Origin of the sequence: Glycomyces buryatensis, assembly GCF_004912275.1 — a bacterium.
In the GTDB taxonomy this organism is placed as follows: Bacteria; Actinomycetota; Actinomycetes; order Mycobacteriales; family Micromonosporaceae; genus Glycomyces; species Glycomyces buryatensis.
Genome location: NZ_STGY01000062.1, coordinates 1 through 51,404 on the forward strand (window position 1 = coordinate 1; position 51,404 = coordinate 51,404).

At 67.9% G+C, this 51,404-nt stretch carries 54 protein-coding genes, 1 tRNA gene and 1 pseudogene; 40 read left to right on the forward strand and 16 right to left on the reverse strand.

From position 1 onward, the window contains the following. Positions 1-587: 587 nt before the first annotated feature. The gene (locus tag FAB82_RS16685; RefSeq protein ID WP_136535675.1) at positions 588-860 is read left to right on the forward strand and encodes a hypothetical protein; all 273 of its coding nucleotides are present in this window, start codon (positions 588-590) and stop codon (positions 858-860) included. Between the two features lie 279 nt (positions 861-1,139). On the opposite strand, the gene argG is transcribed toward FAB82_RS16685, so the two are convergent. Continuing rightward, positions 1,140-2,585: an argininosuccinate synthase gene (argG, locus tag FAB82_RS16690; RefSeq protein WP_136535676.1), complete on the reverse strand. Its 1,446-nt coding sequence runs from the start codon at positions 2,583-2,585 to the stop codon at positions 1,140-1,142. A gap of 253 nt (positions 2,586-2,838) precedes the next feature. On the opposite strand from argG, the gene FAB82_RS28055 reads away from it, so the two are divergent. From FAB82_RS28055 to thpD, 6 genes are all read left to right on the forward strand, one after another. Then, on the forward strand, positions 2,839-3,411 hold the full coding sequence (locus FAB82_RS28055) for a hypothetical protein (protein ID WP_246039680.1): 573 nt from the start codon (positions 2,839-2,841) through the stop codon (positions 3,409-3,411). After that, positions 3,408-4,319 (forward strand): nucleoside triphosphate pyrophosphohydrolase, encoded by a 912-nt coding sequence (locus FAB82_RS28060; protein ID WP_246039681.1) that lies wholly within the window; start codon positions 3,408-3,410, stop codon positions 4,317-4,319. The genes FAB82_RS28055 and FAB82_RS28060 overlap by 4 nt, the downstream gene beginning before the upstream one ends. A gap of 266 nt (positions 4,320-4,585) precedes the next feature. Beyond that, a complete protein-coding gene (gene ectA, locus FAB82_RS16700) occupies positions 4,586-5,179 on the forward strand; it encodes a diaminobutyrate acetyltransferase (protein ID WP_136535677.1) in 594 nt (197 codons plus the stop codon). Between the two features lie 136 nt (positions 5,180-5,315). Beyond that, positions 5,316-6,575, forward strand: coding sequence for a diaminobutyrate--2-oxoglutarate transaminase (ectB, locus tag FAB82_RS16705; RefSeq protein ID WP_136535678.1), 1,260 nt, complete (start codon positions 5,316-5,318; stop codon positions 6,573-6,575). Beyond that, complete coding sequence (locus tag FAB82_RS16710) at positions 6,572-6,991, forward strand: ectoine synthase (RefSeq protein ID WP_136535679.1); 420 nt, start codon at positions 6,572-6,574, stop codon at positions 6,989-6,991. The genes ectB and FAB82_RS16710 overlap by 4 nt, the downstream gene beginning before the upstream one ends. 23 nt (positions 6,992-7,014) lie before the next feature. Beyond that, a complete protein-coding gene (gene thpD, locus FAB82_RS16715; RefSeq protein WP_136535724.1) occupies positions 7,015-7,902 on the forward strand; it encodes an ectoine hydroxylase in 888 nt (295 codons plus the stop codon). A gap of 149 nt (positions 7,903-8,051) precedes the next feature. Here thpD and FAB82_RS16720 read toward each other — a convergent pair whose 3' ends face one another. After that, a complete protein-coding gene (locus tag FAB82_RS16720; protein ID WP_136535680.1) occupies positions 8,052-9,617 on the reverse strand; it encodes a hypothetical protein in 1,566 nt (521 codons plus the stop codon). 20 nt (positions 9,618-9,637) lie between these two features. Next, positions 9,638-10,150, reverse strand: coding sequence for a SigE family RNA polymerase sigma factor (locus FAB82_RS16725; protein WP_136535681.1), 513 nt, complete (start codon positions 10,148-10,150; stop codon positions 9,638-9,640). 374 nt (positions 10,151-10,524) lie between these two features. Here FAB82_RS16725 and FAB82_RS16730 point away from each other — a divergent pair. The 5 genes from FAB82_RS16730 (at position 10,525) to FAB82_RS16750 (ending at position 13,946) form a co-directional block, all read left to right on the forward strand. Then, a tRNA-Gln gene (locus FAB82_RS16730) sits at positions 10,525-10,599 on the forward strand. A 328-nt stretch (positions 10,600-10,927) separates the two neighbouring features. Continuing rightward, on the forward strand, positions 10,928-11,272 hold the full coding sequence (locus FAB82_RS16735; protein WP_211116645.1) for a hypothetical protein: 345 nt from the start codon (positions 10,928-10,930) through the stop codon (positions 11,270-11,272). A gap of 129 nt (positions 11,273-11,401) precedes the next feature. Beyond that, complete coding sequence (locus FAB82_RS16740) at positions 11,402-12,046, forward strand: hypothetical protein (RefSeq protein ID WP_136535683.1); 645 nt, start codon at positions 11,402-11,404, stop codon at positions 12,044-12,046. Between the two features lie 215 nt (positions 12,047-12,261). Then, positions 12,262-13,227: a hypothetical protein gene (locus FAB82_RS16745; RefSeq protein WP_136535684.1), complete on the forward strand. Its 966-nt coding sequence runs from the start codon at positions 12,262-12,264 to the stop codon at positions 13,225-13,227. After that, positions 13,224-13,946: a hypothetical protein gene (locus FAB82_RS16750; RefSeq protein WP_136535685.1), complete on the forward strand. Its 723-nt coding sequence runs from the start codon at positions 13,224-13,226 to the stop codon at positions 13,944-13,946. The genes FAB82_RS16745 and FAB82_RS16750 overlap by 4 nt, the downstream gene beginning before the upstream one ends. Here FAB82_RS16750 and FAB82_RS16755 read toward each other — a convergent pair. Together FAB82_RS16755 and FAB82_RS16760 are read right to left on the reverse strand one after the other, a co-directional pair. After that, positions 13,904-14,839: a hypothetical protein gene (locus tag FAB82_RS16755; protein WP_136535686.1), complete on the reverse strand. Its 936-nt coding sequence runs from the start codon at positions 14,837-14,839 to the stop codon at positions 13,904-13,906. The two genes, FAB82_RS16750 and FAB82_RS16755, sit on opposite strands and share 43 nt — an antisense overlap. 100 nt (positions 14,840-14,939) lie before the next feature. After that, a complete protein-coding gene (locus tag FAB82_RS16760; protein WP_136535687.1) occupies positions 14,940-16,013 on the reverse strand; it encodes a PQQ-dependent sugar dehydrogenase in 1,074 nt (357 codons plus the stop codon). A 177-nt stretch (positions 16,014-16,190) separates the two neighbouring features. Here FAB82_RS16760 and FAB82_RS16765 point away from each other — a divergent pair, with 177 nt between their 5' ends. Beyond that, positions 16,191-16,676, forward strand: a complete 486-nt coding sequence (locus tag FAB82_RS16765) for an NUDIX domain-containing protein (protein ID WP_168801647.1) — start codon at positions 16,191-16,193, stop codon at positions 16,674-16,676. Between the two features lie 13 nt (positions 16,677-16,689). On the opposite strand, the gene FAB82_RS28420 is transcribed toward FAB82_RS16765, so the two are convergent. Next, a complete protein-coding gene (locus FAB82_RS28420) occupies positions 16,690-16,812 on the reverse strand; it encodes a hypothetical protein (RefSeq protein ID WP_281276922.1) in 123 nt (40 codons plus the stop codon). Between the two features lie 103 nt (positions 16,813-16,915). Here FAB82_RS28420 and FAB82_RS16770 point away from each other — a divergent pair, with 103 nt between their 5' ends. Genes FAB82_RS16770 through FAB82_RS16780 form a run of 3 tightly spaced genes read left to right on the forward strand, consistent with a single transcriptional unit; the run spans position 16,916 to position 19,617 of the window. Next, a complete protein-coding gene (locus FAB82_RS16770) occupies positions 16,916-18,178 on the forward strand; it encodes a sensor histidine kinase (RefSeq protein WP_136535689.1) in 1,263 nt (420 codons plus the stop codon). Then, positions 18,166-18,819, forward strand: coding sequence for a response regulator transcription factor (locus FAB82_RS16775; protein ID WP_136535690.1), 654 nt, complete (start codon positions 18,166-18,168; stop codon positions 18,817-18,819). Before FAB82_RS16770 ends, FAB82_RS16775 begins: the two co-directional genes overlap by 13 nt. Positions 18,820-18,822: 3 nt before the next feature. Then, the gene (locus FAB82_RS16780; protein ID WP_136535691.1) at positions 18,823-19,617 is read left to right on the forward strand and encodes a DUF4097 family beta strand repeat-containing protein; all 795 of its coding nucleotides are present in this window, start codon (positions 18,823-18,825) and stop codon (positions 19,615-19,617) included. A 78-nt stretch (positions 19,618-19,695) separates the two neighbouring features. On the opposite strand, the gene FAB82_RS16785 is transcribed toward FAB82_RS16780, so the two are convergent. Next, positions 19,696-20,880, reverse strand: coding sequence for a homogentisate 1,2-dioxygenase (locus FAB82_RS16785; RefSeq protein ID WP_136535692.1), 1,185 nt, complete (start codon positions 20,878-20,880; stop codon positions 19,696-19,698). A gap of 98 nt (positions 20,881-20,978) precedes the next feature. Here FAB82_RS16785 and FAB82_RS16790 point away from each other — a divergent pair, with 98 nt between their 5' ends. Together FAB82_RS16790 and fahA are read left to right on the forward strand one after the other, a co-directional pair. Further along, positions 20,979-21,776 carry a hypothetical protein gene (locus tag FAB82_RS16790; protein ID WP_136535693.1) on the forward strand — a complete coding sequence of 266 codons (798 nt, stop codon included), beginning with the start codon at positions 20,979-20,981 and terminating at the stop codon, positions 21,774-21,776. After that, a complete protein-coding gene (fahA, locus tag FAB82_RS16795) occupies positions 21,773-22,984 on the forward strand; it encodes a fumarylacetoacetase (protein ID WP_136535694.1) in 1,212 nt (403 codons plus the stop codon). The genes FAB82_RS16790 and fahA overlap by 4 nt, the downstream gene beginning before the upstream one ends. A 205-nt stretch (positions 22,985-23,189) precedes the next feature. Here fahA and FAB82_RS16800 read toward each other — a convergent pair whose 3' ends face one another. Next, on the reverse strand, positions 23,190-23,678 hold the full coding sequence (locus FAB82_RS16800) for an Lrp/AsnC family transcriptional regulator (RefSeq protein WP_136535695.1): 489 nt from the start codon (positions 23,676-23,678) through the stop codon (positions 23,190-23,192). A gap of 131 nt (positions 23,679-23,809) precedes the next feature. Here FAB82_RS16800 and hppD point away from each other — a divergent pair, with 131 nt between their 5' ends. The 6 genes from hppD to hutH are packed head-to-tail and all read left to right on the forward strand — an operon-like array spanning position 23,810 to position 31,836. Further along, positions 23,810-24,964, forward strand: a complete 1,155-nt coding sequence (gene hppD / locus FAB82_RS16805) for a 4-hydroxyphenylpyruvate dioxygenase (RefSeq protein ID WP_136535696.1) — start codon at positions 23,810-23,812, stop codon at positions 24,962-24,964. A gap of 14 nt (positions 24,965-24,978) precedes the next feature. Further along, positions 24,979-26,631, forward strand: a complete 1,653-nt coding sequence (gene hutU / locus FAB82_RS16810; protein ID WP_246039682.1) for a urocanate hydratase — start codon at positions 24,979-24,981, stop codon at positions 26,629-26,631. Positions 26,632-26,646: 15 nt separating this feature from the next. Further along, complete coding sequence (locus FAB82_RS16815) at positions 26,647-27,849, forward strand: allantoate amidohydrolase (RefSeq protein ID WP_136535698.1); 1,203 nt, start codon at positions 26,647-26,649, stop codon at positions 27,847-27,849. Further along, positions 27,843-29,153, forward strand: a complete 1,311-nt coding sequence (locus FAB82_RS16820; RefSeq protein ID WP_136535699.1) for a formimidoylglutamate deiminase — start codon at positions 27,843-27,845, stop codon at positions 29,151-29,153. Before FAB82_RS16815 ends, FAB82_RS16820 begins: the two co-directional genes overlap by 7 nt. Next, complete coding sequence (gene hutI, locus FAB82_RS16825; RefSeq protein WP_136535700.1) at positions 29,150-30,301, forward strand: imidazolonepropionase; 1,152 nt, start codon at positions 29,150-29,152, stop codon at positions 30,299-30,301. Before FAB82_RS16820 ends, hutI begins: the two co-directional genes overlap by 4 nt. Next, entirely contained in the window at positions 30,298-31,836 is a 1,539-nt protein-coding gene (gene hutH, locus FAB82_RS16830) for a histidine ammonia-lyase (protein WP_136535701.1), read from the forward strand. The genes hutI and hutH overlap by 4 nt, the downstream gene beginning before the upstream one ends. Positions 31,837-31,856: 20 nt before the next feature. Here the strand turns inward: hutH and FAB82_RS16835 are convergent, their stop codons facing one another. Together FAB82_RS16835 and FAB82_RS16840 are read right to left on the reverse strand one after the other, a co-directional pair. Beyond that, positions 31,857-32,276, reverse strand: coding sequence for a type II toxin-antitoxin system VapC family toxin (locus FAB82_RS16835; RefSeq protein WP_136535702.1), 420 nt, complete (start codon positions 32,274-32,276; stop codon positions 31,857-31,859). Beyond that, positions 32,273-32,605, reverse strand: a complete 333-nt coding sequence (locus tag FAB82_RS16840; RefSeq protein WP_168801648.1) for a type II toxin-antitoxin system Phd/YefM family antitoxin — start codon at positions 32,603-32,605, stop codon at positions 32,273-32,275. Before FAB82_RS16840 ends, FAB82_RS16835 begins: the two co-directional genes overlap by 4 nt. 157 nt (positions 32,606-32,762) lie before the next feature. Here FAB82_RS16840 and FAB82_RS16845 point away from each other — a divergent pair, with 157 nt between their 5' ends. Continuing rightward, entirely contained in the window at positions 32,763-33,575 is an 813-nt protein-coding gene (locus tag FAB82_RS16845) for a CHAD domain-containing protein (RefSeq protein WP_168801649.1), read from the forward strand. Positions 33,576-33,589: 14 nt separating this feature from the next. Here FAB82_RS16845 and FAB82_RS16850 read toward each other — a convergent pair whose 3' ends face one another. Beyond that, on the reverse strand, positions 33,590-34,444 hold the full coding sequence (locus tag FAB82_RS16850; protein ID WP_136535705.1) for a hypothetical protein: 855 nt from the start codon (positions 34,442-34,444) through the stop codon (positions 33,590-33,592). 108 nt (positions 34,445-34,552) lie between these two features. After that, entirely contained in the window at positions 34,553-35,239 is a 687-nt protein-coding gene (locus FAB82_RS16855) for an IclR family transcriptional regulator (protein WP_136535725.1), read from the reverse strand. A 97-nt stretch (positions 35,240-35,336) separates the two neighbouring features. Between FAB82_RS16855 and leuC the strand changes: the two genes are divergently transcribed. From leuC to FAB82_RS16870, 3 genes are all read left to right on the forward strand, one after another. After that, positions 35,337-36,734, forward strand: coding sequence for a 3-isopropylmalate dehydratase large subunit (leuC, locus tag FAB82_RS16860; protein WP_136535706.1), 1,398 nt, complete (start codon positions 35,337-35,339; stop codon positions 36,732-36,734). Positions 36,735-36,747: 13 nt separating this feature from the next. Continuing rightward, positions 36,748-37,347: a 3-isopropylmalate dehydratase small subunit gene (leuD, locus tag FAB82_RS16865; RefSeq protein ID WP_136535707.1), complete on the forward strand. Its 600-nt coding sequence runs from the start codon at positions 36,748-36,750 to the stop codon at positions 37,345-37,347. A gap of 243 nt (positions 37,348-37,590) precedes the next feature. Then, on the forward strand, positions 37,591-38,145 hold the full coding sequence (locus FAB82_RS16870) for an HU family DNA-binding protein (RefSeq protein WP_136535708.1): 555 nt from the start codon (positions 37,591-37,593) through the stop codon (positions 38,143-38,145). A gap of 140 nt (positions 38,146-38,285) precedes the next feature. Here FAB82_RS16870 and FAB82_RS16875 read toward each other — a convergent pair whose 3' ends face one another. The 4 genes from FAB82_RS16875 to FAB82_RS16890 form a co-directional block, all read right to left on the reverse strand. After that, a complete protein-coding gene (locus FAB82_RS16875; protein WP_136535709.1) occupies positions 38,286-39,578 on the reverse strand; it encodes a D-arabinono-1,4-lactone oxidase in 1,293 nt (430 codons plus the stop codon). A gap of 146 nt (positions 39,579-39,724) precedes the next feature. Then, positions 39,725-40,615: an NUDIX hydrolase gene (locus FAB82_RS16880; protein ID WP_168801650.1), complete on the reverse strand. Its 891-nt coding sequence runs from the start codon at positions 40,613-40,615 to the stop codon at positions 39,725-39,727. A 48-nt stretch (positions 40,616-40,663) separates the two neighbouring features. Next, positions 40,664-40,861, reverse strand: coding sequence for a cold-shock protein (locus FAB82_RS16885; RefSeq protein ID WP_136535711.1), 198 nt, complete (start codon positions 40,859-40,861; stop codon positions 40,664-40,666). A gap of 9 nt (positions 40,862-40,870) precedes the next feature. Beyond that, the gene (locus FAB82_RS16890; RefSeq protein WP_136535712.1) at positions 40,871-41,083 is read right to left on the reverse strand and encodes a hypothetical protein; all 213 of its coding nucleotides are present in this window, start codon (positions 41,081-41,083) and stop codon (positions 40,871-40,873) included. Positions 41,084-41,419: 336 nt separating this feature from the next. On the opposite strand from FAB82_RS16890, the gene FAB82_RS16895 reads away from it, so the two are divergent. The 12 genes and pseudogenes from FAB82_RS16895 to FAB82_RS16950 all read left to right on the forward strand — a co-directional run bounded on the left by FAB82_RS16895 (position 41,420) and on the right by FAB82_RS16950 (position 50,890). After that, entirely contained in the window at positions 41,420-42,202 is a 783-nt protein-coding gene (locus tag FAB82_RS16895) for a lysophospholipid acyltransferase family protein (protein ID WP_136535713.1), read from the forward strand. A gap of 11 nt (positions 42,203-42,213) precedes the next feature. After that, positions 42,214-43,197: an NAD(P)H-dependent glycerol-3-phosphate dehydrogenase gene (locus tag FAB82_RS16900; RefSeq protein ID WP_136535714.1), complete on the forward strand. Its 984-nt coding sequence runs from the start codon at positions 42,214-42,216 to the stop codon at positions 43,195-43,197. Between the two features lie 9 nt (positions 43,198-43,206). After that, positions 43,207-44,256, forward strand: a complete 1,050-nt coding sequence (locus FAB82_RS16905) for a D-alanine--D-alanine ligase family protein (protein ID WP_136535715.1) — start codon at positions 43,207-43,209, stop codon at positions 44,254-44,256. A 189-nt stretch (positions 44,257-44,445) separates the two neighbouring features. Then, positions 44,446-45,051 (forward strand): 30S ribosomal protein S4, encoded by a 606-nt coding sequence (gene rpsD, locus FAB82_RS16910; RefSeq protein WP_136535716.1) that lies wholly within the window; start codon positions 44,446-44,448, stop codon positions 45,049-45,051. 245 nt (positions 45,052-45,296) lie between these two features. Continuing rightward, positions 45,297-45,518 (forward strand): translation initiation factor IF-1, encoded by a 222-nt coding sequence (infA, locus tag FAB82_RS16915; RefSeq protein ID WP_026922446.1) that lies wholly within the window; start codon positions 45,297-45,299, stop codon positions 45,516-45,518. A gap of 27 nt (positions 45,519-45,545) precedes the next feature. After that, positions 45,546-45,662: a 50S ribosomal protein L36 gene (rpmJ, locus tag FAB82_RS16920; protein ID WP_081687242.1), complete on the forward strand. Its 117-nt coding sequence runs from the start codon at positions 45,546-45,548 to the stop codon at positions 45,660-45,662. 177 nt (positions 45,663-45,839) lie between these two features. Beyond that, positions 45,840-46,214 carry a 30S ribosomal protein S13 gene (gene rpsM, locus FAB82_RS16925; RefSeq protein ID WP_136535717.1) on the forward strand — a complete coding sequence of 125 codons (375 nt, stop codon included), beginning with the start codon at positions 45,840-45,842 and terminating at the stop codon, positions 46,212-46,214. 13 nt (positions 46,215-46,227) lie between these two features. Beyond that, on the forward strand, positions 46,228-46,626 hold the full coding sequence (gene rpsK / locus FAB82_RS16930) for a 30S ribosomal protein S11 (protein ID WP_136535718.1): 399 nt from the start codon (positions 46,228-46,230) through the stop codon (positions 46,624-46,626). 127 nt (positions 46,627-46,753) lie between these two features. Continuing rightward, positions 46,754-47,800: a DNA-directed RNA polymerase subunit alpha gene (locus FAB82_RS16935; protein WP_136535719.1), complete on the forward strand. Its 1,047-nt coding sequence runs from the start codon at positions 46,754-46,756 to the stop codon at positions 47,798-47,800. A gap of 70 nt (positions 47,801-47,870) precedes the next feature. Then, positions 47,871-48,221, forward strand: a pseudogene (gene rplQ / locus FAB82_RS16940) (50S ribosomal protein L17); the annotation flags it as partial. Between the two features lie 72 nt (positions 48,222-48,293). Then, positions 48,294-49,184 (forward strand): tRNA pseudouridine(38-40) synthase TruA, encoded by an 891-nt coding sequence (gene truA, locus FAB82_RS16945; RefSeq protein WP_246039683.1) that lies wholly within the window; start codon positions 48,294-48,296, stop codon positions 49,182-49,184. Between the two features lie 656 nt (positions 49,185-49,840). After that, positions 49,841-50,890 carry a glycerophosphodiester phosphodiesterase family protein gene (locus FAB82_RS16950; RefSeq protein WP_136535722.1) on the forward strand — a complete coding sequence of 350 codons (1,050 nt, stop codon included), beginning with the start codon at positions 49,841-49,843 and terminating at the stop codon, positions 50,888-50,890. Positions 50,891-51,404 lie beyond the last annotated feature (514 nt).

Below are 51,404 nucleotides of genomic sequence, written 5' to 3' on the forward strand. Positions count from 1 at the left end.
GCGGCGTCATCGAGGGTGGTGTGGATGGTCGCCGACTTCGCCCGACGGTCAGGGCCGGTGCTGGTGGGGCTGGGAGCCATCGATGTCACCTCCTCGCATGGTCTGGGTATCGAACAGGGTTCCTGTCTTGGTGTTCCTGTTCTATGCCTCAATGGTGACACATGACGGGTTCCCCGGCATCACTCGAACGGGTGAATGCGGCAGTGTTTTACCTGTTCAAGTGCCTCGTACCCCGCGGTCGGGCGTGTCGCGCGGGCGCCCTTCCCGCTCCACCGTCGCCGAATCACGCGGGCCCTGCCCCGCAAACGGACACCGGCCCCGTCCACGCCTTCATCGCCGATGCCTTTGGCGCAGCCGGGCCCACCACCGACACCGCTCCCGCCAGCCCCCCGGTCCGCAATGCAGGCCTCCCCAAGCGCCACAACACCACCACTGAACCCACCACCGGACCCGCTAGCAAACCCGCCAGCAAACCCACGCCCCGCGCCCACGCCCGCACCGACACACTCACCGACGCCCCACCCGGACAGCATCGGGCCCAGACCAACCCAGCCGAGCCGGTGGTTACGGACAAATAGGCTGTGGCGATGGAACGCTTTGACGATGAAATCGAACGCACGGTCCTGCGCGCCGGGAGGTCTTCCTTCTGGCTGACGATCATGGCGGTGTTGACCCTGATCTTTGGTGCTGTCGGCGGCATCGCCGCGACGGGCGACGCTGGAGGCGGCTTCCTACTCGGTTCCTTTGCGACTGCTGCGCTGCTGTACGGCATCGGGCAGATCGTCAACCTGATGGGGATGCAGTTGATGGAGACCTGGCGGCAGGGGCGCCGAGCGGAGAGTGACGAGGAAAAGCAGTAAGGCGGCGCCGGCCGGATCCCTCCCGCCACTAGAAGACTGAGCGGAGTTGGCGCTTCAGGGAAACGGCCGCACTGAGTGGTGTTGGTGGTTCGGCGACATGGCCGCCTCGGCCGGGCTGCCCGCGTTCGAGGCCGGGAATTGGCAGCAATTCGCCGGTGATCTCCCGGCGTATGGCTCGCCGGAGCGACAAGGGAAGGCCCCGCCGCGCGGCGGGGCCTTCCCTCGTATGAGCGTGACCGGACTGGACCGGACCGGCCGGCTCCGGTCGATCAGGGCCGGTTAGTCGGTGCCGGATTCCATTGCGGCGTGGTCGAGGAGGTCCTCTTCAGGGGCCTGGCCGCGGGAGGCGATCGCCCCGGCGCCGCCCTCGGGCATCGACTCGATAAGTCCGGTCGAGGCGGCCTGGGCCGCCCCGATCATCGTCGGGTGCGAGCTGCCGACCATGCCGATGCTGGCGTACTGCTCAAGCTTGGCGCGGGAGTCGGCGATGTCGAGGTTGCGCATGGTCAGCTGGCCGATGCGGTCGACCGGGCCGAAAGCGGAGTCCTCGGTCCGCTCCATCGACAGCTTGTCCGGGTGGTAGCTGAACGCGGGGCCGGTGGTGTCGAGGACCGAATAATCCTCGCCGCGCCGCAGCCGCAGGGTCACTTGACCGGTGACGGCCGTGCCGACCCAGCGCTGGAGCGATTCGCGAATCATCAGCGCCTGCGGGTCGAGCCAGCGGCCCTCATACAGCAGGCGGCCCAGCCGCCGCCCTTCGCTGTGGTAGATCGCGAGCGTGTCCTCATTGTGGATGGCGTTGACCAGCCGCTCGTAGGCCGCGTGCAGCAGCGCCATACCCGGGGCCTCGTAGATGCCGCGGCTCTTGGCCTCGATGATCCGATTCTCGATCTGGTCGGACATGCCCAGACCGTGCCGCCCGCCGATGGCGTTGGCCTCCATCACCAGGTCGACGGCGGAGCCGAACTCCTTGCCGTTGATGGTGACCGGGCGGCCGTACTCGAAGCCGATCGTGATGTCCTCTGTGGGGATCTCGACCGAAGGGTCCCAGTGCCGCACACCCATGATCGGCTGCACGAGTTCCAGGCTCGCGTCGAGGTGTTCGAGGGCCTTGGCCTCGTGGGTCGCGCCCCAGATGTTCGCGTCGGTGGAGTAGGCCTTCTCGGCGCTGTCCCGGTAGGGCAGGTCGTGCGCGGTCAGCCACTCGGACATCTCGCTGCGCCCGCCGAGCTCGGAGACGAAGTCGGCGTCGAGCCACGGCTTGTAGATCCGCAGCGAGGGGTTGGCGAGCAGGCCGTAGCGGTAGAACCGCTCGATGTCGTTGCCCTTGTAAGTGGAGCCGTCACCCCAGATCTGGACGTCGTCATCGAGCATCGCCCGAACCAACAGAGTGCTGGTCACGGCCCGTCCGAGCGGGGTGGTGTTGAAGTAGGCGCGTCCGCCGGAGCGGATGTGGAAGGCGCCGCAGGTAAGCGCCGCGAGGCCTTCCTCGACCAGCGCGGCCCTGCAGTCGACCAGCCGGGCGATCTCCGCGCCGTACGCCTGGGCCCGACTGGGCACCGAGTCGATGTCAGGCTCGTCGTACTGCCCGATATCGGCCGTATAGGTGCAGGGCACGGCGCCCTTGTCTCGCATCCAGGCAACCGCGACGGAGGTATCGAGCCCTCCGGAAAAGGCGATCCCAACACGTTCACCGACTGGCAAGGAGGCGAGCACTTTAGTCATGAGCATTAGTATGCATGACTCTGAATGGTCATGCAAATCGGTCTCGCGGGGTGTGGCCGACATCGCCCGGAAGCCGGCGCACGAGACCCGCGAAAACCGTTTCGGCGGCGCTTTGGATCAGAACGGAGAGCGTGAGTCTTCGAAAGCGCGGTGTTGGGTGATCGGGGATCTCGGGCCGGGGTGGGGGGATTGTCGGGGGTTTGGTGGTGCGACTAGGCTCACAGCGGCAGTCGTTTGAGCGGAAGGATATCCAGTGCGCACTCTCAGACTGGTCACGGTCGCCTCGGTCGGGTTGCTCGCGCTGGCGGCATGCGGTTCCCAGCAGGGAGCCGCCATGTTCGTCGGGGACGAGCGCGTCAGCGAGGCCACCGTCGACGGATATGTCGAGCAGGTCGCCGAGTTCCGCGAGGAGCAGGGCGAGGACCTGACGATGTTCGACTACTCCAGCGACCGCGAGCAGGCCGCCGTGTTCACCCTCTACACCGAACTCGGCCGCCAACTCGAACTCGAGGCACCCGGATCCCCCGCCGACGCGGACGAACTGGACGCGCTGATCGCCGAGGCCTCCAGCTACTACGAGACCCTCCTGGCCCAGGCCGAGCCCCGCGCGCTCACCGAGGCCGAGGTCGAGGCCGTCATCACCAGCGCCCAGTCCAACACCGAACTGGCCAACCTGACGCAGGAGCAGGCCGAGCAGCTCGCCGGATTCAGCGACGACATGAACGAATACGTCGAGGAATACGACATCGCCGTCAACCCGCGTTACGGCCACGTCGACCTGAGCCCCATCCCGGGCGTTTTCGAAGTGGAGATCCCGCAGCGTTGAGCACCGTCGTCTGGCTCCTGACCTCGCCGCGCATCCCGGCCGGGCTGCTCACCGTCGAGGCCTGGGACGCCCTGCAAGAGGCCGAGGCCGTCGCCGCCTTCGATGAGGGCCCCGCGGCCCTGGCCATCCGCGACGCCGGGATCGATGTCGCGATCGTGGAGGACGCCGCCGACTTTTTGGAGGAGGGCGGGGTCTGGATCGTCGGCGAGGACGGCGACGAAGAACTGCGCGAGGCGCTGGCCGAGTATGTCGCGGATGGGACGCTCGAACTCGAGATCGTCTATGGCTCTTGGGATCCGCCCGGTGCGCGGTTGCTCGACCTGGTCGCAGCCGTGTCGCGGCTCCACGCCGAGGACGGGTGCCCGTGGCACCGCGAGCAGACGCACCAGAGTCTGGGGTCGTACCTGCTGGAGGAGTCCTACGAGGTGCTGGACGCGATCGCCTCGGGCGACGCGGATGAGCTGCGTGAGGAGCTGGGGGACCTGCTGTTCCAGCCGCTCCTGCACGCCTCGCTGGCCGAGGACTTCGACGTGGACGACGTCGCGGGCGACCTGGTCGACAAGATCATCCGCCGCCACCCACACGTGTGGGGCGACGCGGATCCCGATGACCTGTACGACCATTGGAACGAGGCCAAGGCCGCCGAGAAGCCCGAGCGCGACCACCCGGCCGACGGCGTTTCGCGGCAGCTTCCGGCGCTCGCCTTCGCCGCCAAGGTGATGGACCGGTTCGCCGATCTCGGCAAGCCGATCGACCTGCCCGCGCTGCCCGATGGAGTGAAATTCGAGGCCGACGAGGCCGGAGACTTTCTGCTCGCCGCCGTGGCGGCGGCGCGGGCCGCCGGAGTGGACCCCGAACTGGCCCTTCGCCAATCGGTGATCGAACGGGCCGGCATCGACCAGGACTAAGTGGACGAATAGGCGCCGATCCGAGCATCGCTCCCGTTTGAGCAGGTCAGCGGCCTGCTCGGCCGGGTTTTCTTGTCATACCCCCGACCTAAACTTGCGTCCAGGGGTTCCTTAGGCCGGATTTATCATGATAAAGCGGCATCTGTACCTTTAATAGCCCGTTGCGTTAACCGCGTGTTGCGTCCGCTGGACATGGGCGTATCGAACTTAACAATATCGTTCGGCTGCACTTAACAATCGCCGGGAACTTTGCTACGGTCATTCACATGCCACCCGGTGACGCAAGTGAATCAGGTCCGCGAGGGCACATCACCCAGGTCCAAGGTACGAAGGTCCACGGAGAGCAGGAGCTGACCTTTGGCTCCCCGAATGTCTCCGATGGGCCTGCGCTGTGGGACCTCGCCAAAGCGGCGGGGAACCTCGATGTCAACAGCAGGTATTCCTACCTGCTGTGGTGCCGCGATTTCGCGGACACCTCCGTCATCGCCCGCGACCCTTCGGGGTCGATCGCGGGCTTCCTTACCGGCTATCGCCGGCCTTCCGCGCCCGACGTGTTCTTCACGTGGCAGGTCGCGGTCGCACCTGATCACCGTCGCCGGGGCTTGGCGAGGCGCATGCTCGACTATGTGGTCGACACCTTGCGCCCCAAGGGAGTCCGATTCGTCGAATCGACAGTGACTCCGGACAACAAAGCGTCGCAGCGCCTGTTCGAATCATTCGCGGAAGCGAACGGGGCGAACCTGACACTCGACGTGCTGTTCTCTGAGCAGGAGCTCGGTACCGGCCACGAGCCGGAAGTGCTCCACCGCATCGGCCCCCTTCCGGGCCGGAGCGCGCACAGCGGTCCATCGCCGGACTGAAGCCCAGCCCTACCCGGGCACCGACATGTGCCGGCCCGGGTATGCGCCTGGCGGCCCTTCGGCGAAGCTTGCGAGCCGAACGGGAATCAGCGCCGGGAAGCGGAGAACAGCTCATCAGGCCGACCCAGAAGAGACAATGCAGGTTTTCGAAAAGGTCGAATCAGAAGTCCGTTCCTACTGCCGCAGCTGGCCCGCGGTGTTCACCACTGCCCGGGGTAGCAGGCTCGATGATGAAACCGGGAAGTCCTACATCGACTTCTTCGCTGGGGCGGGGTCGCTCAACTACGGCCACAACCACCCGGTCCTCAAAGAGGCGCTCCTGTCCTACCTGGCAGGCGACAACATCGTCCACACCCTCGACGTGTACACGCAGGCCAAACGCGATTTCCTCCAGACCTTCCACGACGTCATCCTGGCGCCGCGAGGTCTGGACTACAAGGTCCAGTTCCCCGGCCCGGCGGGCAATAACGCCGTCGAGGCCGCACTCAAGTTGGCCCGCAAGTACACCGGTCGCGAGACCGTCGTGTCCTTCACCAACGGCTTCCACGGAATGACTCTGGGAGCCCTTGCGGTGACCGGGAACTCGATGAAACGCGGCGGTGCCGGCGTCCCGCTCAACAACGCCGCCACCATGCCCTACGACAACTACATGGACGGGCAGACGCCCGACTTCCTGTGGCTGCGCAGCCTCCTCGAAGACTCCGGCTCGGGCCTTGACCAGCCCGCCGCCGTCATCGTCGAGACCGTTCAGGGCGAGGGCGGCATCAATGTCGCCACCGCCGAATGGCTGCGCGGGCTCCAGGACGTGTGCCGCGAGCACGACATGCTCTTCATCGTCGACGACATCCAGATGGGCTGCGGTCGCACCGGCCCGTTCTTCTCCTTCGAGCGCGCCGGGATCGTCCCCGACATCGTGACGCTCTCGAAGTCGCTGTCGGGCATGGGATTGCCCTTCGCGCTCACGCTCATGAAGCCGCACCTGGACGTGTGGGAGCCCGGCGAGCACAATGGCACGTTCCGCGGCTTCGCGCCCGCGTTCGTGACCGCCACCGCCGCGCTCGAGGAGTTCTGGAGCGACGACGAGTTCACCAAGTCCGTCGACATCAAGGCGACCTGGCTCGACAAGGAGCTGGACCAGATCGCCGATGCCCACCCCGAACTGGGCCTGACCACCAGGGGGCGCGGGCTCGCCCGCGGCCTGGTCTTCGAGGAGTCCAAGCTCGCCGGCCTCACCTGCAAGGAGGCCTTCGAGGGCGGTCTGATCATGGAGACCTCGGGCGCAGAGGACGAGGTCGTCAAGTTCCTCCCGCCACTCACCACGTCCGAAGAGGACTTCGAACTCGGTATCGCGATCCTGCGCGACGCCGTCGACACCGTGGCGAAGGAGCACGCATGATCGTCAAACGGCTGCAAGACCTCATCGGCACCGACGCCGACGTCGAGGGCCACGACCGCGACCAGGCCCAGGGCACGTGGCGCTCGCGCCGCCTGCTCCTGGCGAAGGACAAGGTCGGATTCTCGCTACATGACACCGTCCTGTTCGCGGGTACGTCCACGACCATGCAGTACGCCAACCACACCGAGGCCGTCTACGTCATCGAGGGCGCCGGCAAGCTCCACGACCACACGACCGGGGACGTGCACGAACTCGCTCCCGGAACGATGTACCTGCTCAACGGGGGCGAGCAGCACACGCTCGTCATCGAACAGGACCTGCGGGCCGTGTGCGTGTTCAATCCGCCGGTCACCGGGAAGGAGATTCACGACGAGAACGGGGTATACCCCCTGCTGACCGAGGACGACGAGTTGTAGCAACACCGAAGGAGTGAGTGACCATGTCACCCCGCGACCTATATCCGACGCGGGACGCCACGGAAGCGCGCCTGATCTATCGCACGGAGGACCCGACCGTCTGGGGCAGCCCAGGCTACGGACCGCTCACGGCCGAACAGCTCGACGGCCATGAGCGCGACGGCTTCACCAGCATCGAGCAGCTACTCGAACCGGCCGAACTGGCCGACGCCCAAGCCGAACTCGAACGGCTCGTCCACGACGACACGCTCGAAGGCGACGAACGTGTCGTCCGCGAACGTGCCTCGAACGAGGTCCGCTCCGTGTTCGACGTCCACCGGCTCTCGAAGTTCTTCGCCGAGCTGGTCCGCGATGAGCGCATCGTGGGCGCGGCCCGCCAGATCCTGGGCTCGGAGGTGTACGTCCACCAGAGCCGGGTCAATTCCAAGCCCGGTTTCGGCGGCGCCCCCTTCGAATGGCACTCGGACTTCGAGACCTGGCACGCCGAGGACGGCATGCCGCGGATGCGGGCGGTCAGCCTCTCGCTGGCGTTGACCGAGAACTTCCACTTCAACGGTTCGCTGATGATCATGCCGGGTTCGCACCGGACCTTCGTGTCGTGTGTGGGAGAGACGCCCGAGGACAACTACAAGTCCTCGCTCAAGCAGCAGGAGGCGGGCGTCCCCGACCAGATGTCGGTGCGGCTCCTGGCCGACCGGCACGGGATCCACCAGTTCACCGGACCTGCAGGATCGGCGATCTGGTTCGACTCGAACTGCATGCACGGCTCGAACGGCAACATCACGCCGTTTCCGCGCTCGAACCTGTTCATCGTGTTCAACAGCGTGGACAACGCCCTGGTCGAACCGTACGCCGCATCCAGCCCGCGGCCGGAGTACCTGGGCTCTCGGGACTGGGAGGTCCTGCGGTAGATCCGCTGGACCCCGCCGACCGGACGGATCAGGGCGCCCCACCGGATCCGTGAGAACCAGAGGTTCGGCCCCTGCTCGAACGAGCGGGGGCCGAACCGTTTGCAATCAGGTAATGAGTCCCCAAGGGGGTCTTGGTGATTCGAGACTTCCTACTCCGGGATCTCCGGGGTGGCCGCGGGGTCGTAGACCGGCGCGGGCAGCTGCGCCACCAGCGCCTTCAGGTCCTCGGCGTCGAGGTCGACGTCGCCGGTGTACTGGACCCAGATGGAGGCCGACCAGCCGTCGGGATGGTTCATCAGGATGTCGTAGGTGTACTCGGTCTCCGGCTCCCAGTCCTCGCCGTTCTCGGGTTCGGAGGTGACCTTGGAGGACTGCACGCCCCAGGTCACGCCGTTCTCGCCGTCCTCGACGATGCAGGAGAAGTCGTCCTGGCAGGCGGCCAGGTACGGGCCGCGCTCATCGCTGGAGGTGGGGATACCGGCCACCCAGCCGCCGGGCAGGTGGTACGACAGGCTGAAGGCGACGTCACCGGTGGTGGTGTCGATCGTCGTCTGGAACGGCAGGGTGCCCCAGGAATGGTAGGAGTGGGTCACGGTCGCGCTGGGGTCTCCGAGACCGTATGCCGTGGCGGACATGGTGCCCAGCGTCGCACCGGGGTAGACCGCTTCGAGCGCTTCGGCCGCGGCATCGGTGGAGGCATTGGCGTCGGACTCGGCCGAGGCGGGCCACTCCGGGTCGTTCAGCCAGCCGGTCGGGACCTCGATCAGCTCGTCGATCTCGGCCAGACCCGAAGTGTCGTAGTCGATCTCGGGCATCGCCAGCGCCGCGTCGGTGAACTCGCCCAGGTCGACCCGGTACTGCTCCTCCTCGTCGCAGCCCGCGTCCCAGGAGGCGCGCAGGCCGGAGTGGTTGGGGTAGACAATCGCGACTTCATAGATGCAGTCCTGGTCGGAGACCATGAGGATGCGTCCGTCGTCGAGCTCTTCGGTGGAGAACTCGCCGGTGTCGTTGATGAGGTGCTGGGGGAACACCTGGTGGGTGACGGGGCCGGGCTCGGCGGTCCAGCCGCCGGGCAGCATCGCTTCGAGCCGCAGGCCCGACGGTGTTTCGCTGTATCCGCCGCCGTCCTTTGGCGAGGCTCCCGTGATGTAGCCGCGCAGCCAGGTCTGGCCGTAGTTGCCGGGAGCCTGCGTGGGGCCGAAGTCCAGCGGGGTCTCGTCGGGGTTGAGCTGGGCCCTGGCCTCGTCCTCGGTGATGCCGTGCTCGTCGACGAGCGCCTGGATCTCCTCCTCGGAGGGCTCCTGGACGTCGAACCGGTCCGCGGGCGTGACCCCAGAGGAGACCAGCAGGTCCTCGTAGGCGGACGTGGCGGCCTCCTGGAGTTCGGCCCGCTCCTCGTCCTTGTCGAAGTGGTCTCCGGCGACATAGGGGTAGCCGGCCATGCCGTAGTCGCTGATGCCGGCCTCGTCGCCTTCGGCGGCGTTCTGGTCATCGCCGGTGTCCTGGCCGGGCAGCAGCCCGGCGGTCAGCGCCAGCACCCCGGCGACCGCCGCCACGCCAGCGAAGGTGGTCCCGCCGAGCACGGCGCGGCCCCTGGCCCTGGCGCGGTAGCCGTCGCGCACGACCCGGTCGAGGTCGATGCGCGGCGCGGGCGGCTGCGTCTCGGGCGTCGCCCGGCGCACCGCCTCGGCCGCTGCTTCATCTTCGTCGTACATGATGTTCCTTCCCTCTGCCGCTACGCCCGTGCCAGCACGGACGAATCGGAGAGCAGTTCCTTGAGTTTGCGCATCGCCTTGGACGACTGGCTCTTCACCGTTCCGGTCGAGCAGCCCATGGCGGCCGCGGTCTCGTCGACCGACAGCTGCTCCCAATACCGCAGGACGACCGTGGCGCGTTGCCTCGCCGGGAGCCGCCGCAGTGCCGCGGCGACCTCCAGCCGTGCATCGACAGACTCTTGTGGACTATTGAGCGCCTGCTCGGGAAGCTCGGCGCTGGAGCGTTCACGCCGCACCCAGCTGAGGCGCCGGTGCGAGATGAACACGTTGGTGACGATCTTGCGCACGTAGGCGGGCGCGCCGCCGGATTCGACGCGGGGCCAGGCCGCGAACAGCTTCGTGAGTGATTTCTGGACGATGTCGTCGGCCTCATACCAGTCGCCGCACAGCAGGTACGCGTACTTGCGCAGGCTCTCTCGCTGCGCAATGGCGAAGGATCTGAACTCGGCCTCCTGGAGCTCCTTCTTGGTCACAGGGCCTCTTTCGAAAGGTTGGGTCGGGGGGCGGGCCGCCGCGCGGATGGAGGCGCCGCGGCCCGGCAAGTCCTATTACGCCGGGAACGCGGTCGGGGTTGCCCGCGCCTGCGAGAAAATTAATCGGGGTATGGGCGGAGCGGCGAGCAGTGCCCGCGCGCGTGCCGACCGAGCATCCCACGGCGACACCGACCTGAGCCATCCCGATCGAGCCGCGCAGCCCGGCGGCCATCACCTACCGACCCCGAACCCGGACTCGCCACCACCGCGCAATGAGTGGTTCCAGTCACGGGAACCCGTTTGTGGGCGCCGGTGCGCATCCGGTACAGTTGGCTCTCGTCGGCGCCGAGAGTTTCGAGGCGTAAAGACACCATTGGGGTATGGTGTAATTGGCAACACAGCGGTTTCTGGTACCGTCGTTCTTGGTTCGAGTCCAGGTACCCCAGCCAACTTGATCAATACAAACAAGCAGGCCCGCCCAGCGGGCCTTTTGTTTTGCCCTCATCAACTTCCAAACGACTCCGAGGTGCCGAAGCTCCCGTTTCAGCGTGTCGATTTCGATCGTGCCGAACAGTTACCCGATGCACCTGGTGGGAACCACGGCTCTGACGGCCCGACCTCATCGACAAGGAGTATCAATTGCGGATCGGCATCACCGGGCATATGAACCTCTGCCCGGCAACCGTGGACCTCGTTCGCGCCGGAATCGGCGATGCCCTGGCGGCGCACCGGGACGGGGATTTGGTCGGATTCAGTTGCCTCGCAGCGGGAGCGGATATGATATTCGCCCAAGTAGTCATCGCGGCCGGCGGCAGGCTGGCGGCGGTCGTGTCCTCCGCGGACTACCGCGACGCGAAGGTCGATCTGGAGGACCAGCCCACCTACGACCGGCTGCTCTCGCAAGCGGCCGAGGTCACCGTCATGCCCTTCGAGACCGGAGGTCGGGAAGCCTACGCGGCCGCCAACGAGTACATGCTCGCCTCGATCGACCGCCTGTACGCCGTCTGGGACGGTCGGCCAGCGGCAGGCAAGGGCGGCACCGCCGACGCCGTATCCCGGGCGCAGAGCCGTGAAATCCCCGTCACGATCATCTGGCCGGCCGGTGCGGAGCGAATGTCGTAGTGGCGCCTCGGTCCATCTGCTTCGGGCCGCTTAGCCTGCGTTCGAATGCGCCGCTTCTTGCAGTTGAGGCGTGGCGCGGGTGAAGTAAATTCACAGGTGTCCCACTCGCCTCTGCCCGAAAGATCGATCGTGGACTCATTTATCGCCGCACTGGCCGCCAAGAAGTTCCTCGCCGTCGCCGGGATCGGTCTCGTGGGATTCACTAGTCTCACCGCGTGCACCGCCGCCGATTCCAGTGAAGGCACCGACTCCGAGACCGCTTCCGAGGCTCCCGCCGAAGAGACGACCGAGGCCGCTCCGGTGGTCATTGAATGCGAATACGAGCCGGCCGTCGCCGATCCCGAAGCCGGCCGGAGCGTCGACGCCCCGCTCGACATGTGCACGCCCGGTAAGGTCGACGCGTGGGACATCGCCATCACCGCCGTGGAAGTCGACGCGACCGAGACGATCTTGGCAGCCGACGCCACCAATACGGCCCCCGACGAGGGCTCCCAGTACCTCATGCTCACCGTGACCGGCACCAACAATGCCGACGCCGCCGCCGCTCCCACGGACGTCCTGATCGGCCTCCGCAACGAAGCCTGGACGTACCAGAGCCGCTGCGGCGTCGTCCCCAATGACATCCTCACCGCCGAAGAGGTCGCGCCCGGCGAGTCGTTCACCGCCAACAAGTGCGTCATCATCGAATCCGAGAAGATCGAGGGCGCAATTGTCGAGATGGCGCAGCTGAACTCCTGGGACGTAGAGGTCTACACCTACTTCGCCGCCAGTTAGCACTGCCCGGATCCACCTCGTCCGTGACTGGAGAACGAGTCGCCTCGCCACTGGTAACACCAACCACCCCACCCCGCTCGGAGGCAGGGCGACCGCTCCGGCCGCGCGCTGACCTCCGCGCAAATGCCGACACGAGCCGTTCGAACTGGTGAACGCGGCCGCTGGGTTTCCCGCTACGACCAATGGCCCCGCCCCACAACTCGAAAGTGCCTGCATTGGGAACCCCTCGACTGCTCGTGCCCATGTGGATTGCCACCGTCGCCCTTCACGGCGTGGTCGGCCTCTACTGGTATTCGATCGGCCCTGGCGACTACCGGTTCCCGATGCCGGCCGCCGCGCTGCTGTTCGCCGCCGGGATCGCGGCGATCGCCTGGTGGTGGGTCCGAGCCCGTGCGACCGGGCGCGCCCTGGCCTCCACGAAGGCGCAACTGCGACACCGGCGAATGGCACTGCTCATCGCCTACGGGTTGGGCTGCGCCGCGGCGGCGCTTCCCGCGGGGATCGCCGGAAACGACCTGGCGTGGCACCGGTTCACCGGTGGAGATCCGCTGATAGTGCGGGCCGAAGCGACCGCGATCGATGATGTGGTGCAGCGGCACAAGGGAGGCACGACCGCCTACTACAGCGGCTACGCGGAGCTGGACGGTGACCGCTACCCGTTCGACGCCGAGCCGGTCAACCTCCTTAACCGGAACGACCCGACGGGCCTCGACGCCGTCGACTTGTGGGCGGTGTTCGATCCTGATGACCTCGATGCCGGGTTCGTCGTCGTGAATGACCGTTCCGACGCCGAATCGGTCCTCGAATACCCTGTCGTGCCGTTGCTGCCGTTCGGGCTCGTGATCGCGGGATGCTGCTGGGCGGTGCAGCGCCTTCTGTTGCGGCCCTGGAAGTTCCCCGAGCGGTCCCTCCGACCCATCGACGAGGTGCCCGCCTTGCTGTGGGCGTTGTTCACCCTCCCCTGCGCCCTGTGGTCGGTCGGCATCGCTGTGCTGGCGACCGAAGCGGGCGCCGCCGGCCCCTTCCAACCCGCCGCGAGCGCCGATATCGAGTCGAGCGTTCCGATCCTCGTGTGGATGGTGTTCCTGCCACCCGGTATCGCCTGCTTCGCCGCCTTCTTCCATGCCACGGCGGCGAACCGGGTTTACGCGGTCAGTTATACGAAAAGGGGCAGGCGGTGAGATACAGGGACCGGCTCGAACGGACCGAGCGGTTGCTGGAGCGATACGCGCGTTTCATCGGGCCGCAGTCAGCGGATTCGCTCCGGTCGATGGTGCTGCACGGCGAACCGGGGCTCGCGGTCGAGGACCTGGCGAGCGCGTTGGTGCGCAACAAGGTGAAGTTGGACTGGGGTGACGCCGTCGAGTTCCGGCAGTTGCTGACCGGGTTCCAACGCTGCCCGGACACCCCGTCCGATATCGAGGACCTGCTGCTGTTCGGCGAAGCACCGTCGGATGGGTACTTCTTCTACTTGTTCGACCCTTCGGACCCGTTCGCGGTGGCGGCCGCGACCGCCGAGTGCTTCCCGGTTCCCCCCGAGCGGATCGGGGTCATGGTTGACGATGTGCCGGCGCCGGGAACACCGGATCGACCGTTGGCGCTCGTCCAGCACTCTCCCGCGGAAGGGGCGGCATCGGTCGAGTTCTCCGCGGGCCCGGAGTTCGTCGGCCTGGTGGGTGGCGTCTCGGAGCTCGCGGTCGCGAGGTCGCTGTGCCGGGCAGTCGGGGCGTCGGCAATGCTCGGCGCGCACGGCTTGACCCCGAACCAGTGGATGCTGGTCACCGCCGTCGGAGGGCACGGGGTCGTCATGGTCGACGGCGACGCGAGCGACGACGGCCGCTGGGAGATCCTGTTCGCCTACGAACCCATAGAAGATGCTCCCGACCTGCCGGTGCGTTGACCAGCGCGCTGCGAAGCGTCTCGGTAGGCATCGCGTGAACGACCATGCCCGCTGCGGACTCGGCGAATACGCGGCGCACGATGCGCACGAGTTCGTAAGGGCCGCTTCGTGTCGGCGGGCGCGAAGGCGATCGTCGTTCCCGTGTACGTCGCAGACGGGTCCGCGGACCACTGGAAGGGCGGCCACCAGCGGGGGTGTTCCCAGGTCTGGGTTGCGATGGCGACCGGTTCGCCGTCGACGTTGACGGTCCAGCGTCGTTTGCCGCCCTCAATTGCCGGGATGAGTTGCAGCAGCACAACCGAGTAGACGACCTGCTCGATGCTGGCGACCTTGCGGGCCGAGACGGACACCGTCACCACCTCGGGATCTTCGCTGTCCTCCCCGGGGCTGAGCCGGGCATCGACCAGGTCCGAACCCGGCAGCACCGGCGGTGGGAGCGAATTTGGCGAAGCGCGCCTGCCGAACAACGCCCACCAGCTCCATACCAGTACGAACCAAATCGGCCAAGTGATCGAGGTGAGTCTCATTGCGACTGCGAATCCGTGGTCTCCTGCGTACCCAATCCCTTGCACGGTAGTGACGTATCCGAACATGCACATCAGCACGACCGGAAGTCGCAGGTCGTCGCTCACCTTCAGATGACGGAACAGATGCGGCGCGGCCGAAGTCCCATCCTCGTCGGGACGATCCTCCTGCTCGCCGATTGCGAGGCGGAATATGGCCTTCCTAGCCAAGATGACGCCGACGAGCATCCCGATAGCCCAGAGCCACTTCAGGAACGACCCGTCGGAGGCGATCCAGTAGGTGAGAGCGGCGACCGGGATTGTTACGACCGCGAACCAGGCGAACTGCCAGAACAGGGCGGGGCCGAACCTGCGGATGAGGCGTCGCATAGTGGGGGCTTTCAGTTGTGGGGCACGAGGGGCCCTGACAGTATATTGTGGTCGGCCGTGCCGAGGAGACCGCCGATCGGGAGATCTCCTCGGTCGCGGTTCACTCCGGCGATTCGAGCGGCGGGTAGCGCATCACTACGTCTTGGCCCGAGCCGTTGGAGGTGGCCACCCACAGCCAGCCGTCGGGCCCCGGCTCGACGGTCCGGATCCTTCCGATGTCGGAGACGAGCACCGCCTCGGGTTCTCCGGCCTCGCCGCCCGCGATCGGGACGGTCCACAGGCGCTGGCCGCGCAGGGCGGCGACGTACATGACGTCGTCCACGATCGCGGCTCCGGATGGGGAGGCCTCGGCGGTCGTCCAGGTGACCAGCGGGTCGACGTATTCGGGTTCGCCGCCGGTGCCCTCGACGATCGGCCAGCCGTAGTTCGCGCCGGACTGGGCGTGATTGAGCTCGTCCCAGGTGTTCTGGCCGAGCTCGGAGAAGTACAGCTCGTCGTTCGAATCCCACGCCAGGCCCTGGATATTGCGGTTGCCCCAGGTGTAGACGAACGAGCCTTCGTACGGGTTGTCAACGGGCACTGAACCGTCCGGCTCGGCTCGCAGGATCTTGCCGCCGAGGCTGTCGAGGTCCTGTGCGTTGTCCGTGTTGCTCGCGTCTCCGGTGGAGATGTAGAGCTTCCCGTCGGGGCCGAACGCCAGGCGGCCGCCGTTGTGGTTGAGCGCCGCGGGGATTCCGGTCAGGATCGGTTCGGGGGTGACGTCATCGAGGGTGAACCGGCCTACCCGATTGTCCTCCTCTGTGGAGTAATAGGCGTAGACATAGCCGTCCTCTTCGTAGGTGGGGGAGACGGCCAGGCCCAGTAGGCCGCGCTCGTCCCACTGACCCTGGCCGCCCACGACCGGGATATTGCCGACGACCTCCGGGTCGGTGCCGGGGCCGACCCGCAGGATGTCGCCGGAGTTGCGTTCGGCCACGAGACCGGCGCCGTCCGGGAGGAAGGCGAGTCCCCAGGGGATGGTGAGTCCTTCGGCCACGGTTTCCCCTGCGGCGAAGTCGAATTCGACCGCCTGGGTCGGCTCGGGCTCGGACTGCTCGTCCTGGGCGGCGGCGGTTCCCACTCCCAGGGTCATTGCCGCGACCACCGCGCCGGCGGCCATGAGTCTGCGTCGCATGGTTGCTCACTCTCTCGGATCCGGCGCCGCGAAGCGGCACCTGAAAAATCGATGAAGATCAATTGATTTGCCATCGTATGCGGTATTCGACCGCGATGTCCAGCTGGGAGTGCGTTGGTGGAAGGGAACGGCTGGATGAGTGATCGCTATTCCGCACGCCCGGATAGGGTTTGCCTCATGACGCGAACCGGACCGCCGCCACAGCAGATCCTCGACGGCTTCGCGGTCTCGTTCGCCGTCGCTTGCGCCTTCTTCACCGACCCGGCAGGGCAGGTGCTGATCGTGAAGCCGAACTACCGCGACTACTGGCAGTTCGTCGGCGGCATGGTGGATCGGGGCGAATCGCCCCACGATGCCTGCGCGCGCGAGGTCAAGGAAGAGATCGGACTGGACGTGCCGGTCGGCGGCCTCCTCGTCCTCGATTGGGAGCAGCACAACGAGTTCGTGGCCGGGCCGATGTCGGTCTACGTCTTCGACGCCGGCGTCATCGACGATCGCGACGCGATCCGCCTCCAGGAGAACGAGCTGGAGAAGTTCGACTTCCTCCCGCCCGAAGCGGCTGCCCCCAGGTTCGCCGCCGCCAATCGGGCGCGCATCGGCTTGGCGGTGGAGGCGCGACGAGCGGGCCGAACCGTCTACCAGCCGTCGCGCCCTCCCTTGTAGCCAAGGGGCGGCGTCACTGCAAGGGGATCTCGATCCCGTATTCGCCGACCGGGCGCGGTCCGAAGATGCTGCGGTCGGACTCGGGGATTCCCGCCTCGGCTCGGCGCGAATGCCGGAAACCTCTCCCGGTCCGCATCCATGCATCCGAGCTCGGTCGCACCGGGGGTGGAGAAAACTCCACCCCTCACTCGGACGCCAGCGCCAATGCACTTCGCGCCGGTCGAAAATAGAGTCCAGGCATGGACACCGCAACCACTCCCGCAGGCCGCGGACGCATCGGACCGCTCACGGTGGTCGGTGCCCTCTGGTCGCCCGCCACCTGGCGGGCCCTCACGCATCTCGTCACCGGCGGCGCCATCGGCCTGGTCGCCTTCGGCGCGCTCTTCACCCTGTTCATCGCAGGCATTGCCGGCGCGCCTTCGATCATCGTGCCGCTCGTCGCCGGATCGGTGATCCTGACGCTGAACAACGCGCTCACCGTCCTCCAGCGCTCACGCCACCGCGCCTACCTCCACCTGGACCTGCCCGAGGGCGGGCTGCCGCTGCGATTCTCCATCAACCCCCGCAAGCTGCTCGAGCAATTCGGCGACCGCAAGACATGGTCGCGCCTCGCCTACCACTCGATCGGCTCGGTCGCCGGGCCCATCGCCGCCACGATCGCGGTCACCGCCTGGGTGGTCGGCCTGTCCCTGCTCGCCGCGCCGCTCTTCCCCATCGACGGCCCAACCGAGTGGAACCCGTTCGCCTTCAGCGCGATCGGCATCGTCGTCCTGCTGGCCGCCCCCTGGACCACCCGAGGGCTGGCCGCGATCGACGGACTCATGGCGACTCGGATGCTCGGAACCAGTCGCAGCGACGAACTCGAACGGCGCATCACCCACCTTGCCGCCAGCCGCGATTCCACCGTGGACGCCGCTGACGCCGAACGCCGGCGCATCGAGCGCGACCTCCACGACGGCGCGCAGCAGCGCATCACGGCCCTGGCCATCAATCTCGGCATCGCCAGATCCACCCTCACCGACCTGCCCGAGGAGGGGCGGCGCGCGCTGGCCGGGGCGCACGAGGAGGCCCTCCAGGCGATGGAGGAGTTGCGCGACCTGGTGCGGGGCCTGCATCCGGCGGTGCTGGAGGACCGGGGGCTCGACGCGGCACTGTCGGCGGTCGCGGCCCGCTCGCCGGTGCCGGTCCGGGTCAAGGTCGACGTGCCCGGCTCCCGGCCTCCCCGGGACGTCGAAACCGTGGCCTATTTCATGGTCTCGGAGGCACTGACCAATGTGGCCCGGCATTCGGGCGCCACCAAGGCCACAGTGGATGTATCGCAACGCGGATCAGTCCTGCACCTCGTCATCGCCGATGACGGGAACGGCGGTGCCGATCCGGGCGGCGGCACCGGGCTGCGGGGCCTGGCCGACCGGGTGCGCTCGGTCGATGGGACATTCCACCTCCACAGCCCCGAAGGCGGGCCCACCACGATCGAAGCGGAGCTGCCATGCGCGTCGTAATCGCCGAAGACTCGGTCCTGCTGCGGGAGGGCCTGGCCCGCCTCATGGAGCTGGGCGGTATGGAGGTCATCGACACCGTCGGTGACGCGGAGGCGCTGCTCCGCTCGGTCGAACGGGACTGCCCCGACCTGGTGGTCGCGGACGTGCGGATGCCTCCCGACCAGAGCGACGAGGGGGTGCGGGCCGCGCTCCTCTTGCGCCGCAGCCACCCCGACCTGGCGATTCTGATGCTGTCGCAGTACGTCGAGGAGCGTTACGCCGTCGAGCTGCTGACCGGCGAGACGCGCGGCATCGGCTACCTGCTCAAGGATCGCGTCGCCAGGGTCGACGAATTCCTGGACACCCTCAAGCGGGTGGTCGAGGGCGGCACCGCGCTCGACCCGGAGGTCGTCTCGCAGCTGCTGGTCCGCCGGCAGAGCAGCGAGCTCGACACCCTGACACCCCGCGAGTGGGAGGTCCTGACGCACATGGCCGAGGGCCACTCCAATGGCGAGATCGGACGACTGCTGTTCCTGAGCGACGGCGCCGTCTCGAAACACATCAGCTCGATCTTCACCAAGCTCGGACTCCCGCCCAACGACACCCACAACCGCAGAGTGCTCGCGATCCTGAAGTACCTGCGTGAGAACGGAAAGGACTGAACGATGACGACCCTGGAGAACTCCTCGCCGTCCGAATCTGTCCCCGAGAGGAAGTCCGGCCCCCGCGCCTGGATGATTTGGGGCGGGGTCTTGACCGCCGTGGTCCTGCTGGTCGCATTGGTGTTCGGTGCCGTGTGGGCCTGGTCTTCGCTCAGTCCCGAGGAGACCGACTCGCACAGCCAGACTTACCCCGGTCCGGTCTCCGGAATCGACCTGGAAGTCGAAGTGGGGAACGTGTATCTGACCGCGAGCGAAGGCCCCGATCTGGAGGTCGAGCGCGAGATGGTCTGGAAGGGCCCGGAACTCGACGTCAGCGAGCAGTACCGCTCGGACGGCGTCTTCGAGGCCGATGCCGACTGTGGCAATCCTCCGCTCTCCTGGTTCCGCGGCGACAAGTGCAGGATTGATTACGAGCTCGCTCTGCCGCCGGGGGCTTCCGCCAAGGCCCGCACCGCGGTCGCCGACGTCAATGCGGACGGCCTCGACGGGGAGATCGATCTGCGCTCCGATGTCGGCAGCATCGACGCCCAGCACCTGAGCGCCACCGCCACCTCGGTCGAGACCAGCGTCGGCGATGTCCACCTCGAATACGACCAGGTGCTCGGCGACATCGATGTCACCGCCAACGTCGGCAATGTGGTGATCGTGGTCCCCAATGACGGCACCACCTACGCGGTCGACTACCAGGGCGACGTCGGCGATGACGACGTCAATATCGCCACCGACGCGCGAGAGCAGGCCGACTACACCATCACCGTGGAGGCCAACGTCGGCAACCTCGAAGTCCGCTACGCCTAGTCGAGCATCCGATATGGACGATCCGGGGTGCTCGACCGAGCGCCCCGGATCATCGGTCTCCCAAGATCGGAACCGCCCTTAAAGGCCGGGGTCTCGGTTCCACGTCCAGGCGTAGTTCGTGTCTTCCACGTTCAGGGCCGGCTCGCACAGCTCCAAGGGCCGGAACGTGTCCACCATGACCGCCAGCTCGTCGAGGTAGTCGGCGCCGATGGACCGCTCCGGCGCGCCCGGCTGCGGCCCGTGCGTGAACCCCGAGGGGTGCAGCGAGATCGAGCCCTGCTCGATGCCCGAACCGCGCCTCGCCTCGTAGTTCCCGCCGCAGTAGAACATCACCTCGTCGGAGTCCACATTGTGGTGGTTGTAGGGCACCGGGATCGCGTCCGGGTGGTAGTCCACCTTCCGCGGCACGAAGTTGCAGATCACGAAGTTCGGGCCCTGGAAGACCTGGTGCGCCGGAGGCGGCTGGTGGATGCGCCCGGTGATCGGCTCGAAGTCGTGGACCGAGAAAACCCACGGATACAGGCACCCGTCCCAGCCGACCACGTCGAACGGGTGGTGCGCGTACGTGAACTTCGTCCAGATCGTGGCGCTGCCCCGGCCCCGGTGCTGGACGTACACCTCGACGTTCTCCCCGTCGACCAGCAGCGGCTCGGCCGGGCTGCGCAGATCGCGTTCGCAGTACGGCGAGTGCTCCAGGAACTGGCCCCGCGCCGACAGGTAGCGCTTCGGCGGAGTGATGTGACCGCTGGACTCGACCACCAGGGTCCGCAACGGGGCCTCGCCGTGGGGGACGATCCGGTAGATCGTGGACATCGGCATGATGAGGTAGTCGCCCGGTCCAATGTCGATCGACCCGAACGAGGTCTCGACGTGGGCGGCGCCGTCCTCGACGTAGATGCACTCGTCGCCGATCGCATTGCGGTACAGCGGCGAAGGGCGGTCGGCGATCGTATAGGATATACGACAGTCCGCGTTCGACAGCAGATGGTCGCGGCCGAGGATCGGGTCCCCCGCGCCGTCCAATTTGTGGGTGCGGAAGTGGCGCGGCGCCAGCGGATGGTTCGGGACCGGCTCGGCCCGCTCCGGCTGGTGGATGACGCTGGAGCTGATCGCCGTGGGTCGGAACCGGTGGTACAGCAGCGAGGAATCCGAGGAGAACCCCTCCTGGCCCATGAGTTCTTCGGAGTACAGGCTCCCGTCGGGTTGACGGAACTGGGTATGGCGTTTGTCGGGGATCTGCCCGACCGAACGGTAGAACGGCATCGTGACTCCCTTGTCGGATGCGGCGAGGTATAAACCCGAGGATAGTCATCGGGGCGTTCCGTATCGACAACTCCGCCCCGCCGCTCTACGCTCTTGGCATGGCCGATGCGATACCCGCGGCGCTGCGGGGCCTGATCGACGACGCGGCGGTGTTCCCGCCCGGCAATGCCGCCCTGGAGGACGCCGTCCCAGCTCACCGCGGGTATCGCGCGTCCTGGTACGCGCCGATCGTGGGCCCGCTGCTGGTCCCCGCGAGCCGGGCGGCCGATCTGAATCCGGGGCGCTCCGACCTGGACATCGGCCTCATTGTCGACATCGAGCCCGAACGGGTCGAAGCGGCCGTAGCGGCACTCGCAGGCCGGGCGCGCGTCGTCCAGTTCGAGAGCCGCGCGGCCCTCGACTCACCCGATATCGCCCGCTCTTGGAGTTCGCGCGTCTTCGCCGAGATCCCCATCGGCGACGAGAACGCGCTCGACGCGGCCGCCGAATACGGCTTCGCGCCGAAGTTCCGCACCGGCGGACTCGTCGCGGAGGCCTTTCCGACGCCCGAGGGGCTGGCCGGCGCGATCGCGGGATGTGCGCGGCGCGGGCTGCGGTTCAAGCTCACCGCCGGACTGCACCACGCGATCCGCCGCCGCGACCCCGAGACCGGATTCACCCACCATGGATTCCTCAATGTCCTGGTCGCGTCCGGTGAGGCCGCGAGCGGCGCGGACATCGACTCGGTGGCTAGGCAACTGGCCTCCACCGACGCGGCCGACCTGGCCCAGCGGGCCCGCACGCTCCTCGACTGGCCGCGTCCGCTGTGGACCGCATACGGTTCGTGCAGCATCGACGAGCCCGTCGCGGACCTGATCGAATTGAAACTCCTGGAGAGAGGCGCAGCCGCATCATGACTTGGGTCGAGGGAGCCGAAGGCGGACCGTTCGGGGTCCACCACCTGCCGTACGGAATCTTCTCCACCGCGAAGGACCCGACGCCGAGGGTCGGCACCCGGATCGGCGACCAGGTCCTGGACCTGCGAAAACTCGCATCCGGCACGTTCTTCCTGCCCTGGATCCGCCCGGCGTTCCAGGAGCACAGCCTCGGCCCGTTCATGGCGATGGGACCGCCGGCCTGGCGGCTGGTGCGCCTCCAACTGGTCGAACTGCTTTCGGACCTGCGCTACCGCGACCAGTCGGAGACGTTGCTGACGCCCGCCGCGAAGGCGCGGATGCACCTGCCGTTCGAGGTCGCGGACTATGTGGACTTCTACGCCTCGGAGTACCACGCGACGATGATGGGCCGGCTGCTGCGGCCCGGCGCGGAGCCGTTGCTGCCCAACTGGAAGCGGCTGCCGGTCGGCTATCACGGCCGGGCCGGGACCGTGGTCGGATCGGGCACGCCGATCCTGCGGCCGAGCGGGCAGCGCAAGGAGCCGGACGGCGAGATCACCTACGGGCCGAGCCGCCGACTCGACATCGAGGCCGAGGTCGGCTTCGTGGTCGGCGTGGCCAGCGACCAGGGTTCGCCGGTGAGTGTGGACGACTTCGCCGAGCACGTGTTCGGTGCGGTGCTGGTCAACGACTGGTCGGCGCGGGACTTGCAGGCGTGGGAGGGGCAGCCGCTGGGGCCGTTCCTGGCCAAGTCGTTCGCGACGTCGATCGGGCAGTGGGTGACGCCGCTGGAGGCGCTGGCCGAGGCGCGGGTGGCCGCGCCGGTGCAGGATCCGGAGCCGCTCGGGTACCTGCGCGAGAAGGACCGCTACGGCTTCGACCTGTCGATGTCGGTGTCCTGGAATGGAACCGAGGTGTCGAAGCCGCCGTTCAAGGAGATGTACTGGACGCCCGCGCAGATGCTGGCGCATATGACGGCGAACGGGGCCTCCTTGCGAACGGGCGACCTGTTCGCGTCGGGCACGGTCTCGGGGCCGGTGCGCGAGCAGCGGGGGAGCTTCATGGAACTGAGCGCGGGTGGAACCGAGCCGATCGACCTGGGAGACGGGCGGGAGCGGACGTTCCTGGAGGACGGCGACACGGTCCGGATCGGTGCGACGGCTCCGGGGCCGGACGGCACGGTTGTCGGCCTGGCTGAAGTGACCGGCAAGGTGGAAGGCCGTCCCTAACCCCCACCCACCCAAAGGGGAAGTTCGCGGTCTGCCCGCCCCAATCGTGACGCGGGGGTCCGACAGGAAACGGGATGGAGACACCCCGGGCGACTGAGGTTCACCGGATCGGGTGACCTCGACGTTGGTTTACCGGATCACGTGAGCCCGACGTTGGTTCACCGAATTGCGTGACCTCAGAGTTGGTTCACCGGATCGCGAGAGTTCAACGTTGATCGCGGGCGGCCTCGCCCACCAGCGGCAAGGTCCGGTACGGGATCTGCTCGGCCAGGGCGATGACCGTCGTCGCGTGGATGACCCCCTCGCTCGCCAGGACCCGGTCGATCACGCTCTGCAGCTCGGCGTTCGTCCTGGCCACGATCCGGCACAGCAGGTCACCCTGCCCCGTGACCGTATGCGCCTCAAGCACCTCCGGGATGCGGCCCAGGTGCTGCGCCACGCTGAAGTGGCCCACCGCCTGCCGCAGCTCCAGCGTCACGAACGCCATCACCGGGTAACCCAGCGCCGCCGGGTCCACGTTCGGCCCGAAACCCCGGATCACCCCGCGCTCGGCCAGCTTGTCCAGCCGCGCCTGCACCGTCCCGCGCGCCACCCCCAGCCGCCGCGAGCACTCCAGCACCCCGATCCGCGGCTCCGCCTCCAAGAGCTCGATGAGCCGCGCGTCGAGACCGTCAATTCCCGCTTCACTGGTCATATTGCATAGCTTAACGCCCGATATGCAGGACGGTTTGAGCACTCTGCCCAAACTTTCCGGCACTCCTTGCCTAGATACGGCTCCTGCTCAATGATCAAGGTCATAGACCCCAGTGATCCTGAGGAGCAGTCATGGTCGACATCGCGAACGAAACCCAACTGGTCGGAGCCGTGGAGCACGACATCCGCGAGGACGTCTTCCCCATCAAGGGCTGGGACCACGTCCGCTTCTACGTCGGCAACGCCCGCCAGGCCGCCCACTACTACTCCACCGCCTTCGGCATGACCTGCTTCGCCTATCGCGGGCCCGAGCAGGGCTACCGCGAGCACGCCGAATACGCGCTGAAGTCCGGCGGCGTCACCTTCGTCCTCACCGGCGGCGTCACCGCCGACTCTGAGGCCACCCGCCACTACGCCGCCCACGGCGACGGCGTCATCGAGGTCGCCCTCGAGGTGCCCGATGTGGACGCCAACTACGAGTACGCGATCAAGCAGGGCGCCATAGCGATCACCGAGCCGCACGACGTCACCGACGAGCACGGCACGGTCCGCACCGCCGTCATCGGCACCTACGGCGAGACCCGCAACGTCCTCATCGACAGGTCGGGGTACGACGGCCCGTTCCTGCCCGGCTTCGCCGCCCGCCGGCCGCTCGTCGCCCCGGCACCGAAGCGCAACTTCCAGGCCATCGACCACATCGTCGGCAATGTCGAAGAGGGCAGGATGCGCGAGTGGGTCGGCTACTACGAGCGCGTCATGGGCTTCACCAATATCGTCGAGTTCGTGGACGACGCCATCGCCACCGAGTACTCCGCGCTCATGAGCAAGGTCGTCGCCAACGGGACCCGCAAGGTCAAGTTCCCGATCAACGAGCCCGCGCCGGGCAAGAAGAAGTCCCAGATCGACGAGTACCTGGAGTTCTACGGCGGCCCCGGCGTCCAGCACATCGCGCTGGCCACCAGCGACATCCTCGCCGCCGTGGACAATATGCGCGCGGCCGGGGTGGACTTCCTGGAGGCCCCCGACGCCTACTACGAGGACCCGGAGCTGAAGGCGCGCATCGGGGAGGTCCGCGTCCCGATCGCGGAACTCCAGCAGCGCCGCGTCCTGGTCGACCGCGACGAGGACGGGTACATGCTCCAGATCTTCACCAAGCCGCAACAGGATCGGCCTACGGTGTTCTACGAGATCATCGAGCGCCACGGCTCGCTCAGTTTCGGCAAGGGCAACTTCAAGGCGCTGTTCGAGGCCTTGGAGAAGGAGCAGGCCAAGCGCGGCAACCTGTGACAGAGGCGGAGAACATGCACGCACCTCGCGGAAGTGACCTGCACTGCCGCACCTGGCAGGCCGAGGCGGCCTACCGGATGCTCCAGAACAACCTCGATCCCGCGGTCGCCGAGCGCCCCGACGACCTGGTCGTCTACGGCGGCACCGGCAAGGCCGCCCGCTCCAAGGAAGACCTGCGAGCGATCCTGCGGACCCTCATCACCCTGGCCGAAGACGAGACCCTGCTGGTCCAGTCCGGCCGCGCCGTCGGCGTCATGCGCACCCATGAGTGGGCCCCGCGCGTGCTCATCGCCAATTCGAACCTGGTGGGAGAGTGGGCCAACTGGCCCGAGTTCCGCCGGCTCGAATCGCTGGGGCTCACCATGTTCGGGCAGATGACGGCCGGTTCATGGATCTACATCGGGACCCAGGGCATCCTGCAGGGGACGTACGAGACGTTCGCCGCCGTCGCCGCCAAGCTGGCTGTTAAGAGGCACAGCGGGGGTTCTTTGCGCGGCACCTTGACGCTGACGGCCGGTTGCGGCGGCATGGGCGGGGCCCAACCGCTGGCGGTCACCATGAACGACGGCGTCTGCCTCATCGTCGACGTCGACCCCGATCGTCTCCGCCGCCGGGTCGCCGACCGCTATCTCGACACGGTCGCCGCCGACCTGGATGACGCCCTCGCACAGGCCCTGGCCGCCAAGGCGAGCGGCGAGGCGAAGTCGATCGGCCTGGTCGGCAATGCCGCCACCGTCCTCCCCGAGATCCTGCGCCGCGGCACCGAAGTGGACATCGTCACCGACCAGACCTCCGCCCACGACCCGCTCTCCTACGTCCCCGCCGGGGTCGCATACACCGATGCCCCGGCCCTGGCGAGCGCCGACCCCGAGGACTACACCGAGCGCGCCCGCGCCTCGATGGCCGCGCACGTCGAAGCCATGGTCGGCTTCCTCGACGCGGGCGCCGAGGTCTTCGACTACGGCAACTCCATCCGCGGCGAGGCCCTCGCCGGGGGCTGCAAGCGCGCCTTCGCCTTCCCCGGCTTCGTCCCCGCCTACATCCGGCCCCTCTTCTGTGAGGGCAAGGGTCCCTTCCGGTGGGCCGCGCTCTCGGGCGACCCGGCCGACATCGCCCGCACCGACGAGGCCGTCCTCGACCTGTTCCCCGAGAACGAGTCCCTGACCCGCTGGATCAACCTGGCCCGCGAGCGCGTCGCCTTCCAGGGCCTGCCGGCCCGGATCTGCTGGCTCGGGCACGGCGAGAGGGACCGCGCCGGCGCCCGCTTCAATGAGCTCGTGGCCGATGGGACCCTCAAGGCGCCCATCGTGATCGGCCGCGACCACCTGGACACCGGCTCGGTCGCCAGCCCCTACCGCGAGACCGAGGGCATGAAGGACGGATCCGACGCCATCGCCGACTGGCCCCTGCTCAACGCCCTCGTCAACACCGCGTCGGGCGCCAGCTGGGTCTCGATCCACCAGGGCGGCGGCGTCGGCATGGGCCGGTCCATCCACGCCGGTCAGGTCACCGTCGCCGACGGCACCGCCCTCGCCGCCCGGAAACTCGAACGCGTCCTGTCCAACGACCCCGCGATGGGCGTGATCCGCCACGCAGATGCCGGATATGCAGATGCGGCGCGCGTGGCCGAGGATCATGGAATCCGGATTCCGGTCAACGAGGCATAGCGGAGCTGGGGACGCATGGACGCATCGACTTTCAGGCGAATGTGGGACGAGCTCTTGCCCGTCGGACGGACCGAGAACGGCTACGTTCGTCACTCGTGGACGGACGCGGACCAGTCCTGCCGCAACTGGTTCCGGGGCCAGGCCGAGGCCAGGGACATGGCCGTCGAGACCGACCGGAACGGGAACCTCTACGCCTGGTGGGGGCCGCGCCGCTCCCGCGGCGCGATCCTGACGGGCAGCCACTTCGACTCGGTGCCCCACGGCGGCGCCTACGACGGCCCGCTCGGCATCGTCTCGGCGTTCCTGGCCGTCGACGCTCTCCGCGAACGCGACGCGACGCTGCAACGCCCGATCGGGATCGCCGCGTTCACCGAGGAGGAGGGCGGGCGCTTCGGCGTCCCCTGCCTGGGCACCCGCCTCATGACCGGTGCGCTCGACCCCGATCGGGCCCGGAAACTCACCGACGCCTCCGGCATCACGCTCGCCGAGGCGATGGAAGCCGCGGGCGTCGACCCCGGTGGTCTCGGTCCCGACCCCGAACGGCTCGAACGGCTCGGCGCGTTCGTCGAACTCCACATTGAACAGGGCCGCGCCCTGGAGGCCGACGGCGACGCGGTCGGCGTCGCCAGCGCGATCTGGCCGCACGGGCGCTGGCGCCTGACCTTCACCGGCGAGGGCAACCACGCCGGGACCACGCTCTTTGCCGACCGGCGCGATCCGATGCTGACCTTCGCGTTCGCGGTCCTGGCGGCGCGCAAGGAGGCCCGTCTCGCGGGCGGGCTCGCCACGGTCGGCCGCGTCGAAGTCGATCCGGGCGCGACCAATGCGATCGCGAAGCGGGTGGACGCGTGGCTGGACGCCCGCGCTCCCGATGAGGCGACGCTGAATGAGATCGTCTCCGGCCTCGAATCCAAGGTGGGCGAACGGGCCGCCCGGGACGGCACCGGGTTCACCAGCCGGGCGGGGTCCGAGTCCCCGCTGGTCGGCTTCGACGAGGACCTGCGCGACCGGGTCGCCGCGCTCCTGGGTGGGGCGCCGGTCCTGCCGACCGGTGCCGGGCACGACGCCGGGGTGCTGGCCGCCCACGTTCCCACCGCGATGTTGTTCGTGCGCAACGAGACCGGCGTATCACACGCCCCGGCCGAGACCGCCGACGACGCCGACTGCGCCGCGGGCGTCGACGCGCTCGCCGCCGTACTCGGGGACCTCGCGTGCTGACCTACTGGGCCGAGTGGGCCTGGCTGCCGGCCGGCCCGGCCGCGTCGGTCGCCATCGACGTCTCAGGCGGACGCATCGAAGCGGTCCGGGTCGGCGTCGAGCGCGGGCACCACCTGCACACCGAGCACCTGCGCGGCATCGTCCTGCCCGGCTTCGCGAACGCCCACTCGCACGCCTTCCACCGCGCCCTGCGGGGCCGCACCTCCGACCATCATGGAGGCACGTTCTGGACGTGGCGCGAGGGCATGTACGACCTGGCCGGACGGCTCGATCCCGACTCGTACTACCGTCTCGCGCGGGGCGTCTACGCCGAGATGGCGCTCGCCGGGATCACCTGCGTGGGGGAGTTCCACTACCTCCACCACTCGCCCGGCGGCCACCCCTACGCCGACCCGAATGCCATGGGCCAGGCCCTGATCGCGGCCGCCGCCGACGCGGGCATCCGCATCACGTTGCTGGACACGCTGTACCTGGCGGGGGGTTTCGATCAACCGCTCGAAGACGGGCAACGCCGCTTCGGCGACGGCAGCCTGGAGGCCTGGTACAACCGCGTCGCCAAACTCACGGACGGCCCGGCGTCGCGCATCGGCGCCGCCGTCCACTCCGTGCGCGCGGTCCCCGACGACGCGATCGCGGCGTTCGCCTGCTCCACCGAGGGCCGCCCCGTCCACGTCCACCTCTCGGAGCAGCAAGCCGAGAACGCCGCCTGCCGCAGCGTCCACGGGTGCACGCCGACCGAGCTGTTGGAGCGGTGCGGTCTGCTCGGTCCCGACCTGACCGCCGTCCACGCCACCCATCTGGCCGGCCACGACATCGAACTGCTGCGCCGCTCGGGCACCACGGTGTGCCTGTGCCCCACCACCGAACGGGACCTGGCCGACGGGCTCGGGCCCGCCCGGGCGCTGGCCGAGACCGGGGTGCGGCTCTCGCTCGGCACCGACTCCAACGCCATTGTGGACATGTTCGAGGAGGCGAGAGCCGTCGAGATGCACGAGCGACTGGTATCCGAAAAACGCGGCCGGTTCGCCCCCGGCGAGCTGCTGACCGCGGCGACCCGACACGACAGCCTCGGCTGGACCGACGCCGGCGCCATCGCACCCGGCCGCCGCGCCGACCTCGTCGTCGTCGCACTCGGCACCGCCCGCACCGCCGGATCCGATCCGGCCGGCATCATCCACGCCGCCGGCGCACCCGACATCACCGACGTCCTGGTGGACGGACGCCGCATCGTCTCCGGAGGCCGCCACACCGCCATCGACGCCGGCGGCGAACTGGCCGCCGCAATAGAGGAGCTGAGCGCATGAGCGTGCTGGTCGACAATATCGGCGAACTCTTCACCGCCGGCCCTGACGGCATCCTCACCGATGCCGCGCTCGTCGCCGACGGCGACACCATCGCCTGGATCGGCCCCGCCGCCCAGGCGCCCGCCGCCGACCACCGCCTCGACGCCGCCGGCCGCGCCGTCATCCCCGGCTTCGTCGACAGCCACGCCCACCTCGTCTTCGCCGGTGACCGGACCGCCGAATTCGCCGCCCGCATGAGCGGCGAGCCCTACACCGGCGGCGGCATCCGCACCACCGTCGCCGCCACCCGGGCCGCCCCCGACGTCGAACTGTTCGCCACCACCGCCCGCCTGACCGCCGAGATGCTCCGGCAGGGCACGACCACCTGGGAGATCAAGTCCGGCTACGGACTCACCGTCGCCGACGAACTCCGCTCCCTGCGCATCGCGGGCGAGTTCACCGACGAGACCACCTTCCTCGGCGCGCACACCCTCCCGAGCGGCGCCGACCCCGACGCCTACGTCGCCCTCGTCTGCGGCGACATGCTGGATGCCTGTGCGCCGCACGCGAAATGGATCGACGTGTTCTGCGAACGGGGCGCCTTCGACGCCGATCAGGCCCGCCAGGTCCTCACCGCCGGAGCGAAGGCCGGGCTCGGCCTGCGCGTCCACGCGAACCAGCTCAGCGAGGGACCGGGAGTGGCCCTCGCGGTCGAACTCGGCGCTGCCTCGGCCGACCACTGCACCCACCTGAGCTGGAACGACATCGAAGCGCTCGCCGACGGCGACACGGTCGCGACCCTCCTGCCGGGCGTCGAGTTCTCCACCAGGTCCCCATACCCTCCCGCGCGCCGACTCATCGGCGCCGGGGCGAGCATCGCCCTCGCCACCGACTGCAATCCCGGCTCCTCGTACACCAGCAGCATGGCCTTCTGCATCGCGCTGGCCGTGCGGGAGATGGGCATGACCCCGGCGGAGGCCGTCACCGCCGCCACCGCGGGCGGCGCGAAGGCCCTGCGCCGCACCGATATCGGCGCCCTGATGCCGGGCACCCGGGCCGACCTGGTCGTCCTCGACGCCCCTTCGCACGCGCACCTGGCCTACCGGCCCGGGGTGCCACTGATCAAAGCCGTCATGCGTGCCGGCGCGGTGAGAACGGAGAACCCTTGACCACTGTCCACATAAAGCCCACCCCGGCGAGCCCCGAAGAGGTCGTCGCCGTCGCCCGCGACCGGGCGGAGGTCGTCATCGACGCCGAGGCGAGGGCGGCCATGGCCGCCAGCCGCGCCATCGTCGACGACATCGAACGCGACGGCCGCCCCGTCTACGGCGTCTCGACCGGATTCGGGGCGCTGGCCAGCACGTTCGTCGCCCCGGAGCGACGCGCGGAGCTTCAGCACGCCCTCATCCGCTCCCATGCGGCGGGCGTCGGCGACCCGATGCCGAAGGAGGTCGTGCGGGCGATGATGCTGCTGCGCCTCAGGTCCCTCGCGATGGGCAGGTCGGGTGTGCGCCCGGAGGTGGCGGACGCTCTCGCGGCGGTCCTGAACGCGGACATCACGCCGTGGGTGCCGGTCCACGGTTCGCTCGGGGCGTCGGGCGACCTGGCGCCGCTGGCGCATTGCGCGCTGGTGCTGCTGGGTGAGGGCTGGGTGCTGGAGGACGACGGAACGAGAGCACCGTCCGCGCCCGCTTTGGAACGGGCCGGCGTCACCCCGATCGAACTGGCCGCGAAGGAGGGCCTGTCGCTGATCAACGGCACCGACGGCATGCTCGGGATGCTCCTGCTCGCCGCGGAGGACGCCCGCCATCTGCTGACCATGGCCGATGTGACCGCCGCGCTGTCGATCGAGGCGATGCTCGGTTCGGACCGGCCCTTCATGCCCGAGCTGCACGAGATCCGGCCGCAGGTGGGCCAGGCCGCCAGCGCGGCCAATATCCACAAGCTCCTGCAGGACTCGGAGATCATGGACTCCCACCGCGAGGACCTGCTGCACGCGGTGCAGGACGCCTATTCGATGCGGTGCGCCCCGCAGGTGGCGGGCGCGGCCCGCGACGTGCTCGACTACGTGGTCCAGGTGGCCGACCGCGAATTGCTGTCCGTAGTGGACAACCCGGTGGTGCTGCCGGACGGACGCGTCGAGTCGACCGGCAATTTTCACGGCGCCCCATTGGGATACGCGGCGGATTTCCTGGCGATAGCGGCGGCCGACGTCGGCTCGATCTCCGAGCGGAGGGTGGACCGGCTGCTGGACGTGACCCGCTCCCGGGGCCTGCCCGCGTTCCTCAGTCCCGACCCGGGGGTGAACTCGGGGTTGATGATCGCCCAGTACACGGCGGCGGGGATCGTGGCCGAGAACCGGCGTCTGGCGGTGCCTGCGTCGGTGGACTCGGTGCCGACCTCGGGCATGCAGGAGGACCATGTGTCGATGGGCTGGTCGGCGGGCCGCAAGCTCCGCGAGGTCCTGGACAACCTGGGGAGCCTGCTGGCGGTGGAGCTGCTGGCCGCGGCGCGGGCCCTGCAACTGCGCGAACCGATGCGCCCCTCGCCGGCCGCGATGGTCGCGATAGCCGCGGTGGAGCGGATCGCCGACAAGCCGGGCCCCGACCAGTTCCTGTCCCCGGTCATCGAGCAGGTCCGGTCGCTGGTCACCGGCCGGGGTCTGCGGGCCGACATCGAGGCCGCCACCGGCCCGCTCCGTTGATATGGCGAATGCGCGGTTGATCAGCAGTCGGCTCCCGGGCATGCCACCGGGAGGTCGCAGGCCGCGGCAGTGTCAGCGAGACGCTTGTCGTAGGTGACGAAAGCGTCGAGGAACGCCTGCAGTTGCAGGGCGGCGGCCACATGGATCGCATCCAGTGAGCGCAATGTCGTCCCGGTTCCAAGACGACCGGCGGCATTGCACAGGTCCGGTGTGAGCCGAATGAGCGCCGTATGGTCGATCCAGGATTCGGCCGACCGCCAGGTGCGCTCGTCGGACCCGGCGGCGTGGAGGGCCCGCCGAAGCTCGGTGCGGGTGAGATCCGAAGTGATCGGTCTGGATTCGGCATGCTCGTCGAGCCATCTGTCGAAAGGGTCGGAGTGGGGTTCGGTGCGGAAGAGCTTGACTGCGGCGCTGGTATCGATGTAGGTCCACCGGATCACCGGTCGCCCTCGGCTTCCCTGAGCTCGATGACCTTCTCGGACAAGGAGCCGCCGGCAGTCGGTCGGCCGGAGGGCGGGAGCTCTTCCCGCATCTGAGCGTTGGTGTAGGTCTCGCTCAGGGCCCGGGGATCGAGGATGCCGGCCTCGATCGCGGCATTGAGTTGTTCTTCTGCCGGGTCCGGCGGAAGGATTCGGGCGATCGTCCGGCCGTGCCTCGTGATGTAGATCTGACCGCTGGCCGTTACGCGTTCCAGCACATCGCTGGTATGGCGCTGCAGGTCGCGCACGCTGACATGTGCGTTGTCGCCGCTCTGCCGTTGGGTATCCATGAGAACCATGCTAGAAGCATGTCAGACAATTTGCAAAGCGAATCGACAACACGCCGACGCTTGTCTGACATATGTCAGACAAACGTCGGCAGCGGAGTTGGGGTTGATCCTCAGCTGCGGGAGAATGGTCGAACAGGGACTTCTCCTGGGAGAGATCATGGCTGCAACGATGAGTGCTGGAGCCGCGGTGCACGAGTACTTCGCGGGCCAGGTCAAGGCGATGCGGAAGTTCAGGAAACCGGCATTGCGGGCCGATGAGGACGCGGTGCACCGGATGCGGGTCGCCACCCGGCGGCTGCGGTCGCTCCTGCTCTCATACGGGGATCTGTACGCCGAGATGCCGTTGCGCCGGAAGCGGTTGCGATGGCTGGCCGGGGTGCTCGGGGAGATCCGGGACCTGGAGGTGCTGCGGATGCGGTTCGCCGAGGAACTGGGGGACGACCGTCCCCTGTGGTTCCGGGAGTTGGCCGAAGCCGAGCGCCGCGCCTACGGGCGGCTCGATGCGGCGTTCGCCCGCAAGCGGTTCCGCCGCCTCATTCGCGCGGCCGAGCGGATGGCGAAGCACCCGCATTTCACGCTGGCGGCAGTGGGAGATTCGGAGGAGGTGCTGGCTCCCGTGGTCGCGTCCGCCGAGCGCGACCTGGAGGCGGCGTTCGCGGCCATCGCGGACGCGTCCGATCCCGACGCGGCCCGGCACGTCGCTCGCAAGGTCGCCAAGCGGACCCGCTACACCGCCGAGGCGGCCGCCGCGGCGCTCGGCGAGGAGGCCGAGGCGGTGGCGGCGCGGGCCAAGCGGCTCCAGACGGTGTGCGGCCACTACCAGGACTGCGTCGTCGCGATCGCCTACGTCGAGGCCCACGCCGACCCGGCCGATCCGACCCGGGACCAGGTCCTCGCCGCCGAGCATCGCCGGCGGGCCGAGGATCTGGAGGCCGTCGAGACCGCCCGCGCGGAGCTGGCCGCGGCCTGAGGCCTGCTGCGTCCCTACTGCGGCGCGGCGGTCGGCCCGGTGTTCCAGTCGGCGAGGGCCCGGCCCAGCGATCGCGATTGGAGGTACTGGACCTCGTCGTGGAAGAAGGGCGCGTCGATATCGTCCTCCACATCGAGGTCGACGCCCTTGAAACGTTCTGAGATCCCGCCGGGAGGCGAGGCGACCACGTCGCCGTGGTCGGCGATATTGACCCAGCGTCGCACCCCCGGCGGCTTGGCGCCCTTGCCCTCGACGGGCTCGGGTGTCAGGTGCGGGAAGATCATCGGCATCGCCAGCGGCGAACCGATCGTGATCAGCAACGGCAGGTCGGTCCGGTGGTGCCACAGCGCCTCGTAGGCCACGACCGAGCCGAGTGAGTGGGCGATGACGATATCGGCGCCCGCCAGGTCCGATCCGACCTTGTCCAGGACCTCGCCGCGGGGGACGAAGTCGCCCTCGTCGCGCATATAGGCCGCGACATCGGGAAAGAACACCCGCAGGAAGGCCAGCGAGGCGTCCTCGTTCCAGCCGAAGAGCTCGGCGAGTTTCGCGGCGGCCTCACGGGGCGCCCAGGAACCCTTGACCAAGGCGGGGTCGGGAGCCAGGAGCTCCAGAAATTCGCCGACGAGTTCGGCCACGTCGGGGTCGTCCTCGCGAGGACGCTGCCGCTCGCCCTCGCGGCGTTTGTCCGGCGGTTGCAGGAGGTGGGCGAAGTAGGCGATATCGAGATCGACTTGGGCTGGGGGCCAGGGCAGATGCTCGGAGGCATTGAGCGCGGCCTTCCACGCTGTGGCGATGCGATGGGCGGTGGCGGCGGCGGGACCGGGCGCGAATGCCCCGACCCCGTGGACGCCGACGATGTGGATCATGGCTGCTCCCGCGAAGATTGGGCGATACGCCCATTATGCGGGCGGAGAGCAAAAAACGGGGAACAGGGCGTGCGCCCCGTCCCCCGACCGAACAGTCGTTGAAAGGTGTTAGAGACCGGAGAGTTTCTGCCCGGCGCGGATGACGGCCATGCCGAGCCGGTCGCCGGGGCGGCGTCCAAGGCGCTCTATGGGACCGGACACCGAGATCGCGGCGACGACCCGGCCGGTCTTGTCCCGCACCGGAGCCGATACCGAGACGACGCCGGCCTCGCGCTCGGCCACGGACTGGGCGAAGCCCCGGCGGCGCACCTCGGCGAGGGTCTTGGACGAGAAGCGGCACTTGGGCAGCAGCGGCAGGATGCCTTCGGGCGGTTCCCAAGCCAGGAGCACCTGGGCGCCCGAACCGGCGGTCATCGGCAGCGCCGAACCGACCGGGACGGTGTCGCGCAGCCCCGAGGCGCGCTCGGCGGCGGCGACGCACACCCGCTCGTCGGCACGGCGCCGGTACAGCTGCGTCGACTCACCGGTCTGGTCCCGCAGGAGACTCAGCACCGGTTCGGCCGCGGACAGCAGGACGTCGGCCGTCGACCCGGCGAGCTCGCCGAGCTTCGGGCCGGGACGCCAGCGCCCTTCATGGTCGCGTTGCAGCATCTCGTGGGCCTCGAGGGCCTGGGCGAGGCGGTGGGCCGTGGCCCTGGGCAGACCCGTCTCGTGCACCAGCTCAGCCAGGCTGGCGCCGTTGGTGCACGCCGTGAGGATGAGCACCGCCTTGTCGAGGACGCCCACTCCGCTGATAGTATTCGTTCTCACGAGCTGAACATTACCTCCCAATATTCGAGAAGTCCAACGACTGGGAATAGAGATGTCACCTACACCACAAGACAACGGGGAAATGCGGCCGCGCACCCTGGCCGAGAAAGTCTGGGACGACCACGTCGTCCGATCCGATGGCGAGCAGCCCGACCTGCTCTACATCGACCTGCACCTGCTGCACGAGGTCACCAGCCCGCAGGCCTTCGACGGCCTGCGCCAGGCCGGTCGCAAGGTCCGCCGCACGGACCTCACCATCGCGACCGAAGACCACAACACGCCCACGGACAACCTGTTCACGATCGCGGACCCGACCAGCCGCAAGCAGATCGAGACGCTCCGCGCGAACTGCGAGGAGTTCGGCGTCCGGATCCACTCCCTAGGCGACAAGGACCAGGGCGTGGTTCACGTGGTGGGACCGCAACTGGGACTGACCCAACCGGGCATGACCGTCGTCTGCGGCGACTCCCACACCGCCACCCACGGCGCGTTCGGCTCGATCGCGTTCGGCATCGGCACCAGCGAGGTCGAGCACGTGCTCGCCACCCAGACGCTGATGCAGTCGAAGCCGAAGACGATGGCCGTCACCGTCAACGGGTCCCTGCCCGAGGGCGTCTCCGCCAAGGACCTCATCCTCAAGGTCATCTCGCTCACCGGCACCGGCGGCGGCAAGGGCCACATCGTCGAGTACCGCGGCCAGGCCATCGAAGAGCTGTCGATGGAAGGCCGCATGACGGTGTGCAACATGTCCATCGAGTGGGGCGCCAAGGCGGGCATGATCGCGCCCGACGAGAAGACCGCCGCGTACGTCAAGGGACGCCCCCACGCCCCCCAGGGCGAGGACTGGGACGCCGCCGTCGCGTACTGGAACACCCTCCAGACCGACGAGGACGCCGTCTTCGACAAGGAGATCGTCATCGACGCGGCCTCCTTGAGCCCGTTCGTCACCTGGGGCACCAACCCCGGCCAGGGCGTCGAGCTCGCCGGCACCGTCCCCGCGCCCGAGGACTACACCGACCCGGTCGACCGCACCGCCGCCGAGAACGCCCTCCACTACATGGGCCTCGAAGCCGGCACGCCGATGCGCGAGATCGACGTCGACGTCGTCTTCCTCGGCTCGTGCACCAACGGCCGCATCGAGGACCTCCGCGTCGCCGCCGAGGTCATCAAGGGCCGCAAGGTCGCCGACGGCATCAATATGATGGTCGTCCCCGGCTCGGCCCGCGTTCGCGACCAGGCCATGGAAGAGGGCCTGGACAAGGTCTTCACCGACGCCGGCGCAGACTGGCGCTTCGCCGGATGCTCGATGTGCCTGGGCATGAACCCGGACCAGCTCACGCCCGGCCAAAGGGCCGCCTCGACCTCGAACCGCAACTTCGAGGGGCGCCAAGGCAAGGGCGGACGCACCCACCTGGTGAGCCCGGCGGTCGCCGCGGCCACCGCCGTCACCGGCCACCTCGCCAGCCCGGCCGACCTGTAGGAGAGGAGCGGACATGGACAAGTTCACGACCCACACCGGGACCGTCGCCCCGCTGCGGCGTTCCAACGTCGACACCGACCAGATCATCCCGGCCGTCTACCTCAAGCGGGTCACCAAGACCGGCTTCGAGGACGCGCTGTTCGCCGAATGGCGCGAGGACAAGGACTTCCTGCTCAACCAGGACGTCTACTCGAACGCCACGATCCTGGTGGCCGGCACCGAGTTCGGTACCGGCTCCAGCCGCGAGCACGCCGTCTGGGCCCTGAAGGACTACGGCTTCAAGGTCGTCATCGCCCCGCGCTACGCGGACATCTTCCGCGGTAACTCCCTCAAGAACGGTCTGTTGACTGTGGAGCTGCCGACCGAGGCCGTCGAAGCGTTGTGGGCCTCCGCCGAAGCCGACCCGACGTTCGAGGTCACCGTCGACCTCGAAACGTGTGAAGTCCGTGCGGGAGAGCAGACCTGGAGCTTCGAATTCGACGCCTCCGGGCGGTGGCGCCTCATGGAGGGCCTCGACGACATCTCGCTGACCCTTGGCGACGAGGCCCGCATCGCGGCCTTCGAAACGAACCGGGACGCTTGGCGGCCTAGGACTCTGCCCGCCGCGGTCTGAGACACGCCCGGACCCGAAAACCAAATCGAACACGCCTGGTGCCGGTGGCCGAGCCACCGGCTCCAGGCGTGTTTGCGCCTGCCCCAACGGGGTTGCGAAGGTCGATTTGGGCCGTCCAAATAAAAATTCCATGCGACACAACGGGTCTATTTTCCCGGAAACAGTTGCGTTCGCTTTCGAAACGTCATAACGTGCGCTTAACGGCTGGTATAGCTAGACAACCTTATCGGGAGGGAAGGACTCGTGAACAAGGCAGAGTTCGTAGACCGGATTGCCGCACGTACTGGTGATCGCACCGCCGCGAAGGAAGTGGTGGATGTCGCGATCGACGAGATACAACGGGCGGTGGTGAAAGGGGAGAAGGTCTCCTTCGCCGGATTCGGAGTCTTCGAGAAGCGCCAACGGGCAGCACGTATGGCCCGCAACCCGCGTACCGGAGAAGCGGTCAAGGTGAAGAAGACCGTTGTCCCCGCGTTCCGTCCCGGAACCGGATTCAAGGAACTGGTGACCGGAAAGCGCAAGGCCGGTCGCGCCGCGACCGCCAAGAAGACCGCTCCGCCGGCCAAGAAGACGGCCGCGAAGAAGTCGACCAAGAAGGCGGCGAAGAAGACGACCAGGGCGGCGAGCACCGCGACCCGGTCGGTCGCCACCAAGCGCGTGGCAGGAACCAAGAAGGCGGCCAAGACGACCGCGAAGAAGGCGGCCGCTAAGAAGGCGCCGACCCGCAGGGCCGCCGCCACCAAGACCACGGCCAAGAAGGCCCCGGCGCGCAAGGCCGCCAAGAAGGGCCGCCGCTGACGTCCGCGGCCCACGCTACGGGCCGCGAACCGAGAAAAACAACGCACTCGCACGGGGAAGAGGGCATTCAGGATCCACCTGAATGCCCTCGGTTCATATCCGTGTACTCCCAGTCGGGCCACCGGGCCCGAAGCGGTCCGCTATCGCCCGTTTCCCCCGAGCAGCTCCGCGCAGAAGTCGTTGCCGAACTTCTCCTCTGGATCAATGCTTTCTCTCAGCCGTTCGAAGTCGCCCATTCGGGGATATTGCGAGCGGACTTCATCAATTGGAATTGAGAACAATTTTCCCCAATGGGGTCGCGGATCGAACGAAACGAGCGCGTCCTCCACCACTCGCAAGACCGGCTTAACCGTTTCATAGTCGCGCACCCACGTGAAGTGGAAGCCCACTGTGTCCCGTCCGTACGCGGGCGAAAGCCACAGATCGTCCGCCGCCATCGTGCGCACCTCGCAGATCTCCACGACCGGACCGAGCTTGTCCGACACGCCCCGCAGCGCCTCCAGCGCCGCCGGCGCATTCGACCGGTCGATCAGGAACTCCGACTGGAGCTCCTCGCCCACACTCGGCGTGAACTCGAACTTGAAGTGCGCCAAGCGCTCATGCCAGGAACCGGTCAGGCCCATCTGCGGCGTGCACGCCGCCGGATCCACACCCGGAATCGGGCGCCGCGGCCCGTCCGCCAGCGGCGCACCGAACCTCGACGCGGCCGGGAACGGCTGCGTCTGATCGACCGTGCGCTGCTTAGTCCAGTACTGGAACACCGGATCGATGCCCCAGGGTGTGAACAAACTCGTGGAGTACGCCGCCGATGTCAGATCGTCGAAGTTCGCCACCGCCGCGTCGAACGGCAGATCGTCGTACACGTACTGCCGCACCTCGAAGTCCGGCAGCAGGTCCAGCGTCACCGACCACACGACCCCCAACGCGCCCAGATGGACCACCGAACCGGGGAAGTCAGCGTCACCGCGCCTGACCGTGCGCAGCTCCCCGTCCGGGCCGATGAACTCCAGGGCCGCCACGGCCGTCGACAGGTTGCCGTTGCCGTCGCCCGAACCGTGCGTGCCGGTCGCGATCGACCCCGCCACCGAGATGTGGGGCAGGGACGCCAAGTTGTGCAGGGCGAAACCCGCCCGCTTGACCGCCTCGGACAGCGCCGCATAGGTGATCCAGCCCGACGCCCGCACCAGACGCGCCTCGGCGTCGACGCTCACCTCAGGCTCGATCCCGCTGAGCGAGACCATGACCGCCTCGGAGGCGGCGATCGAGTTGAACGAATGCCCCGAACCGAGCACGCGCAGACGCGAAGCGCCCGCAACGGTCTCACGGGTCTGGTCCAAACTTCCCGGTCGCACGAAGCGATCCGGGGTGAAGGCGATGTTCCCCGCCCAGTTGGTGAGCGCTGCGTCAGTGGGTGAAGTGGGTGCTTCCGGCACTGCTACCTCCTCGTAAGCGGTTACGGGAAGCAACGGTAGCGCGCACCCAGCACCCCCGGACGCCACCGAATCGGCTCCGACCGCATGCCGAGAACGGACATCTAGGGAAGCTTCAGACAGGTCCCCGCCGCACGAAGGCCAGCGGCCTAAAGGCGTTCGAGCCCGATGAGACGCTGGCCCGCCAGCGACAGCACCCAGCCCTCGCCCGCCCGCGTCGACACGTCCGCCGCAGCCAGGCCGTCCTCATCGGCGAGAATCGCGACGGTATCGCGAATCACCTCGGTCTCGGCGCACACGATCACCGCGCGCCCCGCCGCGGCCAGCTCCCGCAGCCGCGCACTCGAACGCTCCGGGTTGCGCCCGTGCGCATCGGTGTCGAACACCGAATCACCCGCCAGCCGGCAACCCACCGCCTGCGCCACCGGATCCACCGTCTGCACACTCGCCCGCCCGGTCGCACTGAACGCCAGCGACGGTTGATACAGCGCCGCCAGAGCCGCCAACCGCACCGCCTGATCGCGACCCGTCTCGCTCAACGGCCGCGTCACCGCCGGACCGTCATGGCCGGGCTCGACCTCGGCGGGAGCCACCAGCAGAATCGTCGACGTCACCGCGGGCAGGCGCGAGAACGCCTCGAGCGCTTCCTGATCGCGCGGCCGCTTCAAATGCTCCCTCGCCGCCTCGAGCTTGAACCAGCGCCGCTCGCCGATCTCGTCATCGGCGGTGAAACCCGCATCGGGCTTCTCGGTCCGCATGGTCCAGAAGTCCACGTACTTGCGGACATCGCCCGCGGGATTGGGGAGCACATACGTGGGGCGGCACAGCCACATCTGCGGGATGACCGGGATCCCGGTCTCCTCCTCGACCTCGCGGCAGGCGGCCGTCAGAGGATGCTCGCCGGGGTCGAGCTTGCCCTTGGGCAACGACCAGTTGCCGACCTTGGGCCGCCACACCGCGACCACCTCGACGCGGCCGTCATCGCCGCTCCGCCACAACACGCCGCCGGCGGCGGCAACCTGCTTCTGTGTCCCGCTCACGCTTAACAAGGTACTGGGGCAATGCCCCCCGAGGGAAGCCCCGACACCTCACTTATGCATGGTGACTATGCGGATCGCGACCACCCGGCCGGACGGGTCGGCATCGAGTGTGACGCGCTGGCCGGGACGCAGGAAGCGCAGCCCGGATTCGGCGAAGGCCGCCGCGTCGAATGGGACGCGACGGCCCGAATCGAGGACGACCTCGCCTGAGGTGTCCTCGCGGAAGTTCGCAACGGTTCCCTGCAAGGGGATGGCCTAGCGAATCTGCTTGCGGTTGGAGCCGCCGAGGGCGGTCTTGGCCTTGAAACCGAGGAAGACCAGCCCGCCGACGACGCCGACGATGAGGGCGACCTTGATGAGGAATCCGAGGCCCGCGACGACCCAGCTGATGACGGTCGCCACGAGCCAGATCGCGACGATCGCGCCACCGAACAGGGCCGCGAGCCAACCGAGGAGACGCCAGTTCATGTTCATTCACTCCGGGAAGTCGTTTGCGTTGCCGCCCCGTCAAATCGACGGGGGAGATGTCAATATGACTCTATGCTGACATCATAACTGGATGGGCGCAAGAGTGCGGTACCCCAGGCTGTACTCCCAACGTCTCACACTCTCCGCTCCGGTGGGGTCTGCGGTCCGCGGCGATTCGCCTCCGAGTGAAGGCGACATAACTGCTCGTAGGGCCAGGGCCTGCGCGGGGAGTTTGATTTCACCGGCGCCTTCCCGTCTCGGCCGCGGGGCGCGAGGCGGGTTAGAGTGCAACGCACAAGAGGACGAACGACCGTTCATGGCAGAAGGAGCGACCAGGTGAACGAGCAGACCGGCGAGGCGCACTACGCCTTCCGTCGCAAGGGTGGCGACCGGCTCCCCTGGTTCACCCACCTTGCCGGGAACCTGGTCAAGGGCGGCCTGCTGCCGCTGACCAAGCGCGAGTGGAGCGGGATGGAGAACGTCCCCCTCGACGGCCCGGTGATCATGGTCTGGAACCACTACTCGGACTTCGATCCGCTCCCGGTGGCCCACTTCGCCTACAACACCGGCCGGCACCCTCGCTTCCTCCTCAAGCACAGCCTGGTCAAGATCCCGGTCCTGGGCCCGATGATCCGGGCGACCGAGCAGATCCCGGTCTACCGTGGTAGCGCCGACGCCGCCGAGTCGCTGCGCGAGGCCATCGCCATCCTCAAGCGCGGCGGCTCCGTCGTGCTCTCCCCGGAGGGCACGGTCACCAAGGAGCCGGACCGCTGGCCCATGCGCGGCAAGACCGGCGTGGCCCGCCTGGTCATGGAGACCGGCGCCCCCGTCGTTCCGATCGTCCAATGGGGATCGCTGGAGATCCACGACCGCAAGCGCGACCCGAAGTTCCGTCTCGGCATGCGCAAGAAGGTCACCGTCGCGGCTTTGCCGGCAGTCGACCTGTCCGAGTGGGACGGCGCCGAGATCACCCGCGAGAACCTCACCGCGATCACCGATCGCATCATGGAAGCCCTCTCGGGCGGCCTGGCCGAGATGCGCGGCGAGGCGGCCCCGCCCCTGTTCGACCCCCGGCAGAACCGCAAGCAGCAGAGCGAAGAAAGCGAGCCGAACGAGTGAGAGCAGCCGTCATGGGGGCCGGATCCTGGGGCACCGTGTTCGCCAAGATCCTGGCCGACGCCGGAACTCCCGTCACGATCTGGGCGCGCCGGGAATCCGTCGCCGCCACGATCGAGGCCGAGCACCGGAACCCGGACTACTACCCGGACGTCGAACTGCCCGCGCTCGTCTCCGCCACCTCCGACGCCGCCGCAGCGCTGCGCGGCGCCGACCTGGTGGTGCTGTCGGTCCCCAGCCAGACCCTGCGCGAGAACCTCGCCGCCTGGACCGAGCACCTGGAATCCGATGCGACCCTCCTGAGCCTCATGAAGGGCATCGAGCTCGGCACGACCGAGCGGATGACCGAGGTCATCGCCGAGGTCACCGGCGCTCCCGCGTCGCGCGTCGCGGTCCTGTCCGGTCCGAACCTCGCGCGCGAGATCGCCGAGGAGCAGCCCACGGCCTCGGTCGTCGCCTGCGTCGACCACGGACGGGCCGTCGACATCCAGAAGGCCATCACCACCTCCTACTTCCGCCCGTACACGAACACCGACGTGGTCGGCTGCGAGCTGGGCGGCGCGGTCAAGAACGTCATCGCCCTCGCCTACGGCATGGCCGCCGGGATGGGCATGGGCGACAACACCAAGGCCACGATCATCACCCGCGGCCTGGCCGAGACCACCCGCCTGGGCATGCGCCTGGGCGCCGACCCGGTGACGTTCGCCGGGCTCGCCGGGCTCGGCGACCTGGTCGCCACCTGCTCTTCCCCCCTGTCGCGCAACCACACCTTCGGAGTGCAGCTCGGACTCGGATCCACCCTGGAAGAGGCTGCGGCGGTCACCAAGCAGACCGCCGAAGGCGTCAAGAGCTGCCGCTCCATTACCGATCTCGCCCGCAAGGTGGCTGTCGAGATGCCCATTTGCGATGCGGTCGAACGAGTCTGCCATGAAGGGCTCGACCCCCGAGCCGCCGTCGCCGAACTCATGGGCCGCGAGACCAAACCCGAAACCGATTGAGGTCCGACAATGCCTAAACCGACCGTCGCCGTCATCTTCGGCGGCCGCAGCGTGGAACAGCCCGTCTCCTGCGCCTCCGGCTCCGGGGTCGCTAACGCCCTGCGTGAACGCGGCTTCGACGTCACCGCCGTCGGCATCACCCGCGACGGCGAATGGGTCCAGCTCCCGCAGGACGCCGCCTTCGCGCTCGAATCCAGCGACAAGCTCCCCGAGGTCACGGCCGAGGCCGGCAAGGCGCTTGCCGTCGATCTCGGCCCCGGCGCCGAAAGACTCGCCGACGTCGTCTTTCCGGTCCTGCACGGCCCGTACGGCGAGGACGGCACCATCCAGGGCCTGTTCGAGATGGCCGGACTGCCCTACGTCGGCTCCGGCGTGCTCTCCAGCTCGGTGTGCATGGACAAGGAGTTCACCAAGCGGCTCCTGGCGGCCGAGGGCGTTCCCCAAGGCCCTTACGCCGTTCTCAAGGCCGGCGAGGAACTCGACGCGCAGGCCGTGGTCGACCAGCTCGGCTTCCCCATCTTCGTCAAGCCCGCCCGTGCCGGATCGAGCCTGGGCATCAGCAAGGTGAACTCGCAGGCCGCCCTCGTCGAGGCCGTCGCCAAGGCCCGCGAGGTCGACGACAAGGTCGTCTTCGAGGCCGGGTTCATCAATGTCCGCGAGATCGAGATGGGCGTCATCGAGACGCTCGACGGGGGACTGGAGGTCACCTTCCCGCTCGAAGTGCTCGCCGCCGGCGCAGAGGGCTGGTTCGACTTCGACGCGAAGTACCTGGACAACCCCGAGCCGTTCAACCTCAAGCCCGACTACCCCGACGGAGTCGCCGAGGCCGCGCAAAACCTGGCCCGGAAGGTCTTCCGGCTGCTGGACTGCCGCGACCTGGCCCGGGTCGACTGCTTCCTGGCCGAGGACGGCACCGTCTTCCTCAACGAGGTCAACACGATGCCTGGCATGACCCCGATGAGCGGCGTGCCCCAGGCCTTCGCCGCAGCCGGGCTCAGCTACGGCGAGCTGGTAGAGCGCCTGGTCACTTTGGCGGCCTCCCGCGTGGAAGGTCACTGACCCGCGGCGTAGATTGGACTGCGGATTTCTGTGCGCTTCGTCGTGCCTGGAAATCCGGCCGTACACCCGTGTGCGCGCCGAGGCCCCGGGTCGCCCGGGAGCCGGCAAGTGCGCGCGACACTCGCTTCTGCTCGTCAGGAGCTCACACGTGCCTCATGCGAGGCCAGCGAATGAATTACTGGAGTATCAATGCAAGCTAAGGCGAAGGTCAAGCTTTCCCGCTCGCTCGGGATCGCCCTGACCCCCAAGGCCGCCAAGTACATGGAGCGCCGTCCCTACCCTCCGGGGCAGCACGGCCGTGGCCGCAAGAAAGAGTCGGACTACAAAAACCAGCTGGTCGAGAAGCAGCGTCTGCGCGCGCAGTACAACATCTCTGAGCGCCAGCTGCGGAACACCTACGCCGAGGCCGTCCGCCGGTCCGGCAAGACCGGTGAGAACCTGGTCGGCCTGCTCGAATCCCGCCTGGACGCCTTCGTGCTCCGCGCCGGCTTCGCGCGCACCGTCTACCAGGCGCGTCAGTTCGTCAACCACGGCCACTTCACGGTGAACGGCCGCAAGGTCGACATCCCGTCCTACCGGCTCAAGGCCGGCGACTTCATTCAGGTTCGCAAGAAGTCCCGCTCCATGACGCCCTTCCAGCTGGCCGCGGCCGGCGCGTGGGCCGGCGAGCAGACTCCGGCTTACATCGAGGCGCACCTTGAGGGCCTCATCGCCCGCTTCCTGTCGGTGCCCGAGCGCAAGCAGATCCCCGTGATCTGCGACGAGCAGCTCATCGTCGAGTACTACTCCAAGTAGTCCTTTACGGGTTCGAGTGCCGCCTGTCACGGCAGGCCCGCTGGTAGGCGGCGCTCGGACGCGAGTAAACTCGCACAGTGGTGCAGTGCGTCCGTGCCCGGACCGCCTCGCGCTCCGGCTGCCCTTGACGGGCCACGGCGGACTGCATTCTCTCGCCAGCCCAACCCTTTGGACTGGCTGCCAGCAACCTCACGCCTGGATTGGTCGTGGGGTTTTCGGACCGAGTTGTCACGGTAGCGGAGGACATGCCTAAAAAAGACGGCGCCATCGAGATTGAAGGCAAGGTCACCGAGTCCCTTCCGAACGCGATGTTCCGGGTGGAACTCACGAACGGACACAAGGTACTCGCTCACATCAGCGGCAAGATGCGGCAGAACTACATCCGAATCCTCCCCGAGGACCGGGTAGTCGTCGAACTCTCGCCGTACGACCTGTCGCGCGGGCGGATTGTCTACCGCTACCGCTGACCTGACGACTACACGTAAGTAGGACTCGTGAAAGTCAAACCGAGCGTCAAGAAGATCTGCAAGAACTGCCGCGTGATCCGCAGGCACGGACGAGTGATGGTCATTTGCTCGTCCGACCCGCGTCACAAGCAGCGTCAGGGCTAGAGCTTCTAACGTCATAAGCAAGGCCCCACGCTAAAAGTTGGGGAACCGCCGCCAGTGCGCCCAGCGCACAACCCTCGGCTCGGAGGCCGGGGCTCGCATCGCCCATCAGGGCAGGGAATCGTTTCCCAGCGGGACGGCAGCGGTCAGACCTCCGAGAACACCTAGGAGAACGCCTAGATGGCACGCCTGGTTGGGGTGGACCTCCCGCGCGACAAGCGTCTGGAGATCGCACTCACCTACATCTATGGTGTCGGCCGCACGCGCTCTATCGAGACGATCGAGGCCACCGGCCTCGACCGGAACACGCGCGTGAAGGACCTCACCGACGAAGAGCTGGTGAAGCTCCGCGACCACATCGAGGAGCACTACCAGACCGAGGGTGACCTGCGCCGCGAGGTGCAGGCGGACATCCGCCGCAAGATCGAGATCGGTTGCTACCAGGGCCTGCGTCACCGCTACGGCCTCCCGGTCCACGGTCAGCGCACCAAGACCAATGCGCGGACCCGTAAGGGCCCGAAGAAGACCGTGGCCGGTAAGAAGAAGGCTCGCTAGGGGGAACTGACAGATGCCACCGAAGACTCGCGGCGGTTCGAAGAACCCGCGCGCCAAGAAGAAGAACGTGCCCCACGGGCAGGCTCACATCAAGAGCACCTTCAACAACACCATCGTGTCGATCACCGACCCGTCCGGTGCCGTCATCTCCTGGTCCTCCTCGGGCCAGGTCGGCTTCAAGGGGTCGCGCAAGTCGACCCCGTACGCCGCCCAGATGTGTGCCGAGGCCGCCGCCCGCAAGGCGATGGACAACGGCATGCGCAAGGTCGACGTCTACGTCAAGGGTCCCGGCTCCGGCCGCGAGACCGCGATCCGCTCGCTTCAGGCCGTCGGCCTCGAGGTCGGCTCGATCAACGACGTGACCCCGCAGCCCCACAACGGCTGCCGCCCGCCGAAGCGCCGTCGCGTCTAGTCGGGTTCCACACCGTCGCCGCCCGGCGTTAGCCGGGCGGCAACCGGGGTAGAGCACTGGCCGAGCCCCGAGATCCCAACGTTTTAGGCGTCATATAGCGGACGCCCCGAACAAAGGAAACACCGAAGTGCTTATCACTCAGCGGCCCACGCTCTCCGAGCAGCAGATCAGCCCGACCCGCTCCAAGTTCACCATCGAACCCCTGGAGCCCGGTTTCGGCTACACGCTCGGCAACTCGCTGCGGCGCACCCTGCTGTCGTCCATTCCGGGCGCGGCGGTCACGTCGATCAAGATCGACGGCGTCCTGCACGAGTTCTCCACCATTCCCGGCGTGAAAGAAGACGTCGTCGAACTGGTGCTGAACGTCAAGCAGATCTGCGTCTCCTCCGAGAGCGACGAGCCGGCCACCATGTACCTGCGCAAGGAAGGCCCCGGCGAAGTCCTCGCCGGAGACATCCAGCCGCCCGCCGGCGTGCAGGTCCACAACCCCGAGCTCAAGCTCGCGACCCTCAATTCCAAGGGCCGCATTGACATGGAGTTCGTGGTCGAGCGCGGACGAGGCTACGTCTCGGCCCCGCAGAACAAGGCTGACACGAACGAGATCGGCCGCATCCCGGTCGACTCGATCTACTCGCCGGTCCTCAAGGTGGCCTACTCGGTCGACGCGACCCGCGTCGAGCAGCGCACCGACTTCGACAAGCTCACCGTCGACGTCGAGTCCAAGGCGTCCACGACGCCGCGCACCGCGCTCGCCTCCGCCGGTTCGACTCTCGTAGAGCTCTTCGGGCTCTACCGCGAGCTCGACACCGAGGCCGAGGGCATCGACGTCGGGCCCAGCCCGGCCGACCAGCAGCTGGCCGCCGATCTGGCCCTACCGATCGAGGACCTGGACATGACCGTCCGGTCCTACAACTGCCTCAAGCGCGAGGGCGTCAACACCGTTGGCGAACTCATCAACCGCACCGAGGCCGACCTGCTCGATATAAGGAATTTCGGGCAGAAGTCGATCGACGAGGTCAAGATGAAGCTCGCCGGCATGGGCCTGAGCCTCAAGGACTCGCCCGGCACCTTCGACCCGAGCGAGGCCGCCGTGGCCTACGGGTCCGAAGAGGCCCCCGAGGGCGATGAGTTCGAAGACGACGGTGAAGACCTGCGCGAGACCGAGCAGCTCTAGAGCCGCCCGACACTGTGGCGGTCGGTTCCGTAAAACGGCCGGCCGCGCCAACCATTAGAGGAGCAAGACGATGCCCAAACCTACTAAGGGCCCGCGCCTGGGCGGATCCCCGGCCCACGAAAAGCTGATGCTGTCGGGCCTCGCGGCCTCGCTGTTCGAGCACGGCAGCATCACCACCACGCTGACGAAGGCTCGTCGGCTGCGTCCCTACGCCGAGCGTCTGATCACGTACGGCAAGAAGGGCAGCCTCCACCACCGCCGCCTGGCGCTGGCGAAGCTGCGCAACAAGGACGCGACGCACGACCTGTTCGAGCAGGTCGCCCCGCGTTTCGCCGCCCGCGAGGGCGGCTACACCCGGATCATCAAGGCCGGGAACCGCAAGGGCGACAACGCGCCGATGGCGATCATCGAGCTGGTCGACTAGCACGGCAATGAACCGCGCGCAGGGCTTATGCTCTGCGCGCGGTTTGCTTTATCCGGGAGGGGATGCGCGGTGGACAAGTCTGTGGACGAGGGCGCGGGTGAAGGCACGGGTGAAGACGTGGACGAGCGAGTGGACGGGGCCCGGCCGACGACCCGGCTGCGGCTCGGCGTCGCCTACGACGGGGCCGACTTCTCGGGCTGGGCGCTCCAGCCCGGGTTGAGAACCGTGGCGGCCGAGGTGATCCGGGGCCTGGAATTGCTCTTCGGGGAGCTGCGGGACTTCACCGTGGCCGGGCGGACGGACGCCGGGGTGCATGCGACCGGGCAGGTCGTGCACGTGGACGTGCCCACCGCGAAATGGGAAGACCTGCGAGAGCGGCTGCTGTGGCGCCTGCGCGGCATCCTCCCTCCCGACGTCCGGGTCACCGCAGCCGAGGCCGTGGACCCTTCGTTCAACGCGCGTTTCGCCGCCCATTGGCGGCGCTACCGGTACCGGGTCGCGGACGCGACCTACGGCGTGAACCCGTTGCGGCGCTTGGACACCCTCGCTCATCCTCGACCGCTCGACGTGGAGCGGATGCACGCGGCCTGCCAGCGCCTGCTCGGCGAGCACGACTTCGTGGGCTTCTGCAAGCAGCGAGAGGGCGCGACGACGATCCGCGAACTTCAGCAGTACGACTGGACTCGCGATGAGGACGGCGTGGCGGTGGCGACGGTCCGCGCGGACGCCTTCTGCCACTCCATGGTCCGCAGCCTGGTCGGCGCGGCCCTGGCGGTGGGCGACGGCAGGCGGGACGAGGACTGGCTCGCGTCGATACTCCAGCTCGGTGAACGCGCCAATGACGTCCATGTGGTCGGCCCGCACGGCCTCACGCTCCTGGAGGTCGACTACTCCGAGGACTCGGAAGACTGGAAGACTCGGATCGACCTGACCAGGCGAGTGCGCACCCTCGGCAATTGACTTCCTCTGGCTGTCACCGTTTCGTCCGCGGAACTGCGATTCGGATTCACTCCAAAGACAGGCGCAGGCCCCAGGTCGAGCGCCATGGGACCAATCAGGACCGCAGGGGCGGTGACGGCCGTGTCGGCCGTGTCGGCCGTGGCCCTGTTCGTGGCCGTCCCCGACTCCGCCGGCGCCCACCCCCACTCGGCCTGCATGCTGACCTGCCGATACGAAGGTTATCCACAGGCGGCAAAAAAGTTTTGGTGGGTCCTTGGTGCGCATGATGTGATTGTGTTTTTGAAGTAGTGGCACCAATTCCGGCTAGTCGAGTTGGTGTCGGCCAGTGCAGGATCGGCGGTAAGAACATTGGGTTATCCCGGGAGCCGCCCCCGAAGATCGCACGCGGAGGCCGCCGCGTGCGGCTCCTGCACCGGCACCTCGCGAGGAAGAACGCGGGCGGCCGACATCCAGTCGGCCGCCCGCAATACAACTCAACAGTGCGGTCGAACCACTGAGTTCGCGGTTTTTGGTACGGGGAACCTTCACATCTCCGTGACTGCTTCGGCTTGATCGGATCGGGCTTCTCAGTGCTCGTGGTAGTCGGTCATCGTCTAGTCCGATTCCGGATGGGCGGTGTTCACCTGGGGTGCAGGCGCTGCCGCGAAGCTGAGGCAATGAGACGCTTTCTCACTGTCGGCGCGGTGACGGCTGTCGTCACCTCCGCGCTGTTCGTCGCCCTTCCCTCTCCCGCAGAAGCCCACCCCAATCGCGACTTCGATTTGCAGGCCCACCGCGGCGGGCTCGGGCTCGTCGTGGAGAACACGCTTCCGGCCTTCGCGAACGCCCTCGAACTCGGCGTCAGCACACTCGAACTCGACGTGCAGATCACTGAGGACGGTCATGCCGTCGTCACCCACGACCGCAAGGTCAACGGCGGCAAGTGCCTCGACACCGGACCGGCCTTCGCGGGCGACTCCGAGCACCCGTATGTCGGCAAGTACATCAAGGACCTGACGCTCGAACAGGTCTGGCAGCTCGACTGCGGCACCCAGACGCAGGCGGACTTCCCCGGCCAGGTGGCCGCGCCCGGCGAGCGCATGCCGCTGCTGAGCCAGGTGTTCGACCTGGTCGATGCCTATCGGGCCCACAAGGTCACGTTGAACATTGAGACCAAGGTGGAGGCCGGGGCGCCGGAGGAGACGGCACCTCGCGAGGCGTTCGCGGAGACGGTCGCGGCGGATGTCGAGGCGGCGGACATCGCCGACCAGGTGACGGTCCAGAGCTTCGACTGGGGCGCGCTCATGCTCATGGGCGAGACTGCTCCGGAGCTGCCACTGGTGGCGCTCACCAATTACGATTTCCTCCAGGTCGGCCAGGAGGGGGCCTCTCCGTGGTTGGGAGGCATCGACATCGATGATTTCGGTGGCGACCCGATCGCGGCGGTGGACAGCTTCGGGGTGGCGGCGTTTTCACCGGTGCACGGGTTCCCGCAGAACGGCACCGTGGACGACCCCGACTACGAGCCGTACGTGACCGCCGAGATGGTGGACCACGCCCACGAGTCGGGGATCGCGGTGGTCCCGTGGACGGTCGATGACGAGGCCACCATGCGCTCGCTCATCGATGCCGGGGTGGACGGCATCATCACCGACTACCCGGACGTGCTGCGAGAGGTCATGCGGGACTACGGCTTCAAGCTCCCCAAGCGGTACCACCTCCACTGATCGGAGGGCCTGGACGGGGTCGGTGGCCTGCACCATCCGACCGCCTGTGCGGGTCTGTCGGCGGGGGCAGGCGCAAGGCGTAGTCGAGCACGGGTCCGTCTTGGTCGTCATGATCGTCTTGCCTCCTTCCATTGTCCCGCTTCCCGTCTCCCGCTTCGGGCATCACACATCGGCCCTCGGCTGCTAGCTTTCGTGCCGCTCGGTCGCGCTCTTCAGCGCTCTGAGGGGCTTCGCGTCTCGGGCCGGTTCGTTCCGGTCAGGCCCATCGAGGCGCATGACCGTCACCGATCGGTGCCGGTAGCACGATGCCGATCAACGAGCATCACTCTCACCGGTTCGTACCCGCCGGGCGATGCCCACCGAGGAGCCTTGCGTTCACCGGTTTGTACCGGCCGGGCGGCGCCCATCGTGGAGTCTCCCTTTGACCGGTCGGTGCCGGTGGAACGTTGCCGTTCAACGAGCGTCCCGCTGACCGTTCCGTTCGGCCGGGTGAAGCCCCGCTAACGGGTATCGC

What these genes read in the sequence shown, in the direction of transcription:
- FAB82_RS16685 (WP_136535675.1), top strand. Translation starts at nt 588, where the DNA reads ATGGAACGCTTTGACGATGAAATCGAACGCACGGTCCTGCGCGCCGGG.
- argG (WP_136535676.1), bottom strand. Translation starts at nt 2,585, where the DNA reads ATGACTAAAGTGCTCGCCTCCTTGCCAGTCGGTGAACGTGTTGGGATC.
- ectA (WP_136535677.1), top strand. Translation starts at nt 4,586, where the DNA reads ATGCCACCCGGTGACGCAAGTGAATCAGGTCCGCGAGGGCACATCACC.
- ectB (WP_136535678.1), top strand. Translation starts at nt 5,316, where the DNA reads ATGCAGGTTTTCGAAAAGGTCGAATCAGAAGTCCGTTCCTACTGCCGC.
- FAB82_RS16710 (WP_136535679.1), top strand. Translation starts at nt 6,572, where the DNA reads ATGATCGTCAAACGGCTGCAAGACCTCATCGGCACCGACGCCGACGTC.
- thpD (WP_136535724.1), top strand. Translation starts at nt 7,015, where the DNA reads ATGTCACCCCGCGACCTATATCCGACGCGGGACGCCACGGAAGCGCGC.
- FAB82_RS16720 (WP_136535680.1), bottom strand. Translation starts at nt 9,617, where the DNA reads ATGTACGACGAAGATGAAGCAGCGGCCGAGGCGGTGCGCCGGGCGACG.
- FAB82_RS16735 (WP_211116645.1), top strand. Translation starts at nt 10,928, where the DNA reads ATGATATTCGCCCAAGTAGTCATCGCGGCCGGCGGCAGGCTGGCGGCG.
- FAB82_RS16755 (WP_136535686.1), bottom strand. Translation starts at nt 14,839, where the DNA reads ATGCGACGCCTCATCCGCAGGTTCGGCCCCGCCCTGTTCTGGCAGTTC.
- FAB82_RS16760 (WP_136535687.1), bottom strand. Translation starts at nt 16,013, where the DNA reads ATGCGACGCAGACTCATGGCCGCCGGCGCGGTGGTCGCGGCAATGACC.
- FAB82_RS16765 (WP_168801647.1), top strand. Translation starts at nt 16,191, where the DNA reads ATGACGCGAACCGGACCGCCGCCACAGCAGATCCTCGACGGCTTCGCG.
- FAB82_RS28420 (WP_281276922.1), bottom strand. Translation starts at nt 16,812, where the DNA reads ATGCGGACCGGGAGAGGTTTCCGGCATTCGCGCCGAGCCGAGGCGGGA.
- FAB82_RS16770 (WP_136535689.1), top strand. Translation starts at nt 16,916, where the DNA reads ATGGACACCGCAACCACTCCCGCAGGCCGCGGACGCATCGGACCGCTC.
- FAB82_RS16775 (WP_136535690.1), top strand. Translation starts at nt 18,166, where the DNA reads ATGCGCGTCGTAATCGCCGAAGACTCGGTCCTGCTGCGGGAGGGCCTG.
- FAB82_RS16780 (WP_136535691.1), top strand. Translation starts at nt 18,823, where the DNA reads ATGACGACCCTGGAGAACTCCTCGCCGTCCGAATCTGTCCCCGAGAGG.
- FAB82_RS16785 (WP_136535692.1), bottom strand. Translation starts at nt 20,880, where the DNA reads ATGCCGTTCTACCGTTCGGTCGGGCAGATCCCCGACAAACGCCATACC.
- FAB82_RS16790 (WP_136535693.1), top strand. Translation starts at nt 20,979, where the DNA reads ATGGCCGATGCGATACCCGCGGCGCTGCGGGGCCTGATCGACGACGCG.
- fahA (WP_136535694.1), top strand. Translation starts at nt 21,773, where the DNA reads ATGACTTGGGTCGAGGGAGCCGAAGGCGGACCGTTCGGGGTCCACCAC.
- FAB82_RS16800 (WP_136535695.1), bottom strand. Translation starts at nt 23,678, where the DNA reads ATGACCAGTGAAGCGGGAATTGACGGTCTCGACGCGCGGCTCATCGAG.
- hppD (WP_136535696.1), top strand. Translation starts at nt 23,810, where the DNA reads ATGGTCGACATCGCGAACGAAACCCAACTGGTCGGAGCCGTGGAGCAC.
- hutU (WP_246039682.1), top strand. Translation starts at nt 24,979, where the DNA reads ATGCACGCACCTCGCGGAAGTGACCTGCACTGCCGCACCTGGCAGGCC.
- FAB82_RS16815 (WP_136535698.1), top strand. Translation starts at nt 26,647, where the DNA reads ATGGACGCATCGACTTTCAGGCGAATGTGGGACGAGCTCTTGCCCGTC.
- hutI (WP_136535700.1), top strand. Translation starts at nt 29,150, where the DNA reads ATGAGCGTGCTGGTCGACAATATCGGCGAACTCTTCACCGCCGGCCCT.
- FAB82_RS16840 (WP_168801648.1), bottom strand. Translation starts at nt 32,605, where the DNA reads ATGGATACCCAACGGCAGAGCGGCGACAACGCACATGTCAGCGTGCGC.
- FAB82_RS16845 (WP_168801649.1), top strand. Translation starts at nt 32,763, where the DNA reads ATGGCTGCAACGATGAGTGCTGGAGCCGCGGTGCACGAGTACTTCGCG.
- FAB82_RS16850 (WP_136535705.1), bottom strand. Translation starts at nt 34,444, where the DNA reads ATGATCCACATCGTCGGCGTCCACGGGGTCGGGGCATTCGCGCCCGGT.
- leuC (WP_136535706.1), top strand. Translation starts at nt 35,337, where the DNA reads ATGCGGCCGCGCACCCTGGCCGAGAAAGTCTGGGACGACCACGTCGTC.
- leuD (WP_136535707.1), top strand. Translation starts at nt 36,748, where the DNA reads ATGGACAAGTTCACGACCCACACCGGGACCGTCGCCCCGCTGCGGCGT.
- FAB82_RS16890 (WP_136535712.1), bottom strand. Translation starts at nt 41,083, where the DNA reads ATGAACTGGCGTCTCCTCGGTTGGCTCGCGGCCCTGTTCGGTGGCGCG.
- FAB82_RS16900 (WP_136535714.1), top strand. Translation starts at nt 42,214, where the DNA reads ATGGGGGCCGGATCCTGGGGCACCGTGTTCGCCAAGATCCTGGCCGAC.
- FAB82_RS16905 (WP_136535715.1), top strand. Translation starts at nt 43,207, where the DNA reads ATGCCTAAACCGACCGTCGCCGTCATCTTCGGCGGCCGCAGCGTGGAA.
- rpsD (WP_136535716.1), top strand. Translation starts at nt 44,446, where the DNA reads ATGCAAGCTAAGGCGAAGGTCAAGCTTTCCCGCTCGCTCGGGATCGCC.
- infA (WP_026922446.1), top strand. Translation starts at nt 45,297, where the DNA reads ATGCCTAAAAAAGACGGCGCCATCGAGATTGAAGGCAAGGTCACCGAG.
- rpsM (WP_136535717.1), top strand. Translation starts at nt 45,840, where the DNA reads ATGGCACGCCTGGTTGGGGTGGACCTCCCGCGCGACAAGCGTCTGGAG.
- rpsK (WP_136535718.1), top strand. Translation starts at nt 46,228, where the DNA reads ATGCCACCGAAGACTCGCGGCGGTTCGAAGAACCCGCGCGCCAAGAAG.
- FAB82_RS16950 (WP_136535722.1), top strand. Translation starts at nt 49,841, where the DNA reads ATGAGACGCTTTCTCACTGTCGGCGCGGTGACGGCTGTCGTCACCTCC.